General features: G+C 71.5%; 42 protein-coding genes (2 of these 42 only partly in view). 19 read left to right on the forward strand and 23 right to left on the reverse strand.

Annotated features, from left to right (window positions below; translation table 11 throughout):
- The 6 genes from OOT46_RS01585 to OOT46_RS01610 form a co-directional block, all read left to right on the forward strand.
- Window positions 1-904, forward strand: partial view of an EAL domain-containing protein gene (locus tag OOT46_RS01585; RefSeq protein ID WP_265401823.1) — the end only. Its footprint begins 1,613 nt before the window's first position; 904 of the gene's 2,517 nt are visible here — the last part of the coding sequence; the start codon falls outside the window, past its left edge; it ends in the stop codon at window positions 902-904.
- A 218-nt stretch (window positions 905-1,122) separates the two neighbouring features.
- Complete coding sequence (locus OOT46_RS01590; RefSeq protein WP_265401824.1) at window positions 1,123-4,386, forward strand: PAS domain S-box protein; 3,264 nt, start codon at window positions 1,123-1,125, stop codon at window positions 4,384-4,386.
- Entirely contained in the window at window positions 4,383-4,769 is a 387-nt protein-coding gene (locus OOT46_RS01595; RefSeq protein WP_265401825.1) for a response regulator, read from the forward strand. The genes OOT46_RS01590 and OOT46_RS01595 overlap by 4 nt, the downstream gene beginning before the upstream one ends.
- Window positions 4,770-4,786: 17 nt before the next feature.
- Window positions 4,787-5,848 (forward strand): histidine kinase, encoded by a 1,062-nt coding sequence (locus OOT46_RS01600; protein WP_265401826.1) that lies wholly within the window; start codon window positions 4,787-4,789, stop codon window positions 5,846-5,848.
- Between the two features lie 64 nt (window positions 5,849-5,912).
- The gene (locus tag OOT46_RS01605; RefSeq protein WP_265401827.1) at window positions 5,913-6,563 is read left to right on the forward strand and encodes a response regulator transcription factor; all 651 of its coding nucleotides are present in this window, start codon (window positions 5,913-5,915) and stop codon (window positions 6,561-6,563) included.
- A 230-nt stretch (window positions 6,564-6,793) separates the two neighbouring features.
- Complete coding sequence (locus OOT46_RS01610) at window positions 6,794-7,387, forward strand: hypothetical protein (protein WP_265401828.1); 594 nt, start codon at window positions 6,794-6,796, stop codon at window positions 7,385-7,387.
- Between the two features lie 79 nt (window positions 7,388-7,466).
- Here OOT46_RS01610 and OOT46_RS01615 read toward each other — a convergent pair whose 3' ends face one another.
- Together OOT46_RS01615 and OOT46_RS01620 are read right to left on the reverse strand one after the other, a co-directional pair.
- A complete protein-coding gene (locus OOT46_RS01615; protein ID WP_265401829.1) occupies window positions 7,467-8,846 on the reverse strand; it encodes a hypothetical protein in 1,380 nt (459 codons plus the stop codon).
- A gap of 157 nt (window positions 8,847-9,003) precedes the next feature.
- Complete coding sequence (locus OOT46_RS01620) at window positions 9,004-9,594, reverse strand: nucleotidyltransferase family protein (RefSeq protein WP_265401830.1); 591 nt, start codon at window positions 9,592-9,594, stop codon at window positions 9,004-9,006.
- Between the two features lie 91 nt (window positions 9,595-9,685).
- Here OOT46_RS01620 and OOT46_RS01625 point away from each other — a divergent pair, with 91 nt between their 5' ends.
- Window positions 9,686-10,282, forward strand: coding sequence for a hypothetical protein (locus OOT46_RS01625; protein ID WP_265401831.1), 597 nt, complete (start codon window positions 9,686-9,688; stop codon window positions 10,280-10,282).
- A 23-nt stretch (window positions 10,283-10,305) separates the two neighbouring features.
- Here the strand turns inward: OOT46_RS01625 and OOT46_RS01630 are convergent, their stop codons facing one another.
- From OOT46_RS01630 to OOT46_RS01700, 15 genes are all read right to left on the reverse strand, one after another.
- Window positions 10,306-10,812, reverse strand: coding sequence for a hemerythrin domain-containing protein (locus OOT46_RS01630; protein WP_265401832.1), 507 nt, complete (start codon window positions 10,810-10,812; stop codon window positions 10,306-10,308).
- An 87-nt stretch (window positions 10,813-10,899) separates the two neighbouring features.
- The gene (locus OOT46_RS01635) at window positions 10,900-11,139 is read right to left on the reverse strand and encodes a hypothetical protein (RefSeq protein WP_265401833.1); all 240 of its coding nucleotides are present in this window, start codon (window positions 11,137-11,139) and stop codon (window positions 10,900-10,902) included.
- Window positions 11,140-11,212: 73 nt separating this feature from the next.
- On the reverse strand, window positions 11,213-13,024 hold the full coding sequence (locus tag OOT46_RS01640) for a zinc-ribbon domain-containing protein (protein WP_265401834.1): 1,812 nt from the start codon (window positions 13,022-13,024) through the stop codon (window positions 11,213-11,215).
- A 63-nt stretch (window positions 13,025-13,087) separates the two neighbouring features.
- Entirely contained in the window at window positions 13,088-14,500 is a 1,413-nt protein-coding gene (locus OOT46_RS01645; RefSeq protein ID WP_265401835.1) for a DUF3999 family protein, read from the reverse strand.
- On the reverse strand, window positions 14,497-15,288 hold the full coding sequence (locus tag OOT46_RS30860; RefSeq protein ID WP_416136129.1) for a DUF2339 domain-containing protein: 792 nt from the start codon (window positions 15,286-15,288) through the stop codon (window positions 14,497-14,499). Before OOT46_RS30860 ends, OOT46_RS01645 begins: the two co-directional genes overlap by 4 nt.
- The gene (locus OOT46_RS30865) at window positions 15,230-18,181 is read right to left on the reverse strand and encodes a DUF2339 domain-containing protein (RefSeq protein ID WP_416136130.1); all 2,952 of its coding nucleotides are present in this window, start codon (window positions 18,179-18,181) and stop codon (window positions 15,230-15,232) included. The genes OOT46_RS30860 and OOT46_RS30865 overlap by 59 nt, the downstream gene beginning before the upstream one ends.
- Window positions 18,182-18,272: 91 nt before the next feature.
- Window positions 18,273-20,255 carry a hypothetical protein gene (locus OOT46_RS01660; RefSeq protein ID WP_265401837.1) on the reverse strand — a complete coding sequence of 661 codons (1,983 nt, stop codon included), beginning with the start codon at window positions 20,253-20,255 and terminating at the stop codon, window positions 18,273-18,275.
- A gap of 59 nt (window positions 20,256-20,314) precedes the next feature.
- Window positions 20,315-23,293 (reverse strand): DUF4132 domain-containing protein, encoded by a 2,979-nt coding sequence (locus tag OOT46_RS01665; RefSeq protein ID WP_265401838.1) that lies wholly within the window; start codon window positions 23,291-23,293, stop codon window positions 20,315-20,317.
- A gap of 98 nt (window positions 23,294-23,391) precedes the next feature.
- A complete protein-coding gene (locus tag OOT46_RS01670; RefSeq protein ID WP_265401839.1) occupies window positions 23,392-24,195 on the reverse strand; it encodes a CorA family divalent cation transporter in 804 nt (267 codons plus the stop codon).
- A gap of 10 nt (window positions 24,196-24,205) precedes the next feature.
- Window positions 24,206-24,922 carry a phospholipase D-like domain-containing protein gene (locus OOT46_RS01675; protein WP_265401840.1) on the reverse strand — a complete coding sequence of 239 codons (717 nt, stop codon included), beginning with the start codon at window positions 24,920-24,922 and terminating at the stop codon, window positions 24,206-24,208.
- A 4-nt stretch (window positions 24,923-24,926) separates the two neighbouring features.
- Window positions 24,927-30,155 carry a DNA repair ATPase gene (locus OOT46_RS01680; protein WP_265401841.1) on the reverse strand — a complete coding sequence of 1,743 codons (5,229 nt, stop codon included), beginning with the start codon at window positions 30,153-30,155 and terminating at the stop codon, window positions 24,927-24,929.
- 18 nt (window positions 30,156-30,173) lie between these two features.
- Window positions 30,174-32,381 (reverse strand): hypothetical protein, encoded by a 2,208-nt coding sequence (locus OOT46_RS01685; RefSeq protein ID WP_265401842.1) that lies wholly within the window; start codon window positions 32,379-32,381, stop codon window positions 30,174-30,176.
- Between the two features lie 67 nt (window positions 32,382-32,448).
- Complete coding sequence (locus tag OOT46_RS01690) at window positions 32,449-33,078, reverse strand: ubiquinone biosynthesis protein (RefSeq protein ID WP_265401843.1); 630 nt, start codon at window positions 33,076-33,078, stop codon at window positions 32,449-32,451.
- Between the two features lie 175 nt (window positions 33,079-33,253).
- Window positions 33,254-33,751: a DUF1854 domain-containing protein gene (locus OOT46_RS01695; RefSeq protein ID WP_265401844.1), complete on the reverse strand. Its 498-nt coding sequence runs from the start codon at window positions 33,749-33,751 to the stop codon at window positions 33,254-33,256.
- Between the two features lie 11 nt (window positions 33,752-33,762).
- The gene (locus OOT46_RS01700; RefSeq protein ID WP_265401845.1) at window positions 33,763-36,054 is read right to left on the reverse strand and encodes an ABC transporter ATP-binding protein; all 2,292 of its coding nucleotides are present in this window, start codon (window positions 36,052-36,054) and stop codon (window positions 33,763-33,765) included.
- A gap of 236 nt (window positions 36,055-36,290) precedes the next feature.
- Here OOT46_RS01700 and cphA (OOT46_RS01705) point away from each other — a divergent pair, with 236 nt between their 5' ends.
- The 4 genes from cphA (OOT46_RS01705) (at window position 36,291) to OOT46_RS01720 (ending at window position 43,048) form a co-directional block, all read left to right on the forward strand.
- On the forward strand, window positions 36,291-38,498 hold the full coding sequence (gene cphA / locus OOT46_RS01705; protein WP_265401846.1) for a cyanophycin synthetase: 2,208 nt from the start codon (window positions 36,291-36,293) through the stop codon (window positions 38,496-38,498).
- Window positions 38,499-38,538: 40 nt separating this feature from the next.
- Window positions 38,539-41,139: a cyanophycin synthetase gene (cphA, locus tag OOT46_RS01710; RefSeq protein WP_265401847.1), complete on the forward strand. Its 2,601-nt coding sequence runs from the start codon at window positions 38,539-38,541 to the stop codon at window positions 41,137-41,139.
- Window positions 41,140-41,224: 85 nt separating this feature from the next.
- Window positions 41,225-42,166 (forward strand): arsenic resistance N-acetyltransferase ArsN2, encoded by a 942-nt coding sequence (gene arsN2, locus OOT46_RS01715; RefSeq protein ID WP_265401848.1) that lies wholly within the window; start codon window positions 41,225-41,227, stop codon window positions 42,164-42,166.
- A gap of 66 nt (window positions 42,167-42,232) precedes the next feature.
- Complete coding sequence (locus tag OOT46_RS01720; protein WP_265401849.1) at window positions 42,233-43,048, forward strand: TIGR00266 family protein; 816 nt, start codon at window positions 42,233-42,235, stop codon at window positions 43,046-43,048.
- 24 nt (window positions 43,049-43,072) lie between these two features.
- Here OOT46_RS01720 and rarD read toward each other — a convergent pair whose 3' ends face one another.
- Window positions 43,073-43,942, reverse strand: coding sequence for an EamA family transporter RarD (gene rarD, locus OOT46_RS01725; RefSeq protein WP_265401850.1), 870 nt, complete (start codon window positions 43,940-43,942; stop codon window positions 43,073-43,075).
- Between the two features lie 205 nt (window positions 43,943-44,147).
- Here rarD and OOT46_RS01730 point away from each other — a divergent pair, with 205 nt between their 5' ends.
- The gene (locus tag OOT46_RS01730; protein ID WP_265401851.1) at window positions 44,148-45,404 is read left to right on the forward strand and encodes an EAL domain-containing protein; all 1,257 of its coding nucleotides are present in this window, start codon (window positions 44,148-44,150) and stop codon (window positions 45,402-45,404) included.
- 149 nt (window positions 45,405-45,553) lie between these two features.
- On the opposite strand, the gene OOT46_RS01735 is transcribed toward OOT46_RS01730, so the two are convergent.
- Window positions 45,554-46,591, reverse strand: a complete 1,038-nt coding sequence (locus OOT46_RS01735) for a porin (protein ID WP_265401852.1) — start codon at window positions 46,589-46,591, stop codon at window positions 45,554-45,556.
- A 417-nt stretch (window positions 46,592-47,008) separates the two neighbouring features.
- Here OOT46_RS01735 and OOT46_RS01740 point away from each other — a divergent pair, with 417 nt between their 5' ends.
- The 3 genes from OOT46_RS01740 to OOT46_RS01750 all read left to right on the forward strand — a co-directional run bounded on the left by OOT46_RS01740 (window position 47,009) and on the right by OOT46_RS01750 (window position 52,357).
- Complete coding sequence (locus tag OOT46_RS01740; RefSeq protein ID WP_265401853.1) at window positions 47,009-48,328, forward strand: serine/threonine protein kinase; 1,320 nt, start codon at window positions 47,009-47,011, stop codon at window positions 48,326-48,328.
- A gap of 68 nt (window positions 48,329-48,396) precedes the next feature.
- Window positions 48,397-50,541, forward strand: a complete 2,145-nt coding sequence (locus tag OOT46_RS01745) for a response regulator (protein ID WP_265401854.1) — start codon at window positions 48,397-48,399, stop codon at window positions 50,539-50,541.
- A 46-nt stretch (window positions 50,542-50,587) separates the two neighbouring features.
- Window positions 50,588-52,357, forward strand: a complete 1,770-nt coding sequence (locus OOT46_RS01750) for a long-chain fatty acid--CoA ligase (RefSeq protein WP_416136131.1) — start codon at window positions 50,588-50,590, stop codon at window positions 52,355-52,357.
- Window positions 52,358-52,382: 25 nt separating this feature from the next.
- On the opposite strand, the gene OOT46_RS30745 is transcribed toward OOT46_RS01750, so the two are convergent.
- A complete protein-coding gene (locus OOT46_RS30745; protein ID WP_322114218.1) occupies window positions 52,383-53,399 on the reverse strand; it encodes a DUF924 family protein in 1,017 nt (338 codons plus the stop codon).
- Here OOT46_RS30745 and OOT46_RS01765 point away from each other — a divergent pair.
- Window positions 53,324-53,977, forward strand: coding sequence for an esterase-like activity of phytase family protein (locus tag OOT46_RS01765; RefSeq protein ID WP_265401855.1), 654 nt, complete (start codon window positions 53,324-53,326; stop codon window positions 53,975-53,977). The two genes, OOT46_RS30745 and OOT46_RS01765, sit on opposite strands and share 76 nt — an antisense overlap.
- Window position 53,978: 1 nt before the next feature.
- Here OOT46_RS01765 and OOT46_RS01770 read toward each other — a convergent pair whose 3' ends face one another.
- On the reverse strand, window positions 53,979-54,257 hold the full coding sequence (locus OOT46_RS01770; RefSeq protein ID WP_265401856.1) for a GNAT family N-acetyltransferase: 279 nt from the start codon (window positions 54,255-54,257) through the stop codon (window positions 53,979-53,981).
- Between the two features lie 205 nt (window positions 54,258-54,462).
- On the opposite strand from OOT46_RS01770, the gene OOT46_RS01775 reads away from it, so the two are divergent.
- The 3 genes from OOT46_RS01775 to OOT46_RS01785 all read left to right on the forward strand — a co-directional run bounded on the left by OOT46_RS01775 (window position 54,463) and on the right by OOT46_RS01785 (window position 56,162).
- Window positions 54,463-54,879 carry a VOC family protein gene (locus tag OOT46_RS01775; protein WP_265401857.1) on the forward strand — a complete coding sequence of 139 codons (417 nt, stop codon included), beginning with the start codon at window positions 54,463-54,465 and terminating at the stop codon, window positions 54,877-54,879.
- 132 nt (window positions 54,880-55,011) lie between these two features.
- Window positions 55,012-55,371: a hypothetical protein gene (locus OOT46_RS01780; RefSeq protein ID WP_265401858.1), complete on the forward strand. Its 360-nt coding sequence runs from the start codon at window positions 55,012-55,014 to the stop codon at window positions 55,369-55,371.
- A gap of 62 nt (window positions 55,372-55,433) precedes the next feature.
- A complete protein-coding gene (locus OOT46_RS01785) occupies window positions 55,434-56,162 on the forward strand; it encodes an SGNH/GDSL hydrolase family protein (protein ID WP_265401859.1) in 729 nt (242 codons plus the stop codon).
- Here OOT46_RS01785 and opgC read toward each other — a convergent pair.
- Both opgC and OOT46_RS01795 read right to left on the reverse strand, forming a co-directional pair.
- The gene (opgC, locus tag OOT46_RS01790) at window positions 56,120-57,307 is read right to left on the reverse strand and encodes an OpgC domain-containing protein (RefSeq protein WP_265401860.1); all 1,188 of its coding nucleotides are present in this window, start codon (window positions 57,305-57,307) and stop codon (window positions 56,120-56,122) included. The genes OOT46_RS01785 and opgC overlap by 43 nt on opposite strands.
- 189 nt (window positions 57,308-57,496) lie before the next feature.
- Window positions 57,497-57,671, reverse strand: partial view of a ProQ/FINO family protein gene (locus OOT46_RS01795; protein WP_265401861.1) — the 3' portion only. 857 nt of this gene lie beyond the right edge of the window; 175 of the gene's 1,032 nt are visible here — the last part of the coding sequence; the start codon falls outside the window, past its right edge — the gene reads right to left on this strand; its stop codon occupies window positions 57,497-57,499.

Below are 57,671 nucleotides of genomic sequence, written 5' to 3' on the forward strand. Positions count from 1 at the left end.
GGCCGACTTCGTGCCGCAGCTGACCGAGGTGCTGCGCCGCACCCGGCTGCCGGCCGGGCGCCTGGAACTGGAGTTGAGCGCCTCGCTGCCGCTGGATCCGGCCGGCCGTGCGACCGAGACGCTGTGGCGCCTGCACGAGCTGGGCGTGCGCCTCACGGTGGACGACTTCGGCGCCGGGCATTCGGGCCTGGACCTGCTGCAGCGCCTGCCGGTGGACAAGATCAAGCTCGACCGCTCTTTCCTGGCGCGGCTGGCCGACGGCGGCCAGGACGCGGCGCTGGTGCAGGGGGTGATCGCCATGGCCCGGCAGCTGGGCCGCTGCGTGGTTGCCGAGGGGGTGGAGAGCTCGGCCCAGCTCGAGCTGCTGCACCGCCACGGCTGTGACGAGGCGCAGGGCTACCTGATCGCGCTGCCGGTGCCGGCGGCCGCCTTCGGCGATTTTCTGCGCGACTTCAAGGCGCCGACGCAGCAGCGTCTGCAGGACGGGAGCGAAGCGCCGCCGCGTTTGCTGATCGTGCACGCGGAAGCCGGCAGCCAGCGTGCGCTGGTGCGGGCCTTGCAGCGCGAGCGTTGCAGCATCGTCACGGCCGGCAGCGGGTCCGAGGCGCTGGCGCTGCTGCAGCACGGTGGGGCCGAGTTGGTGCTGGCCCACCAGCACCTGCCCGACATGAGCGGCATCGAGTTCATGGAGGCGGCTGCGAGCGCTGCGTCGGTGCCCGCTCGCACCCTGCTGTGCGGGCCCCTGGACCTGCCTGCGGCCCGGCAGGCGCAGGCGCAGGGCCGGCTCGACGCCTGCCTGACGGTGCCCTGGGACGACCAGGTGCTGCGCGAGCACGTGCGCGAGGCACTGCGGCGCGGCCGCGCTGCAGCCGGCCTGGTTTCCGTGGCGCCCGCGGCCGGATGAGGGGCGGATCGGCAGACGGTGGCGGCGCTCGCGCGGGAGCATCGTTTGCTGCCCATCGGAAGCAGGGTGGCCCACACGACGGCGCCGTGCCCAGGGATGCAAGCCCCGGGTCGCGGCTGCCTCCCCAGCCCGCCGCGGCCGCCGTGGCGGCACGCCGTTCGCTTTTTCAACAAGGGGCAGCCGTTGGTGTCCAGCCAGGCCCGGGCTGCGGGCAGTTCATGAACGTGCCGAGCCAGCCGCCGCTCTACCGGTGGCTGCTGCGCCTGGCTGCCGGCGTGCTGCTGTCGCTGCTGGGCACGGCCGCCTGGCTGGCGTGGCAGACCTATGAGGGCGAGCTCGAGGCCGAGCGCAACGCGCTGGCGCAGGCGGCCGATGCCCGCGTCCAGCTGATCGAGGGCCGCCTCGAGCAGGCCTTGCAGGTGCTCGCCTTCAGCGCGGCCCACATGAGCCAGGCGGCGAGGCGCGACAGCCGCGACTGCGCCAACTTTGTCGGCGAGCTGGTGCGCAACGAAAAGGGTTTCCTGGGCGCCTGGGCGCTGCGCGGCAACGGCGAGCCGCTCTGCGGGGCGCTCAACGGCGAGCCCGGGCACAGCGCGGTGCCGCCGCTGCCGGCACTGCATGCCGGTGACGGCAGGGTCTGGAGTCTGCGCCGGCACAGCGGGCGGCTGCTGCTGCGGCACGAGATCCCGGGTGCCGGGGGCAGCGCTGCGGCCAGCGTTGTCGTCGAGCTCGACCCCCAGATCGTCGCCGCTGTCGACGCCCCCCTGCTCGACAGGCAGTTCCGCACCAGCGTGAAATGGTTCGACGCGCCGCGCGCGATGCCGGCACGCCGACCGGTGGCCTCACACCAGCCGCTGCAGAGCCTGCCGCTGAGCCTGCGCGGGCGCGCCGTCGGTGAGCTGGTGCTGCAGGCGGCCCCCGGCCTGCCGGATCCGGGCAGCGGCGCACGCGGCCGGCTCGGCTACACGCTGGGCATGGGCGCCGCGGGCCTGGCCCTGCTGGCCGCGGCGCTGGTGGCCTACAGCCAGCGCTTGCTGCGCCGCGACGTGGCGCGGCTGGTGCAGGCCGCGGGCGACCCCCAGCAGGCGATGGCGCTGACCGAGCGGATGCGGCTCCCGGAGCTGGCCGCGGTGGCTCGCGCGATGGCGGCCGAGCAGTCGCGCCTGGCGGCGCTGGCCTCCGAGCTGCGCCGCAATGCCCAGCACCTGGAGCAGGTGCAGCGCACCGCGGCCATCGGCTCCTGGCGCTTGCACCTGCGCGACGGCAGCATCGAGTGGTCGGGGCACACCTTCGAGCTGTTCGGCCTGACCGAGGGAACGCCCTTGACCCTGCAGCTGCTCGAGGGTCTGGTGCATCCCGACGACCTGGCGGCCTTCCGCCGCCGCAGCGAGGCCCTCAACAGCGGCGAGCTGAACCTGGACACGGTCTATCGAATCGTACGGCCCGATGGCAGGGAGCGCGTGATGCATGCGCGCGGTACCGTGGACGTGCGGGGCGCCGACGGCCGGCCGGAGCAGGTCTTCGGCACCGTGCAGGACATCACCGAGGCCTATGGCGCGGCGCGGCTGAACGAGGCGTTGTCGGGCGCGCTGTTCCTGACCGGCGACGCGGTGCTGCTGGCGCGCACGGCGCCGCCCGGCCGGCTGGTGCGCCTGTGGGCCAACCCGGCCTACGACGCGGTGCACCTGGGCCTGGGACTGGCTCATGCGCAGGCCCACGAACAGCTGTTCCAGCACGAGCGTGGCCTGCTGCGCGAGCAGGCCGCCCAGCTCGAGCAGGCCTTGCGCGAGCAGCGCCCGGTGCGCCTGGAGGTGGAGCTGCAGCTGCGCCAGGGCCGGCGCTGGACCGAGCTCGACCTGATCCCGGTGATGGCGCCGCAGGGCGGCGAGGTGCACTGGCTGCTGGTGCTGCGCGACATCAGCGCACGCCACCAGGCCGAGCAGCGCGTGCGCGACAGCGAGCGGCGCTATCGCCTGCTGTTCGACCACCACCCGCTGCCGATGTGGACCTACGACACTGCCAGCTTGCGCATCGTCGAGGTGAACCAGGCGGCGACCCGCGACTACGGCTACAGCCGCGAGGAGTTCCTGCAGCGCACCATCTTCGACCTGCATGCGGCCGAGGAGCGCGACGCTGCGCGGCGCTACCTGGAGGCCAGCGGCGGACGCCCGCCGCCGGGCGAACGGCGCTGGCGCCTCCAGACCGCCTCGGGGCAGGTGAGGGTGGTCGACCTGCATGGCCAGGATGCGCCTTTCGACGGCCCGGGCCACCGCCTGCTGTGCCCGGTGGACCGCAGTGCCGAGCAGCACGCGGTGGATGCATTGCGGCGGCTCAACACCGAGCTGGAGGCGGCGGTGCAGGAGCGCACCGAGGCGCTGGCGCGGCGCGAGCAGCTCTACCGGGTGCTGTCGGACCTGTCGCCGCAGATCCTCTGGCAGACCGACGCGCAGGGCCGCGTGACCTATCTCAACCGGGCCTGGTACGAGCTGGTCGGCCCGGCCGAGGGCGACTGGCTGGGCTCGGGCTGGCTCGATGCGGTGCATCCGGACGACATCGAGCCGACCCACACCGCCTTCACCGAGGCCGCGCGCGAAGGCCGCCCGATGCGCATGCACCGGCGGCTGCGCTCGCGCTCGGGCAGCTACCGCAGCTTCCTGTGCGTCGGCGCGCCGGTGCTGCGGCCCGACGGCACGGTGGAAAGCTGGGTCGGGGTGGACACCGACATCACCGAGCTGGAGCGGCAGTCGAGCCGCCTGCGTCAGCTCAACGACGAGCTCGAATCCTTCTCGTATTCGGTCTCCCACGATCTGCGTGCGCCGGTGCAGGTGATGAAGGGATTTCTCGACGCCGTGTTGTCCGGCCAGGCCGGCCAGGTCGACGAGCGGGCCCGGCACTACCTGGAGCGGGTGTTGCGCAACGCGCGGCGCATGGACGAGCTGATTTCGGACATGCTGGCCTTGTCGCGGCTGTCGCGCTCGACCCTGCGCTGCACCCGCTTCGACGTCGCCGCGCTGGCGCGCAGCGTGGTCGAGACCATCCAGGAGCGTTACCCGGCCCAGGTCGTCGAGTGCTGGACACCGGCCCACTTCGAGATGATGGGCGACCGCGGACTGATCCAGGTGGCGCTGGAGAACCTGATGGACAACGCCGCCAAGTTCTCGCAGGGGCGCACGGTGTGCCGGCTCGAGTTCACCGCGCGTCGCGAGCGCGGCCAGGTGGTGCTGGAGCTGGCCGACGAGGGCGTCGGTTTCCCCCCCGAGTATGCGCACAAGCTGTTCCGGCCCTTCCAGCGCCTGCACAGCCAGGAGACCTTCGCCGGCACCGGGGTCGGGCTGGCGACGGTGGCGCGCATCATCCACCTGCACGGCGGCGAGATCTCGGGGCGCAACCGCGAGGGCGGCGGAGCGGTGTTCGAGTTGCGTCTGCCACTGGCGCCCGAGGGCCAGTCGGACGTCGCCGTCGTCGAGGAGGACGTGGCATGAAGGAACTGGTGGTGGTGGACGACAACCCGGACCAGATCGAGCTGATGGTGTTGGCGATCGCCGCGCTGGGCCTGAGCCGGCCGGTGGTCACCTTCGCGTCCGGCCTGGAATGCGCCAACGCCCTGGAGCGCGGTGTGGTGCAGCCGGGGCTGGTGGTGCTGGACGTCAACCTGCCGGGCCTGGACGGACCGGGCACGGTGCGGCGTCTGCGCGCGGTGCGCGGGCTGGCGGGTGTGCCGGTCGTGATGCTCTCGACCTCGGACCAGCACAGCGACATGCAGCGCTCGCGCGAATCGGGTGCCGACGGCTATGTGCGCAAGCCCTACGGCGAGCGCAGCTGGGCCGATGTGATCAGCGAGCTGATGCGCCACTGGCGCGACTGAGGCACGGAGGCGACCGGATGCTGCGCATGGTGTGCATCGAAGACGAAGAAGACGATGTCGAGCTGGTGCGGCTGGCGCTGTGGCGGGGCGGCATGGACGCTGTCCTGGAGCGGGTTGCCGACGAGCCGGGGCTGCGCCGCTGCCTGGCCGAGAAGCCGGACCTGCTGCTGTGCGACTACAGCATGCCCGGCTTCTCGGCCGAGCGCGCGCTGGCGCTGCTGGCCGAGGGGCGCCACGACGTGCCGCTGGTGGTGGTGACGCGTGCCATCGGCGAGGAAGCCGTGGTGCAGTTGTTCCGTGCCGGGGCCAAGGACTATGTCGCCAAGGACAAGCTCGCGCTGCTGCCCTCGGTGATCACCCGCGTGCTGCAGGCGCGTGCCCTGGAGCAGGAGCGCCGCCGCACCGCCGAGCAGCTGCGGAGTGCCTACGAGCGCCTGCGTGTGTTGTCGGCGCGGGTGGTGGATGCGCAGGAGCGCGAACGCGCTCTGATCGCCCGCGACCTGCACGACGGGCTGGGCCAGCTGTTGACCGGCATCGTGATCCACCTGCACGCCGCCGGGCGCAGCGGCGATCCCGAGAAGGCGCGGCACTGCAGCGAGCGTGCCGCGGGGATGGCGCAGGAGGCGATCCAGCAGGTCAAGAGCCTGTCCTTCGACCTGCGCCCGGCGCAGCTGGAGCTGCTCGGTTTCAGCGCCGCCGTGCAGGCGACGGTGGACCGCCGGCTGGAGAACAGCGGCGCGACCGGCTATGTGCGGGTGCGCGGGCAGGAAGGCGAAGGCGGCCGCCCCTCCTACGCGGTCGCGCTGCGCGTGCTGCAGGAGGCGCTGACCAACGTGGTGCGCCATGCCGGAGCGAGTTCGGTGGTCGTGCGGCTGCGTTTCGTCGACCCCGAGCGCCTGGTGATGACGGTGGCCGACGACGGCTGCGGCTTCGACGTCAGGCAGACCCTGGCCGGCGGCATCAGCGAAAGGAACTTCGGGCTCTACGGCATGGCCGAGCGTGCCGAGCTGGGGGGCGGGCGCATCCGCTGGCGCTCGCGTCCCGGCCGCGGCACGGTGCTGCAGCTGTTCATCGCCTAGACAGGTTTTTCCCCAACGAACAAATGCACAGAGAGACACAGAGAGAAAGAAAGGAAGTCCGACCGTGAGCCAAACCCCGTCGATCCGGGCCGTGCTGGCCGATGACCACGACCTGGTGCGCTCCGGGCTCAAGCTGCTGCTCGAGATGGTGGAGGGCCTCAAAGTCGTGTACGAGGCCCGCACCGGCTCCGAGCTGCTGGAGGCGGTGACGCGCATCCGGCCCGAGCTGGTCGTCACCGACATCTCGATGCCCGACATGGATGGCCTGACCGCACTGGCCCAGCTGCGTGCCTTGGAGCCGCCGCCCAAGGTGCTGGTGGTGTCCATGCACGACTCGCCCGATTTCATCCGGCGCGCGGTGCAACTGGGCGCGTCCGGTTATGTGCTGAAGGAGAGTTCGCCGCTGGAGCTGGAGCAGGCGGTCGGCAGCGTGATGCGCGGCCACGCCTATTTCAGCGCGCAGGTGTCGCAGAAGCTGCTGCAGGCCAAGGAGCGCTCGCCCGAGGAACTGCTGACCGAACGCCAGCTGGAGATCCTGCTGATGATCGGCCGCGGCCTGGCGACCAAGGAGGTGGCTTTCAAGCTGGGCCTGAGCCCGAAGACGGTCGACGTGCACCGCGCCCGCATCATGGAGCGGCTGGGCATCAACGACGTGGCCGGGCTGACGCTGTACTGTGTCCGGCACGGGCTGATCGATCCGTCGCGCGAGTCTTAGTCTTGCTGCCCGATGCAGCGCGTGCACGAAGGGGCGCGTGGCTGCCGCCGCGATGCCACATGAGCGCCTGGGCAGCCGGTATGGAGCAAGTTACAGAGGACCTTGACCGAGGCAGGAATCCGCTGGTGTTTAACGGCAGAATGGCCGCGCTCCGGCAGACCCGGCGCGATGGCAGCCGCAGAGGGAATTCGGAGAGTGAAGGCTGCACCCCAACGAAAGCGAAAACCACCATGAACACGATGTCCAGATTTTTCGTCGCACTCACCGCGGCCGTCCTGTCGTCGAGCTGCGCGGGCGCCGACTTCAAACGTCCCGGCCCCGGGGCACTGACCGTTGGCAAATCGACCACCGCTGAGGTGACTCGCGTGATGGGGAAGCCCCATCAAGTGGGCGAGTCGATCAAGAACGAACAGAAGCTCAAGACGCTGCATTACACCTACGCAGACGCGGCGGGGACCGGCCGTTACCCTGGCGTCGTGCCGGCTCGCGTGGTGGTCTTCTCGGCTTTCAATGACTTGCTGGTGGGCCAGGAATTCATCAGTTCGTTCGCCGAGGATGCGACCGACTTTGACGAGTCCAAGGTGAGCGCCCTCGTCAAAGGCAAGACCACCCGCACACAAGTTCTGCAACTGCTCGGCAGGCCCACGGGCGAGGCGATCTATCCGGTGGTGAAGAAGCAAGGCGACAAGACGCTGTTGTACAGCTATTCGCATGCCAAGGGCGACGCCTTCAACATGAAGTTCTACAACAAGGCGTTGATCGTGTCGTTCGGACCCGGCGACGTCGTCTCCGATGTGGAGTTCTCGTCCAACGGCGAGAAGTGATCCAAGCTGTGCTCGGGCCGGTGGCTGGACCGTGTTTCGACGGCTTTTATGGCCGCCGGACGACGACCGCTCGCCGGCCTCACTTCAGCACACTCAGTCGGCTGCCGCCCGGACAAGAGGACGCGTGGTCGACGAGACGCGACTCGCAGTCGAAAAAGGCCGCCACGCCGCTGCCGTAGGGAGCGAGGTGGCCTCGAAACGAGGGCGCTCCCGCGAAGCTGCTGCTTCCCGCCACGAACTGCGGCCGTGATCCTTTCTTTTCCGGCGGGGCCCCCGCCGCGAGGAAACGCTGGACGAAAAAGAAGCGGTAGAAGTCGAGCTGCGGCTTGTCGTAGCTCAGGTAGCCGCCTACGAGGAGCCCGCCGTCGGCGGTGGGCCGGGCGTCCGTGACCGCACATCCCTGCGCGGAGGCCGGCGAGAAGACCAGGGTCCCGCGGTCGCCGAAGCCGGTCTGCGGTTTTCCCTCTCCGTCCAACTTCACGAGGACGCAGTGGCGCGGCTCCGTGCCGTTGTCGCCGATCATGCCCCCGAGCAGGTACGAATGGTCGCGGGGAGAGAAGATCAGGCGGCTCGGAATGAAGGCGCGGTCGTCCAGTCCTTCGAGCACAAAACGCCCGTCCGTCCCGTAGGTCCGGTCCACCTGGCCGGTGGCGTCGAGGCGGCGCAGCCAGGGCGTCGGCACTCCGTCTGACCGCCCTGTCGCCATCAGCAGCATCTTGCCGTCGGCTTGCACGTGCAGACCGACAGGCAGGGTTTGCGAACTGACCTCACCCTGGCCGAGCAGCGCGACCCCGTCCTTGCCGAAGGTCTTGTCGCGCATGCCGTCGGCGCCGAGGCGCAACACGAACACCCGGGCTGGGTCCTTGTCGTCCACCATGGCCCAGCCGGCGACGAGCACCTTGCCATCCGCCTGAACCGCCAGCGTCGCCGGGATCAGGAGGCGCTCCTTGCTTTCCGCGAGAGGAAGTCGAACCACGCCGGCACGGCCGAACCGGGTGTCGTGGCGCCCTTGCCCGTCATACCGGGCGATCAGCATCTCGCGGGCCTCCCAGCGCATGTAGTTCTCGTAGCGAAGCAAGGCCACGGCCACCACCGATTGGTTCTGAAGCGCCGCAGCGCTCCACTCCACCCGGAGTTTTTCGGACTCGAGGTCCTGCGGCCAGGACGGGTGCGACGGGTGGAAGCCGTCGTAGGCGGTCCACCCTCGCGCGCCGGCGGGAAGCGCCGCGATGCCGTCCTCGCTCACCGCGACCAGACCGCCATCGTCGCGCGGCATCAGCGCGACGGGCTTGCCGCGAAGTGCGTGCGCCCTGAGCGCGGGCAAGCCGACCGGCTTGCCTTTGAAGCCGAGTGCCGTGGCCGGCGACGCCTCACCGCTTGAACCGTGCTGCGAGATCGTCAGGAGCACGACGGCCAGGAGCGCCTTGACGGAACGGGGACGGGGAAGGTGGACTTTCATGCGAACGCCGATGCCTGGCTCCATAACGGTTGGAGCGGTCTTGTCACTTTGGATGCGCCGCAGTGTAGCCAGCGCTCAGGGCATCTCCCGGGCTGCCTCCCCTGGGTAGGGGGGGCTGTTGTCCTCGGCGCAGGCGGGTCCAGCCGGACCGCAGCCCTCAGGCAGGAATGATGGTCACCCTCGGCCAACGCTCAGGGTAGCGCTTGCGTTCGATCCGTTCGCGATAGGTGGCAACACTGACGCGCGCCGGGTTGCGCCGTACCACCATGCCGAAAAGGTCCTGCAAGCCGTACGGGGCGATCACGCCGATCGAGTGGTCCTGCCTCAGGTAAACCCCGACCGAGGTCGCGTATTCCGGCCAGGACGCCACCGCTTCGTCCAGGGACCGCAGCGGTGCGACCGCATGCCCGAAGCAGTTCTCGAACCAGGTGTGCACGGCGGCCTGGTTGGTGACCTCCCAGGGAAGCCCCGGCAGCGTGGCCGCGAGCTGGCGCTGCAACTCGGCGTCGCGCTCGGGGTCGAGGCGATCGCGGTCGAAGTACGCCACATCGACGTCCGACAGGAACGAGGGGCGCTCATGCCGATGCAGGACATCCCACACGAGATTGCGCACGGCACCGGCACCGATGCACCACGACGCCAGACCCAATCCCTGCACGGCGCGCAATGCGGGCATGAACCAGGTCGATGCGCCGACGATGGCGGCAAGGCGTTCCTCAAGGGCGGCTGGGGAGGGCTGCGGCGGCATAGGGCGGCTCCTGGTCCGTGGATATCGGCTGCGTGGGAGTCCGGACATTTTGGAGGGCCGCCCCTTCACAGCGGTGCAAGGCGCACGTAGCATGCCGCCCACCGTGCACTTCGATCCGCCCCTCGTCATCCGCAAACCCCGGCCCGCCGGCTCCCGGGCGCGCGAGCGTTTTTTCGCCTATTCAGGATCCATCGCCGGTCTGCTGGAGATGCAGCGCAGCGAAATCGACACCTACGAGGCGGTCGACGCGGCACACGGCGGCGAGCTGCGCCGCCTGCCCTACGAGCACGGCTGGCTGCTGGACTTCAGGCGCCTGTTCAAGGGCCGCCAGCGCTGGGTCGTGTACGGCCGCGAGGGCCGGCTCTACATCGACCTGGGGGCCGAGATGCATGGCATCGGGCCGTCGCGCCTGAGCTTCCGGGTGCAGCGCTTCGGCTGCCTGCTGCGGGTCAGCATCCACCGCGGCAGCTCGCGCCGCGTCGAGCGCTTCTGGGCCTGGTTTCCGTTCGGCCGCCTGCTGCTGCGCGACGCGGGGGTCAGCGGCGACGCCTGCGAGCCCTTGTGCGAGCTGTTCAAGGAAATCGCGGTGCCGGGAGGGCGCAGCCTCTGGGCCATCCGCTGGTCCTCGGGCGTGGCGCACCGCGACAGCGGGCTGAGCCTGCTGCCGCAGCGCACCAGAGCGGCCTGATTCAGTCGACCAGGAGCACGCTCCTAGGCTTCGACCTCCTCGCCGTGGCCCAGCGCGGCCATCAGCGCCGCCTTGCGCTGGCGCAGCCGGTTGCCCAGCTTCTGCAGGTCCATGCCGCTTTCCTTCAGCTTCGGGAACATCTCCTTCTCTTCTTCCTTGACGTGGTGGTCGACGTACTCGCCCAGCACGATGACCTTGGCGTCGTACAGCTTCTCGCGCGGCTGCATGGACTCGATCTGCGCAATCAGGTCCTTGGCGCTGGCGTGTTCGACGCTGGCTTCGTCGAGCAAGTCCTTCTCGTCGAGGAAACGCCGCGCGGCCGGGTAGAAGATCTCCTCCTCGATCTGCGTGTGCACCGTCAACTCCTGGCAGATCTGGAGGGCCAACTGGCGCTTCTGCGCCGCCGGCGCGCCAGCGTCGGCCAGCTTCCTGTACTGCTTGAAGAGCGCCTTGACCTTCTTGTGGTCCGTCATCAGCAGTTCGGTGGCATCGGGGGCGGCGGCGGCCGCAGCGCGTTTTGCAGTTGCCATGTGGGTCTTCCTTCGTGGGTTGTGATTGGAGTGGGCACGCCGGGGCCGGCGGCCGATCGCCCGGAGGTGCCCGGGGGCAGGGACGGCTCAGGCGTCGAGCGACTTGTCGCGCTCGGGCACGTCCTCGCCGGTCGAGCCGGGACCGCGGCGCTCCATGCGCCGGGCCGACCGGTCTTCGTCGGAACGCCCGGGCGGACTGTCCGACACCAGCGACGCATCGGAGCCGCGCTGGTCTGGCGAGGCCGGGCGCGAGCCGGCGGCTCCGCCGGGGCGGGGGGCCGCCGGCTCGGAGGATTCGTGGCCGGTGGGCTGCAGAGGGGCTGTCATCGCGGGCTCCTTGGTTTCGCGTCCACCACGAAGCAAACGGTGTGCCGACCGGGTACCGGGCGCAGCGGCGGGCTCAGCCTGGGGCGACGCGCGCGCCGCAGGCCGCACAGAAGCGGGCGCCGGGCGACAGCGGCTCGCCGCATTCGCTGCAGAAGCGACCGGTGGCAGCGGGCGGCGCCGCTGCAGCGCCGGGTTCGGCCGCCGGGGCTGCCTGGCCCAGCGCCGCGGTGGCCCGGATGTCGTGGTGCAGCTGGGCCGCCGCCGGGGTGCCGGACAGCGCGCGTTCACCCTGGTTCAGCGCGGCGATGCGGGCCTGGTCCTCCTCGCTGCCGGTGGCCACCAGCACACTCTGGCTGCGTCCGAAGGCGGCGAGGTGGGCGGCCAGATCCTTGGCCTCCATCCCGGTGGAGAACATGGCGGTGACCTGGCGCTGGTCGTCCTTGCCGAACACCACCGACTCGATGCGCGCCCGCCAGACTCGCAAGGTCATCGACTCGGTACGCACGATCTCGCTGTCGGTGTTGAGGCGGCTCGTCAAGGTGTTGCCGGTGCCCACACGCGAGCGCTGCCAGGTGCCGGCCAGCTCGACCCAGATCAGGACCGACTCGAAGTTGAAGCGGCCCCACAGCGCCTGCGCGGCCTTGAAGCAGAACAGGGCCACCAGCAGCAGCAAGGTAGAGGTGCCGGCCAGCGACAGGCGCTTGTCCTGCCATGCGGCGCCGACGTCGAACTCGCGCACGAAGTAGAGCAGCAGCCCGACCGCGGTCGCCACCAGCAGCGTCGCGTAGACGTCGAGCGCCACCAGCCAGCGGTGCGGCGGGTGCGCCAGCGCCGAGGACAGCGTGGGCGCGACGGTGCCGCCCACCGGCATCGGCTGCGTTTCCTCCATCAGCTCGCCGGCGAAGGGGCCGGCGCTGCGGCCAGGGTCGATGACGGGCTCCAGCCGCGCGTAACGGCGGTTGGGGATGCGCTCGGTCCAGCCCTGCTGCAGCTGGCGGTCGAGTTCGTCGAGCAGCAGGTTGGGCGGCGCGTTCATGGACAGCTTGAGCTGCTCGCCGCTGGCCTGCGTGCTCGGCTGGTCGCCCACCTGGGCCAGCACCGCCAGCGCCACCAGGCAGACGGCGACCAGACCGGTGCCCAGCATGATGGCCGTCTGGGCACTCAAGGAAAACAGGCCGGGCGACGGCAGCCGGCTGCCCACCAGCCCGATCAGCACCGGCGCGAGCAGGGCAGCCGCGACCAGCCCCACCACCGAGGCCATCGACAGCCGGGCGCGCTGGTCGCCCAGCACCGGCTTGAGCAGGAAAAACACGCCAAAGACGAAGTACAGCATGCCGATCCAAGGCCGCGAGCTGTCGTTGCCCAGCAGCAGCCAGGAGACCGCGAAGCTCAGCGTCGTCGCGAGGATGGCCACCAGGTTGAAGAAGTGCCGCTGCGCCAGCGCCTGCACCGCCAGCGGCGCCGTGATCAGCCGCGGCACCGCGTGGTACAGCACGCCGTCGAGCGCCCCCTGGGGCTCGGGATAGGTGAGGCCGCCCTGGCGCAGCATGTCCTTGTAGATGTCGGCGCGCGGCGAGCCGCCGGTGGTGCCGGCCGCGAGTTCCGGCGCCAGCGAGGCCGGCCGGCCGCGACCGAAAAAGAAGCGCAGCCGGCGCGCCGCAACGCCGGCCGCCAGCAGCCCGCCGACCAGCAGCGCCAGCCCGGCCAGCAGCGGTGCCAGCACCAGTCGCAGGCTCTGGGCCTGCAAGGCCTCGCGGCTCCACCACAGGCACAGCACGCCGCCGCCAGCGAGCAGCGCTGCGCACAGCCAGAGCCACAGGTTCTGCAGCCGGTAGGGATTGGGAAGCTCCAGCCGCTTGCTTTCCGAGCTGTAGTCGTAGCCCATGTTCTTGTCCTCCTTGAATGCGGTTCAGCGGCCCATTGTGGGCCCGGCGTGCGCCGGCCGGCCTCAGCCGCGCGGCCTGTCGTCCGGGCCTGCCGCCGCTCCGGGGCGTTTGCGCAGCAGCGAGGCCGCCATCGCGGCCATCATCGCGAGGCCGGCGAGCAGGACCGCCCAGAGCCAGGGGCGGCCGGACCCGGCGGCGGCCGGCGGGGCCGAGGGGGGCATCGCTGCGGGCACGGCCGGCGCGGCCGCTTCGTCGAGCTGCACGCTCGCTGTATCGGCCGGCAGGGGGGCATCCACAGGGCCGGCCGGCAGCAGTTGCTGCAGGCTCAGGGGGGCGGCGGCCGCGACCGTGGCGTCGCTCCAGGCCAGCCGGTAGGGCGGGGGACCGCTGGCGAGGAACACCAGCGAACGGGTCTCGACCGCCACCCGCAGCGTCGGCGGCCGGTGCCCCGGCGGGCTGATGGGCCCCTCGCTGTGCAGCCGCAACTCGCGAAAGACAGGGCCTGCCGGCACCGCCAGCGCGGGCGAGCGCGCTTCTCCGTCGGCCAGCCGCAGCCAGTAGACGGAGGTGCTGGCGATGTGGCTCCAGCCCTGCGCGGGGGACACCGAACCGGGCCGGGTCTTGTCGCGCACGGCCCGCAGCCGCTCACGCAGCCCGTGGGGGGACGGCGGGGGTGTGGCCGCCGGCGCCACCGTGTCGCGGCCGAGCACCTGCAGCTCGGCCAGGCTGTCCGGCTGGTTCGCCCGCACCTGCAGACGCGCCAGCGGGAGTGGCGCCGGCAGCCGGTAGTCGCACGCTTGCGCGGTGCAGCTCGCCGGCTCGATCGGCGCGCTCCACTGCAACACGGGCGGGCGCTCCCGGGTGCTGTGGCTGCTGGCCCGGGCCGCCACCAGCGTCGGCAGGGCGCTGCCCGGCACGGCGTCGAGCTTGAGGTAGCCGGGCGCGAGCGCCGGCAGCTCGACGCCGGTCTGCTGCAGGCGCCGGCCTTGATGCGCCAGCACCAGCACCTGCACGGCGGGCAGCACGGTCTCCCAGTGCTGCAGGTCGGTGCTGTGCTGGACCGACAGCACGAACACCCCCCGCTGGGTGTCCGCCGGCGTCAGCTCGATGTGGTGCAGCCGGCCCGGCACGCCGCGAGCGTCGAGCACCCAGCCGGGCGGCACCGGCGCCTTGCCGCGCTGGCCGGGGCGCAGGAACAGCGGCAGCTCGGTGGCGTGCTCGACCCGGTCGGCCGTCGCTGCCGGCAACCAGGCGAAGGGCAGGGCGGCGCCGTGCCCGTTGATCGGCCGCAGACCTTGCAGATCGGGCGAACCGGTGCGCGCGTGCAGCGCCATCGGCAGCTGCACGGTGTAGTAGGGGCCCCAACCCTGCAGCACCAGGGCGACGCTGCGGTCCGCTGCCGAGCCGGCCGCAGGGGCGGCCGCGGCGATGGCGAGGGCGAGTCCCGCCCTGCACGTTCCTGCGCCCAGCCTCATGCCGTCTCTCCCGTATCGCGCTGCCGCGGCGGCACCGGCGCGAAGTAGCCCACCAGCAGCAGGAGCACGCCCACCACGATGAAGGACACGATGCGATAGAGGCTGCCGCGGTCGGCCAGCTCGACCAGGAACAGCTTGACCACCACCACGCCGAGCAGCGCCGCGCCGACCATCCAGACGCTACGCACCACACGGCGATGGCCTGCCAGCATCAGCGCCACGCCGACGATGGACCAGGCCACCGACAAGGCCGCCTGCGTCAGGGTCGAGTCGAACAGCGCAACGAGGCGCCAGTCCACCCCGGCCCAGTGGTGGCAGGTGCGCAGCACCATGCCGGTGTAGATCGCGAAGCCGGACAGGCCCAGGGCCGCCGTGAGCGCCGGCCTGGGCATCTGCCGGCTCACCGTGTCGGGCAGCGCGCGCCGCCAGAACGGCAAGGCCAGCAGCACCAGTCCCTGCGCGATTTCGAGCGGATTGAGCAGCGGCAGGTAGGGCAGGGGCGCGGCGTCGCCCGGCCCGAGGTTGGCGTGCCAGACCCACAGCAGCAGGTACACCGCGAGCGGGGCGCAGGCCGCGACCAGGTAGGTATCGCGGTGCTCGGCGAGGGGCCAGCGCGACAGCAGGGCCGGGCGGCTCAATGCCGCGATCACGGCGACCGGCACCAGCATCCACCCGAGCTGCCCCCAGGCGCTGCCCGCCTCGCCCAGGCCCGCCATCGCCAGCTGGACTTCACGCGCGGCCAGCAGCAGGAACAGCCAGAAGCCGAGCAGGTGCAGCCATTGCAGCACCGGCCGGCTCCACCAGTCGCGCTGCCGGCGCAGCAGCAGGAGGTGCCAGGCCAGCGCCAGCGGCCACACCGCCCAGCCCCAGTGGGCCGAGGGCGGCAGCCCGTCGGTGGCCGGGCCGGTCAGCGCGCACAGCACCCAGGCCGGCAGCGTCAGCGCGCTCGCCTGGCCCAGCACCTGCCAGCGGCGCCAGTGGGCGAGCAGCACCACCGCGATCGAGCTCAGCAGCACCCAGCCGGCCCATGCGGCCGGGCCGGCGGCCAGTGCGTCGTGCTGCAGCAGCAGTCGCCAGCCGACCGGCGGCAGCAGCTGGCTCCACCAGGCCAGCGACCAGGCGACCGCGGCCCACTGGGGCGCGGCACCACTCGCCAGCGCGAGCGGCCGGCGTGTCGGGCGGCGCACCAGGTCGCCGGCCAGCAGGCCGGTCAGCGTCAGCACCAGCGGCCCCCAGTGGGCGTTCAGGTCGGTGTCGCTCCAGAGCGGCGCGCCGAACCACAGCAGGCCGGCCGCCGCGGCGACCTGCAGGGCCATCCCGGCGAGCACCAGCACCGGATGGCCCAGCCTCAGGCCGGCCCAGAGCGCGGCCAGCCCCAGCCAGGGCCAGGCCAGCGCCGCCCGGTCGGCCGGCATCACGTACAGCAGGCTCAAGGCCAGCACCGCCAGCCCGGCGACCAGGCCCAGGCTGCCGGCCAGCGTCCAGTCGCCGGGGGCCGGGGCCTCGGCCTGCAGCTGCCGGCGGACCGACAGCGCCGCACTCAGCAGCAGCGGCAAGGCGATCAGCAGCGCCGCGGCCAGGCCCTCCCAGCCATCGCTCAGCATCGCGCTGCGGGCATCGCCATGCAGGGTGGCAGCCAGCCCCGCCAGGGCCAGGCCGTGCAGCACCGAGCCGATCGGTCCCAGCGTCCCGACCCGCTCGCCGCCCCGGGGCGGTGAAGCAGGCCAGCGCGAGCCAGGCGCACACCACACTGGCCCACAGCGGCACGAGCAGCATCCACACCCATGCCGCGACGGCTGCGGCTATCGACCAGGGCAGCCAGGCGAGAGCGTGTTGTTCCCAGGCCGGCCGGGTGTCGGCCGGCAGGCGGCGCCCCACGGCCCAGACGGCCAGCGCACCGGCGCCGCACAGCACGACGCCCAGGCGCGAGCCGGTCAGCAGCGGCGTGCCCGGTCCCAGGTCCAGCCCCAGCGAGGCGAGCAGCCGCAGCAGCGCCGCGCCCAGCACCAGCAGGCCGAAGCCGCGTGCATAGGGCCGCCGCTGGCGCGCGCCCAGCCAGTACATGCCGGCGGCCTCGACGGCCCAGGTGGCGCCGGTCCAGGCGCCCTCCAGCGCCAGCGGGATGGACAGCGTGGCGAAGATGACGCCGACGATTGCGTAGGCCTCGCCCAGCAGCGAGTAGCGCAGGTGGCCGCCGCGCAGCAGCACGCCGCCCAGCAGCAGGTAGAAGGTCGCGTAGCCGAAGGCGGCCCAGGCCGGTCCCCACTCGTGGCCCGAGACCAGGCCGTACTGCAGGCCGAAGCTGGCCAGCGGCACGCCGAAGACCAGGGCGCTGTCGACCCGGCCCACCTGGCTCAGCGCGCGGCCGGCGCGTGCCGACAGCGGCAGCCCGGCCTCGGCGGCGTCGTCGCCCTCGGCCAGCGCACGCCGCGCGAACAGCACGCCGATGGCCGTGAACAGCAGGAAAAACAGCAGCAGGAAAGCCTGCGTGCTGGCGTAGAGCTCGTCGCGGTAGTGGCGCTCGGCCCAGGCGCCGGCCAGGGTCAAGGTGCCCGTCAGGCCGACCAGGTTGAGCGGCCGCCAGGCGCGGAACCACGCCATCCCGAAGATGCCCAGGTCGAGGATGGCGAGATAGCTGAACAGCGCCACGTGGTTGCCGCCGCCGGTGGACACGAGCACCGGCGCGGCAAAACCTTCGGCCACCGACACCAGCGCCAGCCACAGCGCGTTCTGCCGCACCGCCAGCACCGAGCCCAGCACCGAGACGCCGGCCATGAAGGCGAAGGCGGCTGTCGCGGGCAGCAATTGAGGGTGCAGCTTCAGCGCGGTGAGGGCGGTCAGGTAGAAGACGCCGATGCCCGCGCCCTGCAGGATCACGCCATAGCCGTGGCCGCCGGCCGCGTCGCTGCGCTCGCGCAGCCGCCAGCCCAGGCCGAGCAGCACGGCGCCCACCAGGGCCACGCCGGCATACCGCAGCTCGACCGGCAGTGTGACCCGCTCGGCCGCGTAGCGCAGCAGGAAGGCCAGGCCCAGGAAGAGGATCAGCACGCCGACCTTGACGATGGTGTTGCCGCCGAAGATCCAGCGGCTCAGCCCCGGGGGCAGGCGGTCGCGCAAGGGCACCGCGGGTGCAGCCGGCGGGCGCGCCGGTTCTTGTGGCACCGCAGCGGGCCGCGGCAGGGGGCGACGTTCGGCCGGCGCCGGCTCGGCGGTGGCTGGCACGGCCGGGGCCGGCGGCAGGGCGGGAGGCACGGCCGGCCCAGTGGTCCGGTCGCTGTCGGCGGATGCCGGGCGGCCCGCGAGAGCCGCCGCCGCGGCGGCTTCCGAGAGGCGCGGACCGACGGGCTCGGGGGCCCGCACCGGGCCGGCCGGTGGGGTCGCCAGCGGTGCGGGCGGATCGGCGACCCGGCCCTGGGCCGAGGTAGGCGTGGCGGCTTCCGCCGCCGCCTCGCCGCCCAAGCGCCTGACCTCGCTGCGCAAGGCGGCGACTTCCCGCTCCAGCGCCTGCAGCCGCGCTTCCAGGCCGGGCCGTGCGGCGCCCGGGGCAGCCGGCTCAGGGTCCCCTTGCTTCTGCAGCATGGCGACCAGGATGGGGCCCAGCGCGACGCCGACGATGGCACCCAGCAGATCGCCGATGCCCCAGCCGAGAAAGCCGCCGATCAGAGCGCACAGGAACTTCATGCCTTCACTCCCTCTTGTTGTCGTGGGTCTTGTGGTGGTCTGTGGTGGTCGTGCCGTCGACGGCTCTGCAGGGTACCCCGGGCGCCGCGGCTCAGCCGCCGGTGCCCCGCCCGAAGCACCATCGCCACAGCGCCCGTCCGAGCTGCAGCAGCAGGGAGAGCAGGAACAGCAGCAGCGCGGGGGGCAGCAGCAGCACCCGCCAGCCGCGGAAAAAAACCGGCCGCCGGTCGTCGGCCTCTGCTTCGGCGGGAGCGGCCACCTGCGCGGCCCGTGCCTCCCAGTGGGCGGCACGCTTCGGGTCGTGACAGGTGCCAGCGGGGTTGCCGTAGACGTCTTGCGCGAGCCGCTCCATCGCCCGCCGGTCGCCTGCCTCGGCCGCCTGCTCCAGCCAGGCGCGGGCGTCGGCCAGGGCCTCGGCGGCCTCGGCCCGCAGCAGCAGCTCGCCGACCTGACGGCGCGCCTCCGCCTGCGCCGTGCTGCCCTCGTCGAGCTGGGCGGCGGCGTGGCGGAACAGGCCGAGGGCCCGGCCCGGCTCCGGGGGACCGGCGGCACGGTCCAGCAGCAGGCGGCCCAGCAGCAGACACAAGGCCGGACCGGTCTCGCCGTCGGCCAGTGCCCGCTCGGCCCACACACGCGCGCCGGGCAGGTCGGGGGCACCGCCCCGCCCTTCGCGCAGCCCCTGGGCATACAACGCCATGCCCGGCGGCAGGCCCTCGACGGGGCCGCTGCCCGGCGGCGCGACCAGGCCGGCGGCGCGCGCGGCCCAGGCGTGCGCCGCCTCGCGGTCGGCCTCCAGCCCGCGGCCGTCGTACAGGTCGCGGGCGAGCCGCAGCGCGGCGCGCAGGTCGCCGCCGCGCCAGTCGGCGGCCAGTTGGTCGGCATGGCTGCGTGGCGGGTGTCCGGGGCGCACCCACCACCAGTGTCCGGTGTCGTGCTCCGCCACCAGCACCGGCCGAGCCTCGCTCCAGGCCGCCAGGCAATGCCGCAGCACCGCGGGCGTGTCGAGCTCGGGGCCGCCGAACCAGCGGTAGTAGCCGGGCAGGGCCGGCCGGCCGTCGCTGTCGTAGACACTCCAGGCCCGCGCATCGATGTCCTCGGGCAGGCCCATCACGGTGCTGCACAGGAACCAGGCGGGCGCGCTGCCGCCGGGCTCCAGCACCCAGACCTGCTCATGGTGGCAGCCCAGCGCCGCCCGGCCGGCGGCGAGGTCCCACAGGCCCTTCCCGTCCGCCGTGTCCTGCTCGATCTCCACCCAGCGCAAGGGAGCGGCCGGATCCGCCGGGGACGTGCGCGCCACCGAGGCCGGCGCCAAGGCGACATAGCTCGCCGGCAGGAGCGGCCGGCCCTGCTCGTCCTCCAGGCCCAGCCGCGCGCCGCGGCGCACCGGCCGGCAGCCGGTGCCGGCCCAGAGCGCGGGCAGGGCCCCGGCCTCCGCGACCCACTCGGCGAAGCCGAGCACCGGGGGGTGCTCCTCGATGGCGGCGAAGTAGGGATGCTCCAGCCCCCCCAAGCCGAAGATGCGGCACCAGGCCATCCAGTCGCCGACGCCCAGGCGGAAGGACGCGAAGCCCAGCAGCTCGTCCAGGCCGTGCGGCGTGCCGGCCGCGGCTTCGAGCTCCAGGGCCCGCCAGCCGTCGGCGAAGTCCTGCTGCAGCGCGGCCATGCTCCCGGCGGCATCGACCGCGCTGTCATCCAGCCCGGTGATCTCGTCGAGGTCGGCACAGAACAGGGCCGGCCGGCCGCCGGCCTCGGCCTCGCAGTGCTCGACCTGCTCGCGCAGCCAGTGGCCGGTCGCCTCGAGCGCGCGCGGCAGCGCCGCGTCGCGGGCGAGCGCCGGGTGGCGCAGCGCGAGCGCCACAAAACGCTCGAAGCGGCCGAGCGCCGGGCGGGCCTCGGCTTCCAGCGCCGGGCTGCCGGCGTCGCCGAATACCGCTTGGAAGGCCGTGGGCGCCGGGCGGGCATCGGCCAGCAGGATCCGCCACAGCGCCGGCACGATGTTGCTGCTCTCGGCGATGCACACCAGCGGATGCCGCGGCGCCTGCGCGCGGAGATGAAGAAAGCAGCGATGGCCCACCCTGTCCCCTCCTTGTTATCCCGTGTGATGCGCCTGTTCCGGCCTCGGCCGGCGGAAGATCAAGACCTCCGCCCGACGATCTGGCGGCGGATCGATTCGTCCCGGATGCGGTCGTCGTCGAGCAGCAACAGCAGCTTGCTGAGGATCTCGGCGCTCTTGGCATCCTCCTCCTCGTAGGGCAGGCGGGGCGGCTGCCGTGCGCCGGCCGCCGCCTCGGGCGCCGGGATCACGCACAGGCAGGCGCCCGGCTCGATGTGGATGTGGCCGCTGACGAGGTGGATGCGGTACTGTGCCAGCCGCCCGCGCACATGCACATAGCGCTTGCCCAGGGTCAGCGCGCCGGGCTCGGGCGCGAGGGCCGGCAGCAGCGCCTGCAGCAGTTCGCGGCGCGCCTGCACCGTGGCGGGCGAGCCGTAGCCAGCGTCGTCGCCGCCGAGCGAGCGGGCGACCACCAGGTCGAGGTCGCGCATCGCCTCGGAGAAGGTCACCGGCGGCACCTCGGACAAGGCCAGCCGCCGGCCGTCGCGCTCGAACCAGGCCAGGTCGCTTTCCAGTTCATTCGGCTCGGTGAAGCAGTGCCCGTCGAAGTGGAAGTCGAAGCAGGCCAGCACCCCGTCGGCGAAGTGCCGCCGGTGCAGCGCCAGCGCACGTTCACGCCAGCCGGCCGGCGCCCAGTCGCGCGCCTTGAACAGGGCCTGGGCCGGGCGGGTGCGCAGCCAGCGCCCCGCGTAGCGGGCCGAGCGGTCGCCCGCCTTCAGCTCGGCCGGTGTCGGCACATAAATTTCGCGGAAGACCTGCTTGAAGGGCTGCACCACGCCGCGTTCGACCAGCCAGCGCTGCCAGTCGGCGAGCCGGCCCTGCCGCAGCAGTTCCACCGGGTGCACCAGGCGCAGGCTGCCGCACGGGCCGTGCAGGCCGTCGGGCCCCTCGAGTCCGTCGCGGCGATAGAGGCCCATGCCGCCGGCCTCGTCCTGCCACACCAGGCGCTGTGCCAGGTCGGCCATCAGCGGGTGGTCCATCACCGAGTCCAGCTGGGCTTGACCCATCGCGGTGGCGTCGACGAGGCGCCTTTCCAGCGCAGCGACAAAACGGCGCCGCTGCTCCTTCAGCCCGACCCAGGCCGTCTTGAGGGCCAGCCACTGCGGGTGTTTACGCAGCGCCGTCGGCGCGGTCGCCAGGCGCTTGCCCTTGGCGTTGACGACGACCGGGCCGGTGGTTTCAGCGTGAAGCTCGATGTGGACCTGGTAGCCGCCGATGGTCCGGGGCTCGAACCAGGCCGCGACCTGCTCGCCCTGGCGCGCCTCCATCGCCCATTCGAGGCTGCCCAGGCTGTCGTAGCCGGCGACGGCGGCGAGATGGGCCAGTCCGACCGTGACCGCGGCCTGGTGGTGGGCACGGCGCTCCGCGCCGTAGCGGCCGGCTTCCTTGTCCAGCGCCTTCAGCTGCAGGTAGCGTTCCAGACAGGCGGCCTCGCGGGCCTCACCTTCGGGCAGCGGCAGCAGGCCGATCGCCATGATCGGCACGTGCGCATGCTTGTGCAAGGCGGAGTGCAGCAGGGCCTCGGCGCGGTCGCCACGCAGCCCGCGCAGCAGGGTAGCCAGCGAGCCGCCTTCGGTGGCATGCAGGTAGACCGTGCAGAACCACTCGAAAGCCGCTTGCGCCAGCGGCGCCAGCAGGGGCCGCAGCTCGTGCACCGGCAGCCGGCTTTCCGACCCGAGGCCTTCGTGGCGGCAGCGTGCTGCGTGGGCATGGCGCCACTGGCGCAGCGGCTCCAGCTCGGTGCGCTGCAGAGCCTCGAACAGCAGCGACTCGGCCAGCTCCGAGGCAGTGCCGAAGGCCGCTTCGAGCGCGGCGGGCCGCAGCTCGCGCAGCCGCGCCACCAGCTCGGCGCGTGACTCGCCGGGCTGCAGGGCCTCGATGCGCGCCAGCGGCCAGTAGAAGTGGTGCTGGACCACGCGGTCGCTGGGCTGCTCCAGCTGCGCTTCGCGCCAGCGGCAATGCCACAGGAGCGCCTCGCCGCCGACCAGCCGGACCGAGGGCGGATCGGCATCCCCGTTGTCGAGTTCCACCGGCGGGCTGAAGTCGGGCAGCAGGTCGTCGTGCTCCAGCGCCTGCGCGGGGCGCAGACGCCAGGCGGCTTCCTCATCCTGCAGGCGTTGCCACAGGAAACGGACGAAGTTCGCCAGTTCCGGGGCCCGGTCCAGCCGCCGCGGGTCGAGCCCGAGCAGGTAGTACGGCGTGAAGCCCGGCTGCGTCCGGTACAGCTCGGCGGCGGCCGCCGCCGTGGCCTGGCCGTGACGCAAGGCGTGTTCGAGCAGGCGGGCGAAGCGGCGCGCGAAACGGTCCCGGCGCCGCGGTGCGCCGAGCACGCCGGCGCTGACCGCCAGCACGGTGCCGGCCGAGCTGTCGGCACTCCAGCGCCCGTCGGCATGCAGCCGGACGTGGCCGGCCAGCACCTGCTGGACCAGCGGCAGCAGGGCTCGCGGTTCCGACCAGACCCGGGTCTCGAACACGGCGGCCGGCAGCGGCTGGGAGTCCTGCTCGTCGCCCAGCAGACGCAGTGCGAGCTGGCTGGCCACGAACTCCCGCAGCGTGGCGGGGGCGATCCAGGCCGCGTCGCGATCGGCGGCTGCGAAGGCGGCCCGGCTGCAAGCCAGCAGCAGGTCCAGCAACAGGGCGGCGCGGTCGTACAGCGCCCGCGGCACCCGCTCCTCCTCCGGCGACCAGGCCGGGTGGCTGCGCAGCAGCCGCGCCTCGTGCAGCCGGACCAGCAGCAGGGTCCGCTGCAGCAGCTCGCGCGGGCCCAGGGTGTCGAGCCGGCCCAGCCAGGCGTCGAGCCGCTCGGTCAGCGTGCGCTCGAGCCGCCAGTTCACGGTGTCCCAGGCGCGCTCCTCGTCCTGCTGCGGCCGCAGGTGCTCGATCGCGGCGGCGTGCGCGGCGTCGACCTCGAACACCTTGGCGGTCGCCTCCAGCAGCGGCGCCAGCCAGGGACGCAGTGCCGAGAGGTCGAACTGCTCTTCGTGCAGGACCTGCAGCATCTCAGCCTCGGACCAGCGGCACCAGACGCACGAAACACAGCGCCGTGCCCGGCGCGGTCGAGTCGAAACTGACGCTCAGGACCTGGAGCACAGGGCGCTCACTTCAGGGGCCGGCGCACGGACTTGCCGGGCCGGCGGCCCTTGCCAGCGGCAGGGGCGGGCGCAGCCGCCGACGAGGGGCGCCCCATCCAGCCCTTGACCGCCAGGCCCAGCACCAGCCCGGCCAGGAACACGGCCCAGAAGAGCCAGGCGGGCGCCTGCTCCAGGCCGCTGGGCAGGTTCATGCCGAACACCGCCGCCAGGGCCATCAAGGGAAAGGTGAGGGCGGCGATCAGGTTGAGCTTGTGCTGGGCGCGGTTGAAGCCGAGCGCGGCGCGGGCCTGTTCCTCGGCGCTGCGCGCCAGCCGGTAGTCGAGCGCCAGGCGCGAGTCGGCCAGCAGCAGCTCCAGGCCGCGCGACAGCTCGACGGCGCGGTCGCGCAGGGTCAGCACCAGGCGGTCCTCGGGCACCCGCTCGCGAGCCGCCTGCAGCGTGTCCTTCAGGTTGGCGGCCGCCCGCGCCAGCGGCAGGGCACGCGCCTGCAGGTTGAACAATTCCTCGACCTCGAGCTGGGGCGCGCGGGTGCACAGCAGGCTGAGTTCGAACTGCAGGCCTGCGTAGCTGGCCAGCAACTCCTCGAAGGCCGGCTCGCCGGGGGCCTGCCCCTGGTAGAGCCAGCGGCCGTCGGGCTGGCGCAGGAACACCGCTGCGTCGCGGTCCGGGTCGCCGGGCTCCGGCGGCCGGTGCAGCACCAGCAGCAGGTGGCCGGCCTCGAAGATGGCGCGCTGGGCACCGTAGGTTTCCGTGCCGAGGCGCCGCTCGATCTCGGGCGGCAACTTCCAGTCGTAGGTGGGGCGGTTCATCGCGGGCCTTTCATCGCGCCAGCTGGCGCCACAGCTGCTCGAAGTGCTCGGAGAACCGGTGCAGCAGCGCCGGGTCGTTGCACAGCACCACGTTCTCCTCGTTCTCCAGGCAGGCGCTGCGGGTCCAGTTGTAGCTGCCGTTGATCAGCCGGGCCGCGTCGAAGATCGCGTACTTGTGGTGCATGTGGGCGGCGCTGCGGTCCACCGCGACCGCGATGCCGGCCTCGCGCAGCCGGCCGATGTCGCTGCCGCGGTCGTATTCCTTCTCGTTGTCGGTGATCAGGCGCACCGCGACACCGCGGCGGTGGGCCGCCAGCACCTCCTCGCTGATGCGGTCGTCCGAGAGCGTGAAGACGCAGATGTCGATGCGGCGCCGTGCCGAGCGCAGCTGGCCGACGATGGCGTGCAGGCAGTCCTCGCCGGGGCTGAAGCAGGCCTGGGCGGTCACGCTGCCGGCCGGCGCGCGGGCGACGTCGAGCGCGCGCACCACACCGTCCAGCCACTTGACCAGGGCCTGCTGGGCGGGGTCGGGCAGGCGCTCGCGCACCAGCTCGAAGGCGCGGTTGCGCAGCTGGCGCAGGCCGTCCTCGGGCGGCGAGGCCTGACGCAGCGCCTGGGTCAGCGAGCGTTTTTCCTCATCGCTCAGGCGTTCGTCGGCGATGCTTGCCGCCAAGGCATCGAGCAGGGCCGGCAAGCCGGGGGTATCGGGTGTGTCGGGACGGGTCATGGGCTCAGGACTCCTCGGTCTCGTGGCGGGCGGCGCCGGGCCCTTCGGTGGGTACCAGCGACTGCAGCTGGGCCGTGATACGCCCCATCTCGTCCCACACCGGGTGCTCGGGCGACAGCCGCGGCTGGGTGGTGCGGATCAGCGAGACCAGCACCCGGTGCTGGGTCGAGGCCATGTCCATCACCATCTGCGCCAGCTTGCCCAGCTCCGGCACTTCGCTGCCGGCAGCGACCGGGCCGGGCGGCTGCAGCCGCTCGACCGCCTGGGCCACGTCCAGCAGGCCCGCGGCGATGCGGGTGCCGGTGTCGCCCGTGTCCGCGCCGAGCTTGCGGCGCTTGACGAACTCCTCGCAGATGGCCTGCCAGCGCGCCGACTCCTCGGCGCTCGGGCGGCCCAGCAGCTGGGCCAGCTTGAGCAGGTTCTCCTCGGCGCCGGTGGTCAGGGTCTGGGCCTCGCCGCGGTAGTGGTCGCGCAGCAGCGCGTCGAGCTCGTCTTCGTGCATCAGCGGCGTGATGCGCGCCGCCAGCTTGCTCATGTTGCGGTAGCTGCCTTGCAGCTTGAAGGCCGGCTCGGTGCGGTAGGCATCGTGCTGGGCGGCCGACTCGATGTAGGCCAGGTTGACCTTGAGCAGCAGGTCGCGGGCGCGGAACAGGCGTTGCATCAAGGCCTTCAGCTCTTCCAGCTCGGCGCCGCTGTAGGCATGCGAAAAAGCGCTCGGCGCCACCTCCTCACCCTGCGCCAGGCGCACCAGCAGCTGCACGTCCCGCGGATCGCGCGAGGCCAGCGGCAGCAGCGCGGGGCTGGCGGTCAGGCTGTTCTCGATGTAGGACAGCGCGAACAGCGCCTCGCGCCCCGACAGCACGTCGCCGAGGTTGTAGATGTCGGCGCGGTTGGCCAGCATGTCGGGGATCTTGAAGACCTCGCCCGACTCGGTATAGGGGTTGCCGGCCATCACGATGGCAAAACGCTTGCCGCGCAGGTCGTAGCTGCGCGTCTCGCCGTTCCACACACCCTCGATGCGCCGCGTGCCGTCGGCCAGCGCGATGAACTTCTGCAGGAACTCCGCGCTGGTGTGCTGGATGTCGTCCAGGTACAGCATCACGTTGTTGCCCATCGCCAGGCCGAGGTTGAGTTTCTCGAGCTCCTGGCGCGCGGCGCTGTTGGGCGCGGCGGCGGGGTCGATCGACCTCACCTCGTGGCCCAGCGCCGGGCAGTTGATGCGCACGAAGATCTGGCCGAGCCGGTCGGCCACGTACTCCATCAAGGTCGTCTTGCCATAGCCCGGCGGCGAGATCAGCAGCAGCAGGCCCATGCGGTCGGTCCGGTTGCCTTCGCCGCTGGCGCCGATCTGCTTGGCCAGGTTCTCGCCGACGATGGGCAGGTAGACCTCGTCGATCAGCCGGTTGCGCACGAAACTCGACAGCGGCCGGGCCTGGAACTGGGTCAGCCGCAGGCGCGCCTTCTCGGCGTGCAGCAACTCGGCGCGCAAGGACTGCAAGGCCTCGAAGGCGGGCACCACCGAGGCCTGGTGGTGCAGGAAGCGGCGCCAGAAGTCGTTGAGGTTGAGTGCCATCGCGCCGCCGGCGACACGCGGGTGCTCGGCCAGCAGGCCCTCGACACGCCGGTCCAGCGTGGCGTTGACACGCTGCCGCGGGCCGGGGACGGCCAGCAGGGCGGCGGCGTCGTCGGCCCAGGTGGTGGCTTCGGGCGCGTGAGCGCCGGCATAGGCGCGCACCCAGCTCGACGCGAGGCGCCAGCGCTCGGGCGGCGGGGCGGCTTCCAGGTCGCGCTGCAGTTCGCTCCAGCGGCCCTTGCGCTCCAGCTCGCGCACCAGGGCCTGGGCCAGATCCTCGCCGGCGCCGGAGACCACCCAGGCCTCGCCGCCGCGCTCGCCCGCGAGCTGCCGCACCAGGTAGGCGGCGGCCTGTTCGGGAACGCCGGCGCAAGGTTCATCGCCGCGGCCGGTCGCGCCCGGCAGGAAGAAGTCGCGGGCGAAGGCACTCAGGGCACGGGCGGTGTCGTGCTCCAGCTGTTCCAGCGCCTGGCGGCTGCCGAACAAGGCCTGCATCTGCATCGCGGCGCGGGCCTGCCGCAGCAGCGCCTCGCGCTCCGCGACAAAACGGCCCGACTGCCAGTAGAGCAGGGCCAGCGCCCGCTCGGCCGGGCCGAAGGCCAGCAGCCCGGCCTCGGCCTGCATGGCCGCCAGCGTCGCCAGCAGGCGGCTCGCGTCCTCGTCGTGCACGCCTTTCTGGTAGCCCTCCTGGTAGCGCGGCGCGGCGAAGCGGCGCACGTGCTCCAGCAGCGCCGCGCGGCCCTCCGGGCCTTCGGCGACCCGCCGCATCAGCTCGTCCCAGGCCAGCTCGGTGTGCCCCTCCTGCACCGCGCGCAGCATCAGGCCGGCCAGGTATTCGGCGCGCGACAGGACCTCGGTCTCCGACACCAGGGCCTGGTTCCAGCAGGATCGCAGCGCGGCCAGCCGCTCGTCGTGCAGCGGCGCGAGGTAGTCGGTGCCGGTGATGTGCCAGGCCAGAGCGCCGTCGTGCGGCACCAGGGTCAGGTCCAGCGGCTGGCGGTTGATCGTGAAGGCGTGGCGGCCGAAACGCAGCGTGTTGCCGTCGTCGGCGACCAGGTCACGCTGGTCGCGCACCGCGCGCACGGCCTGGTCGCGGGCCGTCTTCAGCCGGGTGTCGAGATCGTCCGCGGCGACCGCCGCGCCCAGCGTGCGCAGATCGTCGATGAGCTTGCGCAGCTTGGCGACCAGCGGGTCGGCCGCGAAAAAGCTGTGCACCTCGTTCAGCTCGGCCATGCGCGCCACGCGGCGCGGCACGCCGTCGAGGATGCGCGAACCGGCCTCGACGATGGCCTGGGCGCGCCGCTGGCGGGCGTCGGCCAGGCTCTGGCGGCGCGCCGAGAAGGCCTCGTAGACGGCCTCGCGCTTGGCGGTGATGTCGGCCAGGAAGTGGTCCTGCTCGGCAAAGCGGCCTTCGAGCTCTTCCAGCTGCGCCAGCAGGCGCGTCAGCGCCTCGTCGCACTTCTCGGGGCTGTCGGCGATGCCGAGCGCGTTCTCGACCGCCTGGCCGAACAGCTTGAACTGGGCGCCGAACTCGGCCGCCGCCTCGGTCGCCCCAAGCGCCTTGCGGCGCTGGCGGGCCTCGGCGCGCAGGCGGTTGATCTCGGCATAGACCAGCGCGATGCGGTCGAGCACCGAGGTGCGGATGACCGCGTCGCCGCCGGGCAGGCTGCCCAGCTGCTCGGTCAGCAGGTCCAGCCCGGCCGCGCTCTCGTCCAGCTGCTGCAGCACGCGGTCCAGGGCCGGCGTGGTGTGCGACTGGGCCGACTCGGCCGCCAGCCTGTCCAGGCTCTTGCGGTGGCTGTCGAAGGCCTGCTCGCCGGCCAGGAACTGCAGCGCGCGCTCGCCGACCCGCTGTTGTTCGGCCTGCAGCTCGGCATCCATCGCGGCCAGCCGCGGCAGATCGGCGTAGCGCAGCTCCTTGAGCGCCTGCAGCTGGCCGCGCCGCTCGCGCAGCCGGTGCAGCGCGCGCACGAACTCGTCCGGCGTGCGCCACAGGGTGCTGGCGATGTCGGTCGCGAGCGCACGCTGCTCGGCTTCGGCGCGCGCCAGGGCCTGCGCGGTCTCGCGGCGGATGCTCTCGACCTTCTCGAACTCGGCCAGGGTGGCGCGGGCGCCGTCGGCGATCCGGCGCAGCTCGACCGCCACGCCGCCGGCCTCGGGCGCATCCAGCCAGAAGTGGGCGTCGGCCACCCGGCTGCACTGGCGGATCAGGTCTTCGTAGGCGGCCCGGGTCGGCACCTGCTCGCGCACCGCGCGCGCGATGCCGGACAGGTCCGAGACGCCGCGCACCAGCTCGGCATTGCCGATGCGGCCGAAAAAGCCGCCGCTGGCCGGCTGGGTGCTGGCGTGCTCCTCGCTCGCGAAGGGCGTCTGCCACAGCTGCATCGGGTGCACCCGGGTGGGCTCGCCGCGGTCGGCCTGGAACACCAGGATGCGGCCGTCGGGGAAACGGGCATAGCCGTTGGCGACGATGGGCGCGCCCAGGGTCTTGTCGATCAGGTTGTAGGTGAACAGCGCATAGTGGCCCGAGCCCGGCTCGTAGAAGACGTAGAGCACGTCCTCGCCGTTGGGCGAACGCAGGCTGCGCTTGAAGCGCAGCGCCGTGACGATCTCGCCGGGCAGCTCGAAGCGCTTGTACTCGCCGGACTGCAGGTAGTAGCCGCCGGGGAACACGATGCCGTGGTCCTCGGGCAGCTGCACGCAGGAGCCGCCGATCGCGTCGATGCGCTCGACCTTCTGCGTGCGGATGTTGTAGACCAGGTAGCGGAGCGCAGTCTCGCGGTAGGGCTTGATGCGCAGCAGGATCAGCTGGCCCAGCCGCGCGTAGGCGATCTCGGCGTCGGTGAGCGACTGGTGTTTGTCCTCGACCGGCTCGCTGTAGATGCCGAGGCCGGTCTCGGTGTTGTTCTCGATCTTGACCGTGAGGTCGCCGCCGACGGTTTCGACGAACACGGTGTCCAGGATGTTGACATGCGGGTGCTTGCCGCCGACATGGTCCTCGCGGCGTGTCGCCGTCCACTCGAAGTCGTGGCTGGGTGGCAGGGCGATGTCGCGCTCGCCGCGGTTGTCGAGGTAGGCGACGCTGCCGTCGCGGGCGATGCTCCAGCGGAACACGCGCACGTCGTGCAGCTGCTGGCCGATCTGGAAGGACGCGAGCAGCTTGTCGGCCGTCACTCTCAGCTGCAGCAGCGTGGCCTGCTTGTAGTAGGCGTAGAGCTCGCGGAAGTCGGCCGTGAAGCGCGCATCGTCGAGGAAGCTGCCGACCAGCGGCAGCGGTTCCAGCTCGTCGGCGCCGTCGTGCTCGGCGAGCCGGTAGAGCGCGAACACGTCGCCGACCGAGGTTTCGCGACGCAGCCCGATGTAGACGTTGTAGCCGAACAGCAGCTGTCCGCCGATGCGCACGATGTCGCGCGCGACGCAGTTGTTCTCGGTGCGCGCCAGCGTGCGCAGCACCAGCGCCTGGTCCGAGCGGCCGAAGGCGGCCAGGCGCGCCTCGTTGAGCGCCTGCGTCTTGGCGTGCAAGGCCTCGCCCTGCACCGCGAGGCGCTTTTTCAGCAGCTCGTAGCTGCCGCTGTCGGCCACCAGGGCCTCGCTCAAGGCCGCGCCGTCGCTGGCGTCAGCGGGGCCTGGGGTCGTGGATGCCGCGGCGGTGTTCTCCATGGTGGGCAGCCGGCCTCGTCACTGGCCGCCGGTCTTGTCCGGCAGGCCCAGCGGCTGCGACTTCGTCACGCCGGCGATCAGCGTCTGCAGCGCGGCCTTCTCGCTGTCGCTGCCCTGGGTCATGACGCGGTTCATCAGCCCGGCGATGCTCAGCTTCTGCAGCTCGTCGCTGGACTGGCCCAGTGCACCGATCACGCCCTTGACGTCGGCCACCACGTCGCGTTCGCCGGCCAGCTGTTCCTTGAACACGGTCTGCAAGGTCTGGCTCTTGGCCACCGTCGCGTCGATGCCCTTGCCGACCGACAAGGCCCGCACGAAGCGGTCGAAGTAGTCGCCCTCGCCGCCGACGATGTCGATCTTCGCGTTGCCCAGCGCGGTGGACAGCACCTGCGCCTGGTCCTTGGCGATGGTGGTCTGGGCCTCCAGCGACTTCAGCACCTCGACATGGTTCTTCTCCAGGCGCATGCGGAATTCCTCGTGCGCGCGGGTTTCCTCGCTCATCGCCTTCATGGCCTCGAACTTCTCGCGCAGGCCCTTGGCCTCGGCGTTGAAGCGGGCCTCGACGGTGCGGGCCTCGGCCAGGCCGGCCTTCTCGATCGCGTCGGCGTCGGCCGCGCGCACCTGCACCTCGGCCAGGCCGAGCTTTTCCTTGCCCTGGGCTTCGGCGTCGAGCTTGGCGCGCAGGCCCTCGGCCTCGGCCTGGGCGCGCGCCGCGATGACCTGCGCGTCGGCCAGGCCCTTCTTCTCGTTGCCGAGCGCCTCGGCCTCCATCTGCACCCGCAGCGCCTCGGCCGCGGCCTGCTGCACGCGGGCGTCGACCAGGCCCTGCTTTTCCTTGGCGTCGGCCGTCGCCAGCATGACCTTGGCGGCGGCCAGGCCGGTCGCGGCGACCGTCGCCTCGGTGCCTTCGGCCTCGCGCTTCTTGGACTCGGCGTCCTTCTCGGCGACCTTGAGCTTGGCCTCGGCCAGGGTCAGTTCCTCGGCGGCCTTGTGGCGGGCGCGGCGCTCCTGGGCCTCGGCGGCCTTGACCTCGATCAGCAGCTTTTCCTCGGCCTGCGCTTCGGCCAGCACGATGGTGGACTTCTTGGTGCGCTCGGCCTCGGCCATCACACGCAGCTCCTTGATCGCCTCCTCCTGCTCGGCGACCGTGCGCTCGACCACGATGCGCTCGCGGATCACGTCCGAGATGGCCTTCTTCTGCACCTCGACGGCCTTTTCCTTCTCGATGCGCTGCAAGGTCACTTCCTTCTCGCGGTCCACCACCTCCAGCTCGCGGGCGCGCGTGACCTTCTCCTCCTCGATGACCACCGCGCGGCGGCGGTTGTGCTCGGCCACCTCCTTCTCGCGCAGCACGTTCTCCTGCTGCACCGCGACGGCCTGCTCGGCCTGCAGGCGGGCCAGCTCGGCCTTGGTCTTCTCCTCGGCCTGGATGCGCTGGGTCTCGGCCTCCTCGCGCGCACGCACCGACGCGATCTCCCGGTGCTGCCGCGCCTGGGCGTCGGCCTGCTGGCGCTCCAGCTCGAGCAGCGCCTCCTGGGTCTGCACGTCCTTCTTCTTGATCTCCATCTCCTCGTTGCGGCGCAGCTCGTTGGTGCGCACGTGCTGGGAGGCGGTCAGCTCGGTGATCTTCTTGATGCCCTGGGCATCGAGGATGTTGTTGGAGTCGAGCTTGTGCACCGGGGTCTGCTCGATGTAGTCGATGGCGGTGTCCTCGAGCACATAGCCGTTGAGGTTGGAGGCGATCTCGGCGACGATGGCGTCGCGGAACTTGTCGCGCGCTTCATACAGCTGCACGAAGTCCATCTTCTTGCCGGCGGTCTTGAGCGCCTCGGAGAACTTGGCCGAGAACAGCTCCTCCAGCGTTTCCGGGTTGGAGGCGCGCTCGCAGCCGATGCTCTGCGCCACCTTCAACACGTCGGCGTCGAGGTTGTTGACCTTGACGAAAAACTTCACCTTGATGTCGGCGCGGATGTTGTCGGCGCAGATCAGGCCCTCGTTGCCCATGCGCGTGATCTCGATGGTCTTCAGCGAGATGTCCATCAGCTCGGCCCGGTGGATCACCGGCAGCACCAGGCCGCCGCTGAAGGTGACGACGGTCTTGTCGCTGGTCTTGTTGATGATCAGCGCATAACCCTGCTCGACCTTGTGATAGAACTTGATGAACATCGCGAACAGGCCAAGCAGCAAGATGGCCAGCGCGCCGATGGCGAAAAGAATCGGCTCCATGGGGGTCCTCTCCGGTCAGGGGTCTTAAGGTTGAATCGTTGTATCGGCGGGCCCGCGCGGGCCGCCCTCAGCTGTCTTGCCGACCGAGGTCGAGCTCGATGCGGTAGTGGCCGGCGCGGGCGTCGTAGCCGAGGATGCGCGCGTTGGCGCCTTTGGCGAGCCGGTTGGGCGTCTGTGCCCGCACGTTGATGATGGCGGTGGCGGCGCCGGTTTCGACCTCGGCCTGGCCGAGGCGCTCGTCGACCGTCAGCGTGCGCACGGTGCAGCTGCGGCCCACCAGCGCCTCCGGGCGGGCGGCCGCGTGGATGGTGAAGAGGCCGCGCAGCGGCCGGATGGCGAGCAGCGTCGCGGGATAGGCGAGCACGAAGCTGCCGAGCAGCACGCCGGTGCCGGCCAGCCACTGCAGACCGCCGGCTGGCAGCAGCGGCAGCAGCCACATGCCGGCCAGGCAGGAGGCGGTCCAGCTGAACACGACCAGCAGGCTGGCGATCAGGGAGACGGGCACGCCGCTCAAGCCGGCGCTCACCAGGAAGCTGGCGACGGCGCCGAGGTCGGCGGCATCACCGTCGATGTCCAGGCCCGACTCGATGTCGACGAGCCCGACGATGGCGAGCAGCCAATAGACCAGCACGACGCCGAGCAGGGCCGAGCAGATCGCCGTCGGATACCCCGCGGCGGCTTCCAGGAAACCCGTCATATCCCTCTCACCCCCGCCCTTGTTGTCCGGCTTGTCGTTGCGGGTCGCGGCTTGCCGACTGTGTGCAGTACCGCCAAACCCTGCGCGGCGCAGGATAGAAGTGGCGGCCAGGTGTGTCAACGCCCCCAAGCGGGGGGTCAAGAAACGCGCCGCGCGGCCGGCGGGGAGCGGGCGTTCAGGTCAGGAAACGGTCCAGCAGGCGCCGGCTGGCCTTGTCCAGGGCGCCCAGGTCGCGGATCAGGAACTGCAGGCCGTGGCTGTCGGTGATCATCACCGAGCCGGCCGCGAGCCGGCGGATGTCTTCCTCGCCCTTGAGCACCAGGGTGGCGGGGCCGCGGTCGGTCTCGAGCTCCCAGGTGCTGGGCGTGGTGAAGCCCGAGACCTTGCAGAGGCGCCGGATCTCCGGGAAAAACTCGCGCGTCGCCAGCTCCTCGCGGATCAGCGCCTGTTGCGGCGCCGGCAGCTCGGCCAGCCGCTCCACCCAGGCCAGCTCATGGCCGTCGGGGCCGACCAGCGAGACGCCCTCCTCGGGCGCCGCGACGGGGAAGGCGCGCACCGGCGTGACGCCCTCGACGCAGCTGCCGTCGGGCGCGCTCAGCACCAGGCGGCCGAAAGGGTTGCGCTCCAGCGTGAAGCCGGGCGCGGGCGTGACAGGGGGCGGGCTGGTGCTCATCGCCGCTCTCCTCATGCCGCCTCGCGGGCGGAAGTGTCGCCGGTCAGCGCGCCGGCTTGCTCGCGGGCGCTGGCGGCCTGGGCTTCGTAGAGGCGCCAGTAGGCGCCGCGGTGGGCCATCAGGGCATCGTGCGGCCCGACCTCGACCACCTGGCCGCGGTCCATCACGACCAGCCGGTCGGCCTGGCGCAAGGTGCTGAGCCGGTGCGCGATCGCGATGGTGGTGCGGCCGCGCACCAGGTTGTCGAGTGCCGCCTGGATTTCCTTCTCGGTCTCGGTGTCGACCGCCGAGGTGGCCTCGTCGAGGATCAGGATGGCCGGGTCGATCAGCAGCGCGCGGGCGATCGAGATGCGCTGGCGCTCGCCGCCGGACAGGCCCTGGCCACGCTCGCCGACCAGCGAGTCGTAGCCCAGCGGCAGGCGCAGGATGAATTCGTGGGCGTGGGCGGCGCGGGCGGCTGCGACGATCTCCGCGCGCGTCGCCCCGGGCTTGCCGTAGGCGATGTTTTCGGCGATGGTGCCGAAGAACAGGAAGGGTTCCTGCAGCACCAGGCCGATGTGGCGCCGGTAGCTCGCCACCGGCAGCGAGCGGATGTCCACGCCATCGACCCGGATCGAGCCCTCGCTGACGTCGTAGAAGCGGCAGATCAGGTTGACCAGCGTGCTTTTGCCCGAGCCGCTGTGGCCGACCAGGCCGATCATCTCGCCGGGCGCGATGTTCAAGTCCAGGCCCCGGATCACCGAGCGGCTGCCGTAGCGGAAACCGACCTCGCGCAGCTCGATGCGCCCGCTCGGCTGCGCCAGCTCCACCGGGCGCAGCGGCTCCGGCACGCTGGAGACGTGGTCGAGGATGTCGAAGATGCGCTTGGCCCCGGCGGCGGCCTTCTGGGTCACCGAGACGATCCGGCTCATCGAGTCCAGCCGGGTGTAGAAGCGGCTGATGTAGGCCAGGAAGGCGGTCAGCACGCCCACCGTGATACGGCCCTGCGCGACCAGCCAGATGCCGAAACCCCAGACCACCAGCAGCCCGATCTCGGTCAGCAGCGACACGGTGGGCGAGAACAGCGACCAGACCTTGTTGAGCCTGTCGTTGACCGCCAGGTTGTGGCGGTTGGCCTCGCGGAAGCGCGTGGCCTCGCGCTGTTCCTGGGCGAAGGCCTTGACGACGCGGATGCCGGGGATGGTGTCGGCCAGCACGTTGGTCACCTCGGACCAGACCCGGTCGATCTTCTCGAAGCCGGTACGCAGCCGGTCGCGCACGACGTGGATCAGCCACGCGATGAAGGGCAGCGGCACCAGGGTCGCGAGCGCCAGCCAGGGGTTGATCGAGAACAGGATGGCGGCCGTCATCACGATCATCAGCACGTCGGTCGCGAAGTCCAGCAGGTGCAGCGACAGGAACACGCAGATGCGGTCGGTTTCGCTGCCGATGCGGGCCATCAGGTCGCCGGTGCGCTTGCCGCCGAAGTACTCCAGCGACAGCTTGAGCAGGTGTTCGTAGGTGGTGGTGCGCAGGTCCGAGCCGATGCGCTCGCTCACCAGGGCCAGGATGTAAGTGCGCCCCCAGCCCAGCGCCCAGGCCAGCAGGGCGGCGCCGAGCAGCCCACCCAGGTAGACCAGCACCAGCTGAGGATCGATCGGCGCGCCGTTCTGGTAGGGGATCAGCACCCGGTCCATCAGCGGCATCGTCAGATAGGGCGGCACCAGCGTGGCCGCGGTCGAGCCCAGGGTCAGCAGGAAGCCGGCCAGCAGCTGGCCCTGGTAGGGCCGCGCAAAACGCCACAGGCGCAGCAGGGTCCAGGTCGAGGGCGGCGCGTGCACCTCCCGGTGGCAGACCGGGCATTCGTCCTCGTCCTCGGGCAGTGGCGCCTTGCAGCTGGGGCAGGCGGCGGCCTCGGCCGGGGCGTCGAGGGGGGTGCCCGCGGCGAGCGCATGGCGCCGGGCTTCGAAGCGCTCGATGAACTGCAGCGCCTCGCCGTGGTGTCGCAGCGTGTAACGCCAGCAACCGAGTCGGGTGTTTTCATCGTGCAGTTCGAGCCGACCGACGCCGGCGTGGTCCTCGTGCTGCAGGCTCAGGCCCAGGTGCAGCGGCCAGGCCTGCCAGGCCCCGCCGGGCTGGCGCGCCAGCAGCCGCGTCGGTGTCAGTGCAATATCACCGCGGCCGAAACGAAGTTGCAGGTCGAGGTCAACCTCCAGCCGGGCCAGAACGTTCTCCCCTTCGGCCAGGACGGATTCCAGATCCGCCGGCCGCACATCCGGCAGCGCGCCGGCGGGAGAGTTTGTGTTGGAGGGTCGATGTGTCATGAAGTCCTGCGCTTCTCGGCGAAGCAGCCACGTGCCGTGTGAGGGGGCCCGCCCCCGGAGCGCGCCGGCGCGTGCCCGGTCGAGCCGAACCTGTGGCTCACGTTTGGCCCCCCGGGGCGGTTGACAGCCGCATCGATATTTCTCCATCACGCCGGCTTCGGGCGTGAACCTTTACCAATTTCCAGAAAACGATCACCGTCGCGCTGGCCCCCGGGCGGCGTGAGCCGGATGCACGCATGAGAGACATCAAGATCCTGAAGGTCGCCTACCTGAACGGCCCCAACGTCTGGACCTACCGGCCCGTGTTGGAAGCCTGGGTGGACATCGGCGAGCTGGAGGAACAGCCCTCCCACACCATCCGGGGTTTCGCCGATCGCCTGATCGCCTGGCTGCCCTCGCTGATCGAGCACCGCTGCGGCGTCGGCGAGCGCGGCGGCTTCGTGCAACGCCTGCGCGAGGGCACCTGGCCGGCCCACATCCTGGAGCACGTCGCGATCGAGCTGCAGAACCTGGCCGGCAGCCAGGCCGGCTTCGGCAAGGCGCGCGAGACCGGGGTGCGGGGCGTCTACAAGGTCGCCTTCCGGGCTCGCAACGAGCAGGTCGGCCGCGCCGCGCTGGCCGCTGCCCGAGAGCTGGTGCTCGCTGCGATGGACGACCGGCCTTGCGATGTGGCCGCCAGCGTGACCGGACTGCGTGCGATGGTGGACTCGCTGTGTCTGGGCCCGAGCACCGCCTGCATCGTCGATGCCGCGGGCGAACGCCGCATCCCGGCGATCCGGCTGACCGACGGCAACCTGGTGCAGCTGGGCTACGGTGCGCGCCAGCGCCGCATCTGGACCGCCGAGACCGACCGCACCAGCGCCATTGCTGAAAGCGTCTCCGGCGACAAGGACCTGACCAAAAGCCTGCTGGCCTCCTGCGGCGTGCCGGTGCCGGAGGGCCGCATCGTCGAGAGCCCGGCCGACGCCTGGGACGCGGCCGAGGACATCGGCCTGCCGGTGGTGGTCAAGCCCTCCGATGCCAACCACGGCCGCGGCGTCTCGATCGAGCTGAGCACGCGCGAGGACGTCGAGGTCGCCTTCCGACTCGCCGAGCAGGAAGGCAGCGAGGTCATCGTCGAGCGCTTCATCCCCGGCAACGAACACCGCCTGCTGGTGGTGGGCGGCAAGGTGGTGGCCGCCGCGCGCGGCGAAACCGCCTGGGTGACCGGCGACGGCCGCTCCAGCGTGCTGGCGCTGATCGACGCCCAGCTCAATGCCGATCCCCGGCGCGGTGAAAGCGAGGACTTCCCGCTCAACAAGATCCTGGTCAGCGAGGATCCTGCGGTGGCGCTGGAGCTGGCACGCCAGGGCCTGCAGCCCGACTCGGTGCCGGCGGAAGGGCAGCGCGTGCTGATCCAGCGCAACGGCAACGTCGCCTTCGACGTGACCGACCAGGTGCACCCCGAGGTGGCGGCCGCGGCGTCGCTGGCCGCGCGTATCGTCGGGCTGGACATCGCCGGCGTGGATCTCGTCGCCAGCGACATCTCGCGCCCGCTGGGCGCCCAGCAGGGTGCCATCGTCGAGGTGAATGCCGGTCCCGGCCTGCTGATGCACCTGAAGCCGGTCGACGGCGCGCCGCGGCCGGTGGGCCGGGCCATCGTCGAGCACCTGTTTCCCGAAGGCGACGACGCCCGCATCCCGGTGGTGGGCATTGCCGGCGCGAGCGGCAGCGCGCTGATCGCGCGGCTGGTGGCGGGGCTGTTGCAGATGGGCGGCCAGCCGGTCGGCCTGGCCTGCGGCGACGGGCTCTACCTCGACGGTCGCCGGGTCGAGACGCAGCCGAGCGCCACCTGGGCCGCCGGCCAGCGGGTGCTGATGAACCGCAACATCGAGGCCGCGGTGATCGAGAACGGCGCCGAGCAGATCCTGGCGCAGGGCCTGGCCTACGACCGCTGCCTGGTCGGTGTGGTGACCGACGTCAGCGGCGCCGACGCGCTCAAAACCTACCATGTTCACGAACCGCGGCAGGTCTTCAATGTCCTGCGCACCCAGGTGGACGTGGTGCTGCCCGAAGGCACCGCGGTGCTCAACGCGGACGATCCACTGGTGGCCGAGATGGCGCCGCTGTGCGACGGCGAGGTGCTGTTCTACGGCCTGGACCCGGAGCTGCCGGCCCTGGCCGAGCACCGTGCCGCCGGTGGCCGCGCGGTGTTCCTGCGCCAGGGCCAGGTGGTGCTGGCACGCGGCGACGACGAGCAGTCGCTGGGGCGTCTCGAGGCCTTCCCGGCAGCGCGCGCGGCCGGCTCCCCGGTGCCGGCCGAAAGCCTGCTGGCCGCGCTGGGTGCTGCCTGGGCACTGGGCCTGGCACCCGAGCTGATCGCGGCCGGCGCCCGCAACTTCGACCCGGCCCCGGCCGCCTCGCTGGACGCCGCCTCGCGCGGCAAGCAGGCGCAGCCCCGCTGACGCGGCCGCCGCACCCGAATTCACTCTCAGGACTATTCGAATGGAAGTCTCCCGACTCCGCGCGCTCCGTGGCCCCAATCTGTGGAGCCGCTGCACCGCCATCGAAGCCATCGTGTCGTGCAGCGAGGCCGAGTGCTCGCTCGACCACATCAGCGGTTTCGAAGCCCGCCTGCGCGCCCGCTTCCCCGAGATCGGCGCCCTGCAGCCGAGCGGCCAGTCGCTGCCGGTCTCGCTGGCCCAGGCGCTGGAGCTGGCGGCGCTGCGCCTGCAGGCCCAGGCCGGCTGCCCGGTCAGCTTCAGTCGCAGCACCGCGACGGTGGAGAAGGCGGTGTTCCAGGTGGTGGTCGAGTACAGCGAAGAGGCGGTCGGCCGCCTGGCCTTCCGGCTCGCGGAGCAGCTCTGCCGCGCGGCGCTGGACGATACGCCCTTCGACCTGGCGGGCGCGCTCGCGCAACTGCGCGAGCTCGACGAGGACGAGCGCCTGGGGCCGAGCACCGGCTCCATCGTGCAGGCCGCCGTGGCGCGCGGCATTCCCTACCGGCGCCTGACACGCGGCAGCCTGGTGCAGTTCGGCTGGGGCAGCCGCCAGCGCCGCATCCAGGCCGCCGAGGTGGACCGCACCAGCGCGATCGCCGAGTCCATTGCCCAGGACAAGGAACTGACCAAAAAGCTGCTGCTGGCTGCCGGCGTGCCGGTGCCGCTCGGCCGCCCGGTGACCGACGCCGAGGACGCCTGGGCCGCCGCCTGCGAGGTGGGCCTGCCGGTGGTGGTCAAGCCGCGCGACGGCAACCAGGGCAAGGGCGTGACGGTCAACATCGAGACGCGCGAGCACCTGGCGCGCGCCTATGCCGCCGCGGCCGAGATCAGCTCGGACGTGATGGTCGAGCGTTTCATCCCGGGCCACGACTTCCGCCTGCTGGTGGTGGGTGACCGGCTGGTGGCCGCGGCGCGCCGCGATCCGCCCCATGTGATCGGCGACGGTCGCCGCAGCATTGCGGAGCTGGTCGAGGAGGTCAACCGCGATCCCCGCCGTGGCGACGGCCATGCCACCTCGCTGACCCGCATGCGCATCGATGACATCGCGCGAGCCCGTCTGTCGGCGCAGGGCTATACGCCCGAGTCGGTGCCGCCGAAGGGCAAGCGGGTGGTGCTGCGCAACAACGCCAACCTCAGCACCGGCGGCACCGCCACCGACGTGACCGACGATGTGCACCCCGAGGTGGCGGCGCGCGCGGTGGCCGCGGCCCGCATGATCGGGCTGGACATCTGCGGCGTGGACGTGGTGTGCGAGAGCGTGCACAAGCCGCTGGAAGAGCAGGGCGGCGGTGTGGTCGAGGTCAATGCCGCGCCGGGGCTGCGCATGCACCTGAGCCCGTCCTACGGCAAGGGCCGCGGCGTGGGCGAGGCGGTCATCGCCGACATGTTCGCCCCCGGCGACAACGGCCGCATCCCGGTGGTCGCGGTGACCGGGACCAACGGCAAGACGACGACGGTGCGGCTGGCGGCCCACATCCTGGCCTGCCAGGGCCTGCGCGTGGGCATGACCAACACCGACGGCGTCTACGTGGCCGGCCAGCGCATCGACACCGGCGACTGCAGCGGCCCGCGCAGCGCCCGAAACGTGCTGATGCACCCGGACGTCGACGCGGCGGTATTCGAGACCGCACGCGGCGGCATGCTGCGCGAGGGCCTGGCCTTCGACCGCTGCCAGGTGGCGGTGGTCACCAACATCGGCAGCGGCGACCACCTCGGGCTCAACTACATCACCACGGTCGAGGACCTGGCGGTGCTCAAGCGCGTGATCGTGCAGAACGTCGCGCCCGACGGCATGGCGGTGCTCAATGCCGCCGACCCCATCGTCGCGGCGATGGCGCGCAGCTGCCCCGGCGCCATCACCTTCTTTGCCGCCGACCGGCAGTTGCCGGTGATGGCCGCTCACCGCGCCCAGGGCGGCCGCGTGGTGTATGTCGAGGGCGGCGCGATCGTCGCGGCCGAGGGCGTGAAGCGCCACCGCATCGCGCTGTCGCAGGTGCCGCTGACGCGCGGCGGCAGCATCGGTTTCCAGGTCGAGAACACCATGGCGGCGGTGGCCGCGGCGTGGGCGCTCGGGGTGGGCTGGGACACGATACGCCAGGGCCTGCGCGGTTTCGTCAGCGACGCCGTCAGCGTGCCGGGGCGCTTCAACGTCTTCGATCACGGCGGAGCCACGGTGATCGCCGACTACGGCCACAACCCCGACGCGATCGCCGCGCTGGTGCGAGCGGTCGATGCGATGCCGGCCCGCCGGCGCTCGGTGGTGATCAGCGGCGCCGGCGACCGGCGTGACGAGGACATCCGCCAGCAGACCGAGATCCTGGGCGCGGCCTTCGACGAGGTGGTGCTTTATCAGGACCAGTGCCAGCGCGGGCGGGCCGACGGCGAGGTGCTGGCGCTGCTGCGCCAGGGCCTGCACCGCGCGCGCCGCACCACGCGGGTCGACGAGATCCGCGGCGAGTTCCTCGCGATCGACAGCGCGCTCGCGCGGCTGGAGCCGGGCGACCTGTGCCTGATCCTGATCGACCAGATCGATGAGGCGCTGGCCCACATCGCGCGCCGCTGCGAGGAGCAGGCGCTGCGCCAGCCGGCCTTCGAGGCGGCCTGACGACGGCCACGGCGCGCGCAAACGCGGGGCCACGGCGGCACTCATTTGTGTGAGGATGAGATCCCACACCTGTGAAGGAGCCGCCTTGCTGCCGCAGCAGAACCTGGGCCGGGTGCCCGACGCCGCCGACTGGCCCGCGATCCGCGACCTCCTGAAAAGCTGCGGGCTGCCCATCGAGGGCGCCCGCGAGCACCTGCGGCACTTCCTGGTGGTGGGCGACGCCGATGCGATGCTGGCCTGCGTCGGGCTGGAGAGCCACGGCGGCAGCGCGCTGCTGCGTTCGCTGGCGGTGGCGCCCGAGGCGCGCGGCGAAGGCCTGGGCCGCGGGCTGGCCGCGCAGGCCATCCTGGCGGCGCGCGGCCTGGGGGCGCGGTGCCTGGTGCTGCGCACCGAGACCGCGGCCGATTTTTTCGGGCTGTTCGGTTTCCGGCCCATTGCGGCCGAGCAGGCCCCTGCGGCCGTGCGCGCCTCGGCCGAGTTCCGCGGCGCCTGCCCGGAGAGCTGCACCACGCTGATGATGGAGCTGTCCTCGGGCTGCCGGGTGCGCCCCGCGCTGGCCGGCGACATGCCGGCCGTGCTGGAGATCTACAACCACGAGGTGCGCACCAGCACGTCCACCTACCAGGACGCCGAGCGCACCCTGGCGGAGCAGCTCCAGCAGTGGGAGCTCAAGCAGGACGAGGGGCATGCGTTTTTCGTCGCCGAGGACGCGGCGGGCCGACTGGTCGGCTATGCCAACTACGGCTTGTTCCGCCCGCGCGAGGGCTGGCGCTTCTCCTGCGAACACGCGGTCTACGTCCACCCCGAATGGCGCGGCCGCGGGCTCGCCAGGCTGCTGTTGCCGGCGCTGATCTGCCATGCGCGCCGGCGCGGCTTCCACACCATGGTGGGTGTCGTCGACACCGCCAACCGGGCTTCGATGCGCTTGCACGAGGCGATGGGTTTCCAGGTGGCCGGCGTGATGAAGCAGGGCGGGTTCAAGTTCGGCCACTGGCTCGACGTCGCCTTCGTGCAGATCCTTCTTTAGGCCCCTTCGGCTACCATCCGGCCGTTTTTCATTCATTCATTCTGTTGGTCGGAAAGGAAACAGATCATGGCGATGGACGTGGTGGACTTCGAGATCCGGGGTGCCGAGATGCAGTTCGTGGAAATCGAGCTGGACCCGGGCGAGGCGGCGGTCGGCGAGGCCGGCAGCCTGATGTTCATGGACGCCGGCATCGAGATGGACACCGTGTTCGGCGACGGCTCCAGCCAGCAGGGCGGCTTTTTCGGCAAGCTGCTCGGCGCCGGCAAGCGTCTGGTCACCGGCGAGTCGCTGTTCACGACGGTCTACACCAACCAGGGGCAGGGCAAGAAGCGCGTCGCCTTTGCCGCGCCCTATCCCGGCAAGATCCTGCCGATGGACCTGCGCCAGCTTGGCGGCACCCTGTTGTGCCAGAAGGACGCCTTCCTGGCGGCCGCGCGCGGCGTGTCCCTGGGCATCGCCTTCCAGCAAAAGCTCTCGGTCGGCTTTTTCGGCGGCGAGGGTTTCATCATGCAGAAGCTCGAGGGTGACGGCCTGGCCTTCGTGCACGCCGGCGGCACCGTGGTCAAGCGCGAGCTGCAGCCCGGCCAGACACTGATGGTGGACACCGGCTGCGTGGTGGCCTACACGCCGGGCGTGAACATGGAGATCCAGTACGTCGGCAAGATCAAGACCGCGCTGTTCGGCGGCGAGGGCCTGTTTTTCGCGAAGCTGACCGGGCCGGGCACCGTCTGGCTGCAGTCGCTGCCCTTCTCGCGCCTGGCCTCGCGCATCTTCGCCGCCGCGCCGCAGGCCGGCGGCCGCAGCCGTGAGGAAGGCTCGCTGCTGGGCGGCTTCGGCGCCGGCGGCCTGCTCGGCGGTGTGCTGGGCGGCGACGACGAATGAGCCGCTCGGCTGCACTCGTCGGCTTCAGGGCCGGCGCGAGTGCAGCCAGCCTTCCAGCGAGTACACCCCCAGCGCCGCCCAGATGGCGGCATACCCGAGCGCGGTCGCGGCCGGGAAGGGCTCGTGATAGAGCCAGACCCCCAGCAGCAATTGCAAGCTCGGTCCGATGTACTGCAGCAGGCCCAGGGTCGCCAGCGTGATGCGGCGTGCCCCGGCTGCGAACAGCAGCAGCGGTACCGCGGTGATCGGCCCGGCCAGCACCAGCAGCACCTGGGTGTCGGCCGGCGCCGCCATGAAGCCGTTGCTGCCTTGCGTGGCCCACCACAGCAGCAGGCCGGCGGCCACGGGAAACAGCAGCAAGGTCTCCAGCGCCAGGCCTTCGAGCGGGCCCAGCACCGCCACCTTGCGCAGCAGCCCGTAAGTGGCGAAGGTGGCGGCCAGCACGAGCGCGATCCACGGCAGGGTGCCGGATTGCCAGGTGAGCCAGGCCACGCCTGCGGCCGCGAGCGCCACCGCGGCCCACTGGCCGCGCCTCAGGCGTTCGTGCAGGACCAGGTAGCCCATTAGCACATTCACCAGCGGGTTGATGAAGTAGCCCAGGCTGGCATCGATCACCCGGTTGTTCTGCACCGCCCAGATGTAGGTGAACCAGTTGCCCGACAACAGCAGGCCGCTCGCGGCGAAGGCAGCCACCAGGCGTGGCTGGCGCGAGGCCTGGCGCAGCCAGCCCCATTGCCGGCGCACCAGCAGCACCGCCAGCACGAAAGCCAGCGACCACACCACCCGGTGCGTCACGACCTCGACCGAAGCGATGCCGTGCAGCGATTTGAAGTAGAGCGGAAACAGCCCCCAGAGCGTGTAGGCGAGGGCGGCGTAGACGATGCCATGGGTCATGCAAAAAGGCGGCCCGCGAGGCCGCGGACAAGGAGGCCGGCGGGTTGTTGCAGAAGGGAGCGGGCCGCCATTGTGCCGGCGCCGCGCGGTTCGTGCTGGCGAGGGCACGGGCGTGAACTGCGACCACTTTGGGCGGCTCTTGCGACGGTGCGGGCGGCACGCTCGCTGCTAAGCTGGTATGGAATGACTTGAGAGCAGCTGAGCCGTGCAAGCCGCAGTCCCCGAGATGCAGATGCCGCCCCTCGACTTCGACGGGCAGCAGTGGACCTGCCTGCACCGTGGCCTGCGCCTGAGCAGCCACTTTCAGCCCATCTTCAGCTTGACGCATCGCCGGGCCGTCGGCCACGAGGCCTTGCTGCGGGCCCGCGATGCCGAGGGCCGGCCGGTGCCGCCGCCCGAGGTGCTGGCGGGCTGCGTTTCGCTCGACGAACTGGTCTACCTGGACCGGGTGTGCCGCTGGTTGCACGCGGCCAATTTCGCCCGCCAGGCAAGGCCCGACCACTGGCTTTTCCTCAACGTGCACCCGACGGTTTTTGCCCAGGGGCCGCGCCGCGGCACGCTGGCCTACCTGGAGCAGGTCACCCGGCGCTTCCAGCTGCAGCCCAGCCAGCTGGTGCTGGAGGTGACCGAGGACGCGATCAGCGAAGACGAGCGCTTCGGCGCCGCGGTCGAGCTGGCCCACAACCTCGGCTGCCTGCTGGCGCTGGACGACTTCGGCGCCGGGCATTCCAACTTCGATCGTATTTGGCAGATCCGCCCGGAGATCGTCAAGTTCGACCGCCATGTCGTGCAGCGCGCGGCACTCGATCCGCGCGTCGCGCGTGTCGTCGCGCAGATGACCTCGCTGCTGCATGAATGCGGCGCGCTGGTGCTGTGCGAGGGTATCGAGACGCTGGACGAAGGGTATGCGGCCCTCGAGTCCGGGGTGGATTTCGTCCAGGGTTACCTGTTCGGGCGACCGCAGGTCGACCTCTGCCCGGCGGGTGGTCCGCCCGGGGCGCTCGACGCGGTGTGGCAGCGTTTCGACGAGCAGCACGAGTTCCACGAACGCCGTCACCAGGCGCGGCTGGCCCCCTACCTGCGCACGATCGGGGACGCGGCGGCGCGTCTTTGCGCGGGCATAGACGCGGACACCGCCTGCGCCTCTTTCCTGGCCCTGCCGGGCGCCGAGCTGTGCTACCTGCTCGACGAGCAGGGGGTGCAGGTGGGGCACACCATCATGTCGCTGCAGCCCGAGCCCGGACGCTGCGCCCGCTTCGCTCCATTGGCGGATGCGAGCCAGGCGCGCTGGGCCAAGCGGCCCTATTTCCGGCGTGCGCTGGAAGCGCCCGGCCAGGTGCAGGTGACACGCCCCTATCTGTCGGTGAACACCGCGCGCCTGTGCGTCACCGTCTCGGTCTCGCTGCGACGCGGCGATCAGCTGCTGGTGCTGGGCGGCGATGTCGCCTGGGATCCCCACTGAGCCTGCCGCCCGGGACACAAAAAAAGGGTCTGGGACCCGCGGGGCTTGCGCCCCTGGAACCCAGACCCATCAAGGAGGTCGGAACCTCTTGTTCAACCTTTCAACCACGCCGCGCCCCGCCTTGCGGCGGGCGCAGCGCTCGCCACCACTCAGAAGGAGTGGCGCACGCCCACGACAAATTCGTTGACGTTGTCGCCGCCAGCGCTGCTGAAGCTTTTGTCTTCGGGCAGCTTGCTGTGCCAGCGGGTGGCGCCGTCGTTCTTGAAGTGCGTCAGCGAGGTGTACAGCGCGGTGCGCTTGGACAGATCGTATTGATAGCCGATGCCCAGGGCCTGGGTGTCGCTGTCATCCGCGTCGGGCTTGTTGGCCACGTACTGCAGGCGCAGCAGGTTGGCGCCGAAGCGGTAGTCGCCGCCGATCCAGAAGCCGTCGCCGTCGTCGTTGGCGGAGCTGCGGTCGTTCACGTTGATGTAGCCCGCCAGCAGGCGGAAGTCACCGAAGTTGTAGGCACCGCCCACCGAGATGGTGCGCTCTTCCTTGTCAGTGGCTTCGACGCGGTCGTCGATGAAGGACACCAGGGCGTCGATCGGGCCGGCGGTGTAGCGGGCATAAATGTCGGCGATGCGGGTATCGGTGGTGCTGTCCGCCACTTCACCAAAGCCCCACATCGCGCCGATCTTCAGGCCGCCCAGCGAGGGGGTCTCGTACTTGACCGAGTTGTTGACGCGCGAAAGGTCGCGCACCGGCTCGTACTCACCGAAGCCGCCGATCACGCCGGTGCTCGCGCCGTAGGCGCCGTTCGTGAAGGCGCTGAAGTCGCCGCTCACGAAGTAGAGGCTGCTGTACTGGCGGCCCAGCGTGACCTGGCCGAAGTCGCCGCCCAGGCCCACCCAGGCCTGACGACCCCACATGGTCTTGTTCTGGCCGACAGTGCCGTCGTCCAGCTGGATGCCGCTTTCGATCGCGAAGATGGCACGCAGGCCGCCGCCGAGATCTTCCGTGCCGCGGAAGCCCAGGCGCGATCCGTTCAGGCCGCCGGACTGCAGGCGCGTCACCGAATCGTTGGCATCGGCATACTGGAAGAAGGCGTCCACCACGCCGTAGAGGGTGACGGAGGAGCTCTGCGCGTTCGCCGCTGCAGCGGCTGCCATCGCCATCGCTGCCAGCGCAACTTGTTTGATTGCCATGGAGTATCTCCTGTGGGTTATGGAAGACCAGCTACCGATCACGTTCGCGTTCGGCACCCGCCGCAGGCCGCGGCGTTGCAGGCGACGGGGCCGGTCGCCCGTGATCAAAGTGCTGCGAGGATAGGGTTCACCCTAGCAACGCAAGCACCGCGTGCAACGCAATGCCGTATTGCGAAATAAGCAATGGTGAGCAAAAGTCTTAGGTGACAGGCACTTAGGTGTATGTACGACTTCTTGTCACATTGGAGACAGCTGTCGCGCGTCTTTTTCATACCACTCGGAAACGCCGAAAGGGCAGAGGGTTATTCCTGGAGCATCGAGGAACCGCGGTCGGCGAGACCAAGGCGTGGGGCAGGACGCTGCGGCCCCTGTGCGCTGCTGAGCTAAGCTGCAGGTTATTCAGCCCTCCCTACGCGCATGTCTGTCACGCCGTTGCCCGCTGCCTTCGCGCCGGCACCCGGATCTCCGCCGCCGGCTGTGTCCTATGACCAGGACGCGCTGCCTGGCGGTACGCGCCTGTTCGAGTTCGAGATCCAGAAAGTGATCGGCAGCGGCGGTTTTGCAATCGTCTACCTGGCCTTCGATCACGGCCTGGAGCGGCAGGTGGCGATCAAGGAATACATGCCGGCGGCGCTGGCGGTGCGCGGACCCGGCGGGCAGGTGGCGCTGCGCTCGCGCAGCCATCAGGAGACCTTCTCGATCGGGCTGCGCTCCTTCGTCAACGAAGCCAAGCTGCTGGCTCGTTTCGACCATCCGTCGCTGGTGCGGGTCTACCGCTTCTGGCGCGCCAACAACACCGGCTACATGGTGATGCCGTATTACGAAGGCATCACCTTGCAGGCGGCTTGCAGCCGGATGTCGGCACCTCCGAAGGAGGCCTGGCTGAGAGCGCTGTTGCGGCCCCTGCTGGGCGCGCTGGAGGAGATGCACGCCAAGTCCTGCTTCCACCGCGACATCGCGCCCGACAACATCCTCCTGCTGAAAAACGGCCGGCCGGTGCTGCTGGACTTCGGCGCAGCGCGCCGCGTCATCAGCGATCGCACCCAGAACCTGACCGCCATCCTCAAGCCCTCGTATGCACCGATCGAGCAATACGCCGATGCCAGCCACCTGAAGCAGGGCCCCTGGACCGACCTGTACGCCCTGGCCGCGGTGGTGCACTACTGCCTCAGCCATGAGCCGCCCCTGCCGTCGGCGGCGCGCGCGATTCGCGATCAGCTGAAGCCGGCCCGCGAGGTCGGCCGCCGGGTGCAGGCGGCTTTTCCGGGACGCCGGCAGTACAGCGACAGCTTTCTCGGCGCGATCGACTGGGCGCTCGCGGTGCGGCCGCAGGAGCGGCCCCAGAGCGTGGCGGTGTTCCGCGCCGCGCTCGACGGACTGGCCGGCCCGCAGACCCGGGTCGCGGCGGCGCCCGCCACAACGGACGCCGCCTCGCGCGATGCACGTGCCGGCACGGCCCCCGCGCGTGAGCCGCGCTCCGGCGGCCGGGCGGCTGTGCGCTCGCGCGAGCGGCGCCGCGCTGATGTACGCCGCAGCGTCGCCCGCCTGGCCGCCATGGTGACCCTGTTCGCGGCCTTGCTCGCGGTGGGAGCCTGGTGGCTGGTGGTGCACAAGGGCAGGCCGCTGCTGGCCGCCGCGGCGCCGGCGCGCGGCGGGGGGGGGCCGCTGGCCGCCATGGGTGGGTCCGGCGGCCTGGCGCTGCCACTCACGTGGCTCGACCCGGGCCGCAGGCGTTGATGGCACGCCCGGGCAGTCCCTCCTCGCCGGGCCGGTCGCTGCGCGCCGTGGAGGGGCTGGAGCGCCGCATGCAAAGGCGCATGTTCTGGCTGTCGGCCTGGCTGACCGCAGCCGGTACGGGGGCCTTCGCGGTCTTCTTTTTCCTCCGCGGTCCGCTCGGGCTGGCCTGGATGGAACTGGTGATGCTGGCGCTGGTGGCCGCGGTGGCGCTGCACGTCGCCCGCACCGGGCGGGCCGACCGCGGCATCGCGGTGCTCGCCTGCGCGCTGGCCGTGATGCTCGGCAGCATGATGTGGCTGCAGGGGGGGCTCGCCGCACCGACCACCTGGTGGCTGATGGTGCTGCCCTGGCTGTGGATGCTGGCCGGCTCGGTGCGCGGCGGGGCCTTGCTGGGGGTCGCTGTGGCCACGGTGTTCCTCGCGGCCTGGGCAGCCCAGGCGACGGGCCGGCTGCCGCCGCCGCTGCTGAGCCGCTCGCCGCACCTGCAGGATCTGCTTTCGATGGCCGGGGCGCTGCTGCTCTACGGCATCTTCGTCGTGTTCTCGCTGCGCCTGCGCAGCGATCTGCAGCGCGAGCTCAAGCTGGCGATGGCCGAGTTGCAGCGCTCGCGCGACGAGGCCTGGTCAGCCTCCCAGGTCAAGGCCAGCTTCTTGTCCAATGTCAGCCACGAGCTGCGCACGCCGATCAACGGCATCCTGGGCGCCACCGAGCTGCTGCGCGCCACGCCGCTCGATACCCGGCAGCAGCAGATGGTGGCGATGCAGCGCCAGAGCCTGGACTCCCTGATGGCGCTGGTCAACGATGTGCTCGACTACACCCGGCTCGACGGCGGCAGCCTGCGGCTGGAACATGTGCCGCTGTCGCTGCGTGCGGTGGTCTTCGATGCCCTCGACCTGTGGGCCGGCGCGGCGCACGAGAAGGGGCTGGAGTTGACCTGCAGCCAGGATGCCGACGTGCCTGCCGCGCTGCTCGGCGATCCCACGCGGCTGCGGCAGATCCTCAGTCACCTGGTGTCCAACGGCGTGAAGTTCACCCACCAGGGCGGCGTGCACGTGCACATCGCGGTCGCCGCCGCGCCGCCCGAAGACCGCTTGCCCGGGCGTGTGCCGCTGCGCATCGAGGTGCGCGACAGCGGTATCGGCATCGAGCCGATCGAGCTGCCGCGCCTGTTCGACGCCTTCGCGCAGGCCGATCCTTCCGGCTCGCGCCGTGCCGGCGGCACCGGACTGGGCCTGGCCCTCAGCCGCGAGCTGGCCGAGCTGATGGGCGGGCAGATCGAGGCGCAGAGCGAGCCGGGCCAGGGTTCCTGCTTCACCTTGTCGGTGAGCCTGCAGCCCAGCAGCGAGCAGGCCGAGCCCGCCTTGCCCGAACTGCCCGAGCAGCAGGTGCTGCTGGTGGTCGACCAGCACCGGCTGGCCTTGCACGTGGATGCCTTGCTGCGCGGGTCGGCGGTGCGGGTGGAACTGAAGGCCATGCCGCCGTCGCGGCTGGAACTGCTGGCCGCCCGCGAACGCGGCATCGGCGCGGTGCTGCTCGACGAACGCCTGCTCGGGGCGCGCGGCCGCGAAAGGCTGGAGCAAATGGTCGGCGAGGGCGGCTTGCCGGTGCTGCTGCTGCGCAGCGTCTCGCGCGACTCCTCGCAGATCGACCTCGACGGCGTTTTCGCGCTGGCCAAGCCGGTGCGCCCGCGCGCGCTCTACGAAGCCTTGCAGTGGGCCGCCCAGGCACGCCGGGGTGCGGGGCCTGCCCCGGTGGGCGGCGGGTCGCCGGCGAGCGCCGCGCTGACCGGCCGCGTGCTGCTGGTCGAGGACAACCCGGTGAACCAGGTGATGACGCAGGCCATGCTCGAGCGCCTGGGGCTGCAGGTGGTCATCGCGGGCAGTGGGCAGGAAGGCTTGCAGCGTTATGCCGAGCAGGGCTTCGACGTGGTGCTGATGGACGTGCAGATGCCCGGCATGGACGGCCTCACCGCCACCCGCCGGCTGCGCGAGTTCGAGCGCGACCAGGGCCGTCCGCGCACGCCGGTCCTGGCCGTCACCGGCAATCCCGAACCCGAAGTCCGCGACCGCGGGCGCGCCGCCGGCATGGACGACTTCCTCGGCAAGCCCTTCACGCTGGAGCAGCTCGAGCAGATGCTGTCGCGCTGGCAGCCCGGTGCCCGGCACGTCGCGGCCGCCCCGGACCGCCAGGCGGGCGGGGTGTCGCCGGCGTGACAACTTGCTAGCGTTTGTCCGATGGTCCGTGCCGCGGGCCGGGCTTATGGTCTTCGCAAGTCGTTCCACTCCACCGTTCCCGTCCTACCAGGAGATCCCCTTGCAACCCGCTGCTCCCGCCGAAGCTTTGCACGCCAGGTACTGGCCCAAGCGCCTGCCACGCCGGATCGCCGTGCCCGAGACCTCACTGTGGTTCAACCTGGAGGTGTCGGCACGCCGCTATCCGGACAAGGATGCGGTGGTGTTTTTCGGCCGCACGATGAGTTATGCCGAGCTGCACCGCCAGGCGGAGTCGCTGGCCGGCTGGCTGCAGCAGAGCGCCGGCGTGAAGCGCGGCGACCGGGTGCTGCTCTACATGCAGAACTGCCCGCAGTACCTGGTGGCCTTCTACGCCATCCTGCGTGCCGACGCGGTGGTCGTGCCGGTCAATCCGATGAACCGCGCCGGCGAGTTCAAGCACTACATCACCGATGCCGGCGCCAAGGCCGCGATCTGCAGCGCCGAGCTGGCGTCCCAGGTCGATGCGGCCAACGAGGCGGTCGATGCCGCGGAGCGCCTGCAGCACCTGCTCGTGACCCGCTACGCCGACACGATGCCGGCGCAGTACGACGATCCGGCCGACGCGCCGCCGGCGGCGATGGCCGAATGGCTCATGGCGGACCCGCCGCTGCCGGGCTGGGCGGTGCGCTGGCAGGACGCCCTCGCGCTCGGCCAGCAGCCGGGCCCGCATGAGGCCCGCGCCGGGGACCTGGCGGTGATGCCCTACACCTCGGGCACCACCGGACTGCCCAAGGGCTGCATGCACAACCACCGCAGCATCATGCACAACGCGATCGGCGGCGGCATGTGGGGGCAGTCGAGCGCCGAAGGCGTGGCGCTGGGCGTGGTGCCGCTGTTCCACATCACCGGCATGCAGTACTGCATGCACACGCCGATCTACAACGGCGCCACGGTGGTGCTGATGCCGCGCTGGGACCGCGAGCTGGCCGGCCGCCTGATCTCGCGCTACCAGGTCACGCACTGGACCTGCATCCCGACCATGATCATCGACCTGCTCGCCAGCCCCAACATGGCGAGCTTCGACCTCAGCAGCCTGCGCTATATCAGCGGCGGCGGGGCGGCGATGCCGCAGGCGGTGGCCGAGCGGCTGCATGCGCAGTACGGCCTGATGTTCTGCGAGGGCTACGGGCTGACCGAGACCGCCGCGCCCTCGCATGCCAATCCGCCCGAGCGGCCCAAGCTGCAGTGCCTGGGCATGCCTTTCCTGGGCGTTGAGTCGCGTGTCGTCGACCCGACGACGCTCGAGGCGCTGCCGCCCGGCGAGGTGGGCGAGATCGTGACCCACGGGCCGCAGGTGTTCCAGGGCTACTGGCGCAACCCGGAGGCGACCCGCGCGGCCTTCGTCGAGCTCGACGGCAAGCCTTTCTTCCGTACCGGCGACCTGGGGCGCATGGACGAGGACGGCTACTTTTTCCTGACCGACCGCCTGAAGCGCATGATCAACGCGAGCGGCTTCAAGGTCTGGCCCGCGGAGGTCGAGGCGCTGCTCTACAAGCACCCTGATGTGCAGGAGGCCTGCATCATCGCGGCGCGCGACGCCTATCGCGGCGAGTCGGTGAAGGCGGTGGTGGTGCTCAAGGAGGCGGCGCGCGGCCGCGTCACCGAGGACCAGATCATCGAGTGGGCGCGCGGGCAGATGGCGGCCTACAAGTACCCTCGCTCGGTGGAGTTCGTCGATACGCTGCCCAAGTCGGGCGCCGGCAAGGTGATGTGGCGCCTGCTGCAGGACCGCGAGAACGAGCGCCAGGCAAGCTGATCAGCCGGACGCGACGGCCGGGCCGCTAGAAGCGCGAGCCCGGCTGCTCCAGGAAGGCCAGTTCGGCCGCCGTCGAGGGGCGGCCCAGCAGGACATTGCGATGCGGGAAGCGGCCGAAGCGCTCGATCACGCGACGGTGCCGGTGTGCGTAGTCCAGCGCCTCCGAGAGCGCCGGCGCATCGGCCGCCAGACGCGTGAACAGGCGCACGCTGTCGTCCTGGCAGGCCAGGTCCTCGGCATGCTGGAAGGGCATGTAGACGAACCAGCGCTCCACCGTGTTGAGCGTGCGGTCGGCGCCCCGCTGCACCAGGGCCCGGGCAGCCTCCAGCGCCAGCGCATCGCCCTCGAAGGAGCGCGGACTGTCGCGGAAGGTGTTGCGGGTGAACTGGTCGAGCACGATGATGCGCGCCAGCGTGCCGTGGGTGGTCGCGTCCCACTCGCGCAGGCGGCCTTCCAGCGCGGCCTTGATCTGCGTGCCGAAGCGGCGCGCGATCTCGGCGTCGAAGGCCGGGTCCTTGCGGAACCAGACGCTGCGCACCTCGCCGTGCGGCGGCGCGCCCGCCGTGCCGAACCAGAAGTCCAGCACCTCCTGCGCGGTGCCGCCCGGCAGCACCACCATCTCGCGGTAGCCGGTGGCGCGGTCGTGCACGCGGCCCAGGCGGTGCTCGGGCAGGGCCAGCACCAGGGCCTCGACGGTGGTGCGCACCGTGCAGCCGGGGCAGACGTGGCCCCCGCACACGCGGCCCTCGGCGTCGGCCACGCTCATGTGGAGGTGGGCGCCCTCGGGCGTGAGCGTGCCGGCCAAGGTGAGCAGCTCGAGCTCGCCATTGAGCTGCTGGGGCTCGCCCTGGCCCGCCAGCCGCAGGCGTGCCGCGCTCAGGCTGCCCACCCCGCCGAGCACCTGCCCCGCGGACAAGCCGCGCTCGAGCAGGAAGCGATCGAGGCTGGCGCGCAGGTCTTCGCCGGGTGAGAGTCGCAGAGGCAGGGTGTACATCGCAAGGCCCTCGGAAATCGCTGCGACGATACCATCGCCGCCCTTCATGCCGCTGTCATGCGTCCCCGGCAGCATCGCGGCCTCTGTGCTCGGCCAGCCGGCTGCTGGCGCTGGACCGCGACAGCGGCGAGGCGGTCGCGGAGTACGTCTACGTGAGCGACGCGGTGAGCGCGGCGCCGCAGCCCGGCAGCGGCTTCGCCACCAACGGCCTGGTCGAGCTGCTGCACGTGCCGGGCTCCGACGACCTGCTGCTGGCGGTCGAGCGTTCCTTCTCGGAGGGCGTGGGCAACAGCATCAAGCTCTATCTGGCGCACCTGGATGGTGCGACCGACGTGCTGGGCATCGACAGCCTGCAGGGCCGCAGCTACGCCTCCGTGCAGAAGGAACTGCTGCTCGACCTCGGCAGCCTGGGCGTCGCGCTGGACAACATCGAGGGCCTCACCTGGGGCCCGTCCATCAACGGCAGGCAGACCCTGGTGCTGGTGGCCGACAACAACTTCGCCAGCACCCAGGTGACGCAATTCCTCGCCTTCGAGGTGACGCCGGTGCCGGAGCCCGAGACCTATGCCCTGACGCTGGCCGGCCTCGCCGCGGTCGCGCTGGCGACGCGGCGCCGCCGCGGCTGACTCAGGCCGCGAGCAGGGTCTGGGTCTCGGGATGGCGCTGCATGTACTGGCGCGCGTAGGAGCACAGAGGCCGGACCTTCAGACCCCGGGCCGCGGCGTGATCGAGTGCAGCGTGGATGAGCGCAGCGGCGATGCCGCGGCCTTGCAAGAGCTCGGGCACCCGGGTGTGCGTGAGGCTCATCACGCCGTCCTGCAGCTCGTAGTCGGCCTCGCAGAGCTGGCCCTCGACCCGGGCTTCAAAACGGCTGCTCTCCGGTGTGTGAATGACGTCGACATGCATGGAAGAGGCCTTTCGGCAGGGCGGGGCAGGGAGCCCCGAAGTCTGGCTGACCCTTGGCGGGCGTCGAGGTTCCGCGGGGCCCCGACAGCGGCCTGCTGACAGCGTGCCGTCAGCAGGAGCGACGGGCGGCTCGGGCCGAGCGCGGCAGCGCCGGCACCATCGGCGCTGCCGCGCGGTGCGGCCACCGAACCCGGAGGAAAAAGTCATGTCCAGTTCCAACCCCAGCATCCTGTCCCACGTTTCCATCGGCAGCAACCACTTCGACCGTGCCGTGGCCTTCTACGACGCGGTGCTCGCGACCCTGGGCTGCCGGCGGGTGATGTCCGTCCCCGGCGCAGCGGCCTGGGGCCGCGAGTACCCCGAGTTCTGGGTGCAGCAGCCGATCGACGGCAAGCCGGCCGGCGTCGGCAACGGCGTGCACTTCGCCTTTTTCGCGCATGACCCGGCGCAGGTGCGCGCTTTCTGGGACGCGGCCCTGGCCGCCGGGGCGAGCGGCGACGGCGAGCCCGGGCCCCGGCCCCACTACGGCCCGGCCTACTACGGCTGTTTCGTGCGCGACCTCGACGGCCACAAGATCGAAGCCACGTTCTGGGACACGAGCGTGGACGGCGGCCACCCCTGAGGTCGGCGCGCGGCTTGCTTCCATCGGAAGGGAACATCCCGGCCGGTGCGCCGTCCAAGCACGATACGGCGCAAGAGACCCGCGCCGCCGCCGCTGCGCATCGGCCGCGCGGCTGGCCGATGGAGGCGACCGATGACCGAGCTTGCAACTACCACCCCAACGCGGCGCGCCCCGCCGCTGCGCTTTCGCACGCTGCTGTACCGTTACTGGTTTTTCGCCTGGTTGTTTCGGGATGTCGGGCGCGGCTCGCTGTTTGAGCGGGCGGCTGCCTGGCGCCACAATCAGGAGCAGGCGCGCTGGCTGCCGACCTACATGCGGCGCTGGCTGGTGACCGGGCTGGTCGCCTTCGCGGCGGGCGCGGCGATCGAGCAGCTGGGCGGCGCGGCGCTGCTGGCGAGCGTCTTTTTCGTGCCCTCGGCGATCGCTGTGCCGATCAACGCGATGATAGGCGCGGCCTGGTTGGGACTGAAGCTGCTGCCCGCCCCCGGCTGAATGCGCTCACCCGCCCGGGTCCCGGCGCTTGCCGGTGCCGATCCGATCTGGAGTTTTCCCTCATGCCCCTGTTGACGCGACTTGCTTGCCTCGCCGTGGGCGCCGGCCTGTGCTATCTGCTGGCCGCGCGGGCGGGCGCCCAGGAAGCCACGCCCGAAGCCGCGCTCACGCGCAGCGTCAGCCCGCTCGGCAGCGCGCTGGCTTCGCCGTGGGACGAGAGTTTCGCGGCCTTCGAGCGGGCCGACCGCGACCGCCCGCCGCCGCCCGGCGGCGTGGTCTTCGTGGGCAGTTCCTCGATCCGGCTCTGGGGCGGCCTGGAGCAGCAGTTCGAGCTGCCGCCGGTGGTGCTCAAGCGTGGTTTCGGCGGCTCGACGATGCGCGACTGCGCCGAGCATGTGCAGCGCCTGGTGATGCCCTACAAGCCGAGGCTGGTGGTGGTCTATGCCGGCGACAACGACCTCGCGCAGGGGCGCACGCCCGAGCAGGTGCTGGCCAGCTTCGAGGCCTTCGTCGCAGCGGTGCGGCGCGAACTGCCCGAGACCCGCATCGCCTACGTCTCGATCAAGCCCAGCCCCTCGCGCAGCCGGCTGCTGGAGCAGGCGCGGCGCACCAATGCGCTGATTGAGCTGTACAGCCGCCGCGCGGAGGCGGTGGACTACATCGACGTCTTCTCCGCCATGCTGGGCCCCGACGGGCAGCCGCGGCCGGAGCTTTTCGCGGCCGACGCGCTGCACCTCAACGAGGCGGGCTACAGCCTCTGGAAGACGGTCATCGGCGCACACCTGCACTGATCACGACGGTGAGCGGCCGGGCCGGCCGCCGCTTGCGGGCGCGCCGGGCGCCACCGGCCGAGCACCGGCATCACCCTCGCCACCACCCACAGCAGGCAGAAGACCACCGCCAGCAGCGCCGCGTCGAGCAGCGCGGGGCGCTGCGCGGGGTTGCCGCCGAACAGGGCCAGCACCGCCAGCACGAACACCAGGTGGGCGTTGAAAACGCTCAACGAGGCCTGGCCCAGCGATTCCAGGTAGCGCGGTCGCGGCAGCGAGCTCGCCCACAGGGGGCCGTAGTGCATCACCACCACCAGCAGCGCGAACAGGTTGATCAGGCGCAGCGGGCCCAGGCGCCACTTGTCGAACAGCAGGTTGAGCGTCGCGTCGGCGCCGAAGGCCTGCTGGCCCACCAGGTGGCGCCAGACCAGGCAGAGCCCCGCGATGGTCAGCGCGGTGCGCAGCATCCAGCGGGGGAAGCCGGCTGGCAGCAGCGGGCCGTCGGCGCGGGTCGAGCCCATCCACAGGCCCAGCACCCAGAGGAACTGCCAGGCCGGCAGCACGAAGGAGCCGCTGTCCTCCAGCCGCACCGGCCAGCCGGCATGTCGCACGGCGAGACCGTGCAGGGCGGCGGTGAGGTCGAACTGCGACAGCAGCCACAGCAAGACGCTGCCCGCGAGGATCGCGTGCCAGCCGTATCGCAGGCCGTGCGCCAGCAGCCAGGCGCTGGCCAGCAGGAACAACACGTACATCGGCAGCACGTCGAGCAGGGCCGGCTGGTAGAGCAGGGCGAGCGCAGCCGCCAGCGCCGCCCGCGGCTGCTCCAAGAAGTAGCCGGTCAGATGGGTGAGCTCAGGCTGGCCGCGCCGCTGGGCCAGCTCCGCGAAGCCGAAAAACAGCAGCAGGAGCAAGCCCAGCTGGCAGAGGTAGACCGTGAGGGCGCGGTGCCGCAGTCCCTCCTGCATGGCCTGCAGGCCGGAGCACCGTGCTCGCCGGGTGTAGACCAGCCCGGCCATGAAACCCGAGAGCAGCACGAAACCCTCGGCCGCCGAGACGAAGCCGAAGGTGTGGCCAAGCGGATAGGACAGGCGTGTGGGCAGGTGCGTGAGCGTCATCAGCACCAGCATCAGCCCGCGCAGCGCATCCAGCTCCCAGCGTCTCGACATCTCCGGCTCCCTGGCATCCTGGGCGCCGGGCCGCGGCTCCGGGCTGGAGCCGCGCGCGGGGCGCCTGTGCATTCACAGGAAAACCGGGCAGGCGCTGTACCCGGAACAGGGTGTCCGACACACCCTTGCCGTGTTGTCCGACAGGGGCCGGCGCAGCGTGCGGGCGCACACCGCGCGGTCGGGCAGGACTCAGTGGTCCTGGGGCGGCTGCGCGCCGGCCGGGGGTACAGGCCGGTCTTGCGCGGGCTCGCTCGCGGCAGGGAGGTCGGTGGGAGGCGGCGCCTCGGCCGGCTGTTTCGGCGCGGCTTGCGCGCCCGGCCCGGCGCGTTCGGCGCGGGGCGGCCGGTCACCTTGCGCGGGACGC

This window comes from Aquabacterium sp. A7-Y, from assembly GCF_026153205.1.
Lineage (GTDB): Bacteria > Pseudomonadota > Gammaproteobacteria > Burkholderiales > Burkholderiaceae_C > Caldimonas.

Coding starts and splice junctions, on each gene's coding strand:
- OOT46_RS01590 (WP_265401824.1), top strand. CDS start 1,123: ATGAACGTGCCGAGCCAGCCGCCGCTCTACCGGTGGCTGCTGCGCCTG.
- OOT46_RS01595 (WP_265401825.1), top strand. CDS start 4,383: ATGAAGGAACTGGTGGTGGTGGACGACAACCCGGACCAGATCGAGCTG.
- OOT46_RS01600 (WP_265401826.1), top strand. CDS start 4,787: ATGCTGCGCATGGTGTGCATCGAAGACGAAGAAGACGATGTCGAGCTG.
- OOT46_RS01610 (WP_265401828.1), top strand. CDS start 6,794: ATGAACACGATGTCCAGATTTTTCGTCGCACTCACCGCGGCCGTCCTG.
- OOT46_RS01615 (WP_265401829.1), bottom strand. CDS start 8,846: ATGAAAGTCCACCTTCCCCGTCCCCGTTCCGTCAAGGCGCTCCTGGCC.
- OOT46_RS01620 (WP_265401830.1), bottom strand. CDS start 9,594: ATGCCGCCGCAGCCCTCCCCAGCCGCCCTTGAGGAACGCCTTGCCGCC.
- OOT46_RS01625 (WP_265401831.1), top strand. CDS start 9,686: ATGCCGCCCACCGTGCACTTCGATCCGCCCCTCGTCATCCGCAAACCC.
- OOT46_RS01630 (WP_265401832.1), bottom strand. CDS start 10,812: ATGGCAACTGCAAAACGCGCTGCGGCCGCCGCCGCCCCCGATGCCACC.
- OOT46_RS01635 (WP_265401833.1), bottom strand. CDS start 11,139: ATGACAGCCCCTCTGCAGCCCACCGGCCACGAATCCTCCGAGCCGGCG.
- OOT46_RS01640 (WP_265401834.1), bottom strand. CDS start 13,024: ATGGGCTACGACTACAGCTCGGAAAGCAAGCGGCTGGAGCTTCCCAAT.
- OOT46_RS01645 (WP_265401835.1), bottom strand. CDS start 14,500: ATGAGGCTGGGCGCAGGAACGTGCAGGGCGGGACTCGCCCTCGCCATC.
- OOT46_RS30865 (WP_416136130.1), bottom strand. CDS start 18,181: ATGAAGTTCCTGTGCGCTCTGATCGGCGGCTTTCTCGGCTGGGGCATC.
- OOT46_RS01665 (WP_265401838.1), bottom strand. CDS start 23,293: ATGCTGCAGGTCCTGCACGAAGAGCAGTTCGACCTCTCGGCACTGCGT.
- OOT46_RS01670 (WP_265401839.1), bottom strand. CDS start 24,195: ATGAACCGCCCCACCTACGACTGGAAGTTGCCGCCCGAGATCGAGCGG.
- OOT46_RS01675 (WP_265401840.1), bottom strand. CDS start 24,922: ATGACCCGTCCCGACACACCCGATACCCCCGGCTTGCCGGCCCTGCTC.
- OOT46_RS01680 (WP_265401841.1), bottom strand. CDS start 30,155: ATGGAGAACACCGCCGCGGCATCCACGACCCCAGGCCCCGCTGACGCC.
- OOT46_RS01685 (WP_265401842.1), bottom strand. CDS start 32,381: ATGGAGCCGATTCTTTTCGCCATCGGCGCGCTGGCCATCTTGCTGCTT.
- OOT46_RS01690 (WP_265401843.1), bottom strand. CDS start 33,078: ATGACGGGTTTCCTGGAAGCCGCCGCGGGGTATCCGACGGCGATCTGC.
- OOT46_RS01695 (WP_265401844.1), bottom strand. CDS start 33,751: ATGAGCACCAGCCCGCCCCCTGTCACGCCCGCGCCCGGCTTCACGCTG.
- OOT46_RS01700 (WP_265401845.1), bottom strand. CDS start 36,054: ATGACACATCGACCCTCCAACACAAACTCTCCCGCCGGCGCGCTGCCG.
- cphA (WP_265401846.1), top strand. CDS start 36,291: ATGAGAGACATCAAGATCCTGAAGGTCGCCTACCTGAACGGCCCCAAC.
- cphA (WP_265401847.1), top strand. CDS start 38,539: ATGGAAGTCTCCCGACTCCGCGCGCTCCGTGGCCCCAATCTGTGGAGC.
- OOT46_RS01720 (WP_265401849.1), top strand. CDS start 42,233: ATGGCGATGGACGTGGTGGACTTCGAGATCCGGGGTGCCGAGATGCAG.
- rarD (WP_265401850.1), bottom strand. CDS start 43,942: ATGACCCATGGCATCGTCTACGCCGCCCTCGCCTACACGCTCTGGGGG.
- OOT46_RS01735 (WP_265401852.1), bottom strand. CDS start 46,591: ATGGCAATCAAACAAGTTGCGCTGGCAGCGATGGCGATGGCAGCCGCT.
- OOT46_RS01740 (WP_265401853.1), top strand. CDS start 47,009: ATGTCTGTCACGCCGTTGCCCGCTGCCTTCGCGCCGGCACCCGGATCT.
- OOT46_RS01745 (WP_265401854.1), top strand. CDS start 48,397: ATGCAAAGGCGCATGTTCTGGCTGTCGGCCTGGCTGACCGCAGCCGGT.
- OOT46_RS01750 (WP_416136131.1), top strand. CDS start 50,588: ATGGTCTTCGCAAGTCGTTCCACTCCACCGTTCCCGTCCTACCAGGAG.
- OOT46_RS30745 (WP_322114218.1), bottom strand. CDS start 53,399: ATGAAGGGCGGCGATGGTATCGTCGCAGCGATTTCCGAGGGCCTTGCG.
- OOT46_RS01770 (WP_265401856.1), bottom strand. CDS start 54,257: ATGCATGTCGACGTCATTCACACACCGGAGAGCAGCCGTTTTGAAGCC.
- OOT46_RS01775 (WP_265401857.1), top strand. CDS start 54,463: ATGTCCAGTTCCAACCCCAGCATCCTGTCCCACGTTTCCATCGGCAGC.
- OOT46_RS01780 (WP_265401858.1), top strand. CDS start 55,012: ATGACCGAGCTTGCAACTACCACCCCAACGCGGCGCGCCCCGCCGCTG.
- OOT46_RS01785 (WP_265401859.1), top strand. CDS start 55,434: ATGCCCCTGTTGACGCGACTTGCTTGCCTCGCCGTGGGCGCCGGCCTG.
- opgC (WP_265401860.1), bottom strand. CDS start 57,307: ATGTCGAGACGCTGGGAGCTGGATGCGCTGCGCGGGCTGATGCTGGTG.